39 protein-coding genes and 5 pseudogenes are annotated in these 43,894 nt (G+C 60.0%); 7 read left to right on the top strand and 37 right to left on the bottom strand.

The genetic code is table 11. The features are described from left to right. Positions 1-347: 347 nt before the first annotated feature. From XI05_RS11670 to XI05_RS11650, 5 genes and pseudogenes are all read right to left on the bottom strand, one after another. Positions 348-707, bottom strand: coding sequence for a hypothetical protein (locus tag XI05_RS11670; RefSeq protein ID WP_442869261.1), 360 nt, complete (start codon positions 705-707; stop codon positions 348-350). Between the two features lie 53 nt (positions 708-760). Next, the gene (locus tag XI05_RS11665) at positions 761-2,143 is read right to left on the bottom strand and encodes a multicopper oxidase family protein (protein ID WP_271501669.1); all 1,383 of its coding nucleotides are present in this window, start codon (positions 2,141-2,143) and stop codon (positions 761-763) included. Between the two features lie 12 nt (positions 2,144-2,155). After that, a complete protein-coding gene (locus XI05_RS11660; RefSeq protein WP_271501662.1) occupies positions 2,156-3,628 on the bottom strand; it encodes a TolC family protein in 1,473 nt (490 codons plus the stop codon). Between the two features lie 825 nt (positions 3,629-4,453). Next, a pseudogene (locus XI05_RS11655) lies at positions 4,454-4,855 on the bottom strand (efflux RND transporter permease subunit); the annotation flags it as partial. A gap of 92 nt (positions 4,856-4,947) precedes the next feature. Then, on the bottom strand, positions 4,948-5,895 hold the full coding sequence (locus XI05_RS11650) for a LysR family transcriptional regulator (RefSeq protein WP_271501659.1): 948 nt from the start codon (positions 5,893-5,895) through the stop codon (positions 4,948-4,950). 941 nt (positions 5,896-6,836) lie between these two features. On the opposite strand from XI05_RS11650, the gene XI05_RS11645 reads away from it, so the two are divergent. Both XI05_RS11645 and XI05_RS11640 read left to right on the top strand, forming a co-directional pair. Then, the gene (locus XI05_RS11645) at positions 6,837-7,715 is read left to right on the top strand and encodes a flagellar hook-basal body complex protein (protein WP_271501656.1); all 879 of its coding nucleotides are present in this window, start codon (positions 6,837-6,839) and stop codon (positions 7,713-7,715) included. Positions 7,716-8,077: 362 nt separating this feature from the next. Beyond that, a complete protein-coding gene (locus XI05_RS11640; RefSeq protein WP_271501654.1) occupies positions 8,078-8,662 on the top strand; it encodes a MarR family transcriptional regulator in 585 nt (194 codons plus the stop codon). An 81-nt stretch (positions 8,663-8,743) separates the two neighbouring features. Here XI05_RS11640 and XI05_RS11635 read toward each other — a convergent pair whose 3' ends face one another. Together XI05_RS11635 and XI05_RS11630 are read right to left on the bottom strand one after the other, a co-directional pair. Next, positions 8,744-9,358 (bottom strand): RNA polymerase sigma factor, encoded by a 615-nt coding sequence (locus tag XI05_RS11635; RefSeq protein ID WP_271501650.1) that lies wholly within the window; start codon positions 9,356-9,358, stop codon positions 8,744-8,746. An 88-nt stretch (positions 9,359-9,446) separates the two neighbouring features. Continuing rightward, a complete protein-coding gene (locus tag XI05_RS11630) occupies positions 9,447-9,749 on the bottom strand; it encodes a copper-binding protein (protein ID WP_271501648.1) in 303 nt (100 codons plus the stop codon). Between the two features lie 566 nt (positions 9,750-10,315). Between XI05_RS11630 and XI05_RS11625 the strand changes: the two genes are divergently transcribed. Beyond that, the gene (locus tag XI05_RS11625; RefSeq protein WP_271501647.1) at positions 10,316-10,492 is read left to right on the top strand and encodes a hypothetical protein; all 177 of its coding nucleotides are present in this window, start codon (positions 10,316-10,318) and stop codon (positions 10,490-10,492) included. Positions 10,493-11,032: 540 nt separating this feature from the next. Here XI05_RS11625 and XI05_RS11620 read toward each other — a convergent pair. From XI05_RS11620 to XI05_RS11590, 7 genes and pseudogenes are all read right to left on the bottom strand, one after another. Continuing rightward, entirely contained in the window at positions 11,033-11,320 is a 288-nt protein-coding gene (locus tag XI05_RS11620; RefSeq protein ID WP_271501645.1) for a hypothetical protein, read from the bottom strand. Positions 11,321-11,402: 82 nt separating this feature from the next. Further along, positions 11,403-12,047: a DUF1109 domain-containing protein gene (locus XI05_RS11615; protein WP_271501641.1), complete on the bottom strand. Its 645-nt coding sequence runs from the start codon at positions 12,045-12,047 to the stop codon at positions 11,403-11,405. After that, complete coding sequence (locus tag XI05_RS11610; protein WP_271501638.1) at positions 12,044-12,598, bottom strand: sigma-70 family RNA polymerase sigma factor; 555 nt, start codon at positions 12,596-12,598, stop codon at positions 12,044-12,046. Before XI05_RS11610 ends, XI05_RS11615 begins: the two co-directional genes overlap by 4 nt. A 208-nt stretch (positions 12,599-12,806) precedes the next feature. Further along, complete coding sequence (locus tag XI05_RS11605) at positions 12,807-13,421, bottom strand: DUF411 domain-containing protein (RefSeq protein WP_271501636.1); 615 nt, start codon at positions 13,419-13,421, stop codon at positions 12,807-12,809. Continuing rightward, entirely contained in the window at positions 13,396-14,637 is a 1,242-nt protein-coding gene (locus tag XI05_RS11600) for an OpgC domain-containing protein (protein WP_271501633.1), read from the bottom strand. The genes XI05_RS11605 and XI05_RS11600 overlap by 26 nt, the downstream gene beginning before the upstream one ends. An 859-nt stretch (positions 14,638-15,496) precedes the next feature. Next, positions 15,497-15,808: a hypothetical protein gene (locus tag XI05_RS11595; protein WP_333939853.1), complete on the bottom strand. Its 312-nt coding sequence runs from the start codon at positions 15,806-15,808 to the stop codon at positions 15,497-15,499. After that, positions 15,708-16,877 (bottom strand): annotated as a pseudogene (locus XI05_RS11590) (AMP-binding protein). Before XI05_RS11590 ends, XI05_RS11595 begins: the two are co-directional and overlap by 101 nt. Positions 16,878-17,030: 153 nt before the next feature. Between XI05_RS11590 and XI05_RS11585 the strand changes: the two are divergent. Next, complete coding sequence (locus tag XI05_RS11585) at positions 17,031-17,450, top strand: TetR/AcrR family transcriptional regulator (protein ID WP_271501627.1); 420 nt, start codon at positions 17,031-17,033, stop codon at positions 17,448-17,450. 72 nt (positions 17,451-17,522) lie between these two features. Here the strand turns inward: XI05_RS11585 and XI05_RS11580 are convergent. The 12 genes and pseudogenes from XI05_RS11580 to XI05_RS11525 all read right to left on the bottom strand — a co-directional run. After that, a pseudogene (locus tag XI05_RS11580) lies at positions 17,523-17,627 on the bottom strand (P-type conjugative transfer ATPase TrbB); the annotation flags it as partial. Positions 17,628-17,872: 245 nt separating this feature from the next. Beyond that, positions 17,873-18,298, bottom strand: a complete 426-nt coding sequence (locus XI05_RS11575) for a CopG family transcriptional regulator (protein WP_271501625.1) — start codon at positions 18,296-18,298, stop codon at positions 17,873-17,875. A 6-nt stretch (positions 18,299-18,304) separates the two neighbouring features. Then, the gene (locus tag XI05_RS11570) at positions 18,305-20,293 is read right to left on the bottom strand and encodes a conjugal transfer protein TraG (protein ID WP_271501622.1); all 1,989 of its coding nucleotides are present in this window, start codon (positions 20,291-20,293) and stop codon (positions 18,305-18,307) included. 36 nt (positions 20,294-20,329) lie between these two features. Next, positions 20,330-22,093, bottom strand: coding sequence for a relaxase/mobilization nuclease domain-containing protein (locus XI05_RS11565; RefSeq protein ID WP_271501620.1), 1,764 nt, complete (start codon positions 22,091-22,093; stop codon positions 20,330-20,332). A gap of 537 nt (positions 22,094-22,630) precedes the next feature. Then, complete coding sequence (locus XI05_RS11560) at positions 22,631-23,272, bottom strand: lytic transglycosylase domain-containing protein (RefSeq protein ID WP_333939852.1); 642 nt, start codon at positions 23,270-23,272, stop codon at positions 22,631-22,633. A 152-nt stretch (positions 23,273-23,424) separates the two neighbouring features. After that, positions 23,425-23,937 carry a S26 family signal peptidase gene (locus XI05_RS11555; RefSeq protein ID WP_271501618.1) on the bottom strand — a complete coding sequence of 171 codons (513 nt, stop codon included), beginning with the start codon at positions 23,935-23,937 and terminating at the stop codon, positions 23,425-23,427. Then, positions 23,934-24,398 (bottom strand): DUF2840 domain-containing protein, encoded by a 465-nt coding sequence (locus XI05_RS11550; RefSeq protein ID WP_271501616.1) that lies wholly within the window; start codon positions 24,396-24,398, stop codon positions 23,934-23,936. Before XI05_RS11550 ends, XI05_RS11555 begins: the two co-directional genes overlap by 4 nt. A 289-nt stretch (positions 24,399-24,687) precedes the next feature. Beyond that, the gene (locus XI05_RS11545; RefSeq protein WP_271501614.1) at positions 24,688-25,569 is read right to left on the bottom strand and encodes a replication initiator protein A; all 882 of its coding nucleotides are present in this window, start codon (positions 25,567-25,569) and stop codon (positions 24,688-24,690) included. 22 nt (positions 25,570-25,591) lie between these two features. Next, the gene (locus XI05_RS11540) at positions 25,592-25,873 is read right to left on the bottom strand and encodes a helix-turn-helix transcriptional regulator (protein ID WP_271501611.1); all 282 of its coding nucleotides are present in this window, start codon (positions 25,871-25,873) and stop codon (positions 25,592-25,594) included. Between the two features lie 133 nt (positions 25,874-26,006). Then, positions 26,007-26,447: a DUF2285 domain-containing protein gene (locus XI05_RS11535; RefSeq protein WP_271501608.1), complete on the bottom strand. Its 441-nt coding sequence runs from the start codon at positions 26,445-26,447 to the stop codon at positions 26,007-26,009. A gap of 136 nt (positions 26,448-26,583) precedes the next feature. Beyond that, positions 26,584-26,778: a transcriptional regulator domain-containing protein gene (locus tag XI05_RS11530; RefSeq protein ID WP_271501606.1), complete on the bottom strand. Its 195-nt coding sequence runs from the start codon at positions 26,776-26,778 to the stop codon at positions 26,584-26,586. A 164-nt stretch (positions 26,779-26,942) separates the two neighbouring features. Then, positions 26,943-27,215, bottom strand: a complete 273-nt coding sequence (locus XI05_RS11525) for a DUF2285 domain-containing protein (protein WP_271501604.1) — start codon at positions 27,213-27,215, stop codon at positions 26,943-26,945. A 158-nt stretch (positions 27,216-27,373) separates the two neighbouring features. On the opposite strand from XI05_RS11525, the gene XI05_RS11520 reads away from it, so the two are divergent. Then, complete coding sequence (locus XI05_RS11520) at positions 27,374-27,625, top strand: helix-turn-helix domain-containing protein (RefSeq protein ID WP_333939850.1); 252 nt, start codon at positions 27,374-27,376, stop codon at positions 27,623-27,625. Between the two features lie 220 nt (positions 27,626-27,845). Here XI05_RS11520 and XI05_RS11515 read toward each other — a convergent pair whose 3' ends face one another. From XI05_RS11515 to XI05_RS11485, 7 genes are all read right to left on the bottom strand, one after another. Then, positions 27,846-28,166 (bottom strand): DUF736 domain-containing protein, encoded by a 321-nt coding sequence (locus tag XI05_RS11515; RefSeq protein WP_271501599.1) that lies wholly within the window; start codon positions 28,164-28,166, stop codon positions 27,846-27,848. Between the two features lie 540 nt (positions 28,167-28,706). Then, a complete protein-coding gene (locus XI05_RS11510) occupies positions 28,707-29,189 on the bottom strand; it encodes a hypothetical protein (RefSeq protein WP_271501593.1) in 483 nt (160 codons plus the stop codon). A 140-nt stretch (positions 29,190-29,329) separates the two neighbouring features. Further along, complete coding sequence (locus tag XI05_RS11505; RefSeq protein WP_271501590.1) at positions 29,330-30,253, bottom strand: DUF2493 domain-containing protein; 924 nt, start codon at positions 30,251-30,253, stop codon at positions 29,330-29,332. Positions 30,254-30,584: 331 nt separating this feature from the next. Further along, positions 30,585-31,646, bottom strand: coding sequence for a DUF7146 domain-containing protein (locus XI05_RS11500; RefSeq protein ID WP_271501587.1), 1,062 nt, complete (start codon positions 31,644-31,646; stop codon positions 30,585-30,587). After that, positions 31,646-35,965 carry a strawberry notch-like NTP hydrolase domain-containing protein gene (locus XI05_RS11495; protein WP_271501584.1) on the bottom strand — a complete coding sequence of 1,440 codons (4,320 nt, stop codon included), beginning with the start codon at positions 35,963-35,965 and terminating at the stop codon, positions 31,646-31,648. The genes XI05_RS11500 and XI05_RS11495 overlap by 1 nt, the downstream gene beginning before the upstream one ends. A 182-nt stretch (positions 35,966-36,147) precedes the next feature. After that, positions 36,148-38,262, bottom strand: a complete 2,115-nt coding sequence (locus tag XI05_RS11490; protein WP_271501582.1) for a ParB/RepB/Spo0J family partition protein — start codon at positions 38,260-38,262, stop codon at positions 36,148-36,150. A gap of 97 nt (positions 38,263-38,359) precedes the next feature. Then, entirely contained in the window at positions 38,360-39,322 is a 963-nt protein-coding gene (locus tag XI05_RS11485) for an ArdC family protein (RefSeq protein ID WP_271501579.1), read from the bottom strand. A 402-nt stretch (positions 39,323-39,724) separates the two neighbouring features. On the opposite strand from XI05_RS11485, the gene XI05_RS11480 reads away from it, so the two are divergent. After that, on the top strand, positions 39,725-41,515 hold the full coding sequence (locus XI05_RS11480) for a reverse transcriptase domain-containing protein (RefSeq protein ID WP_271501576.1): 1,791 nt from the start codon (positions 39,725-39,727) through the stop codon (positions 41,513-41,515). A gap of 302 nt (positions 41,516-41,817) precedes the next feature. Continuing rightward, a complete protein-coding gene (locus XI05_RS11475; RefSeq protein ID WP_271501573.1) occupies positions 41,818-42,081 on the top strand; it encodes a hypothetical protein in 264 nt (87 codons plus the stop codon). A 43-nt stretch (positions 42,082-42,124) separates the two neighbouring features. Here XI05_RS11475 and XI05_RS11470 read toward each other — a convergent pair. The 4 genes and pseudogenes from XI05_RS11470 to XI05_RS11455 form a co-directional block, all read right to left on the bottom strand. Beyond that, positions 42,125-42,310: pseudogene (locus XI05_RS11470) on the bottom strand (DUF3606 domain-containing protein). 448 nt (positions 42,311-42,758) lie between these two features. Further along, positions 42,759-43,064, bottom strand: a complete 306-nt coding sequence (locus XI05_RS11465) for a hypothetical protein (RefSeq protein WP_271501570.1) — start codon at positions 43,062-43,064, stop codon at positions 42,759-42,761. 34 nt (positions 43,065-43,098) lie between these two features. Beyond that, a complete protein-coding gene (locus XI05_RS11460) occupies positions 43,099-43,272 on the bottom strand; it encodes an ATP dependent DNA ligase (protein ID WP_271501666.1) in 174 nt (57 codons plus the stop codon). A gap of 61 nt (positions 43,273-43,333) precedes the next feature. Next, positions 43,334-43,792, bottom strand: a pseudogene (locus XI05_RS11455) (tyrosine-type recombinase/integrase); the annotation flags it as partial. Between the last annotated feature and the right edge of the window lie 102 nt (positions 43,793-43,894).

Raw genomic sequence — 43,894 nt, 5'->3', positions numbered from 1 at the left:
TCTGATGATCGATGTTGATGCGCAGGGCAAGGCGACCGACACGCTCAAGCACCATACAGGGTAACGCCCAATCGGCGCCCAGGGCAGGCCGAGTGGGATATCCCCGATCCGGCGGCTCCGGGCCGCCTTACGCTGGCGATGCGTGCGAAGCTCGAGCGCATCGTGCGTCGAGCCCCAGAGGTGATGGTGAAGATCACCGGGCGGACAAAGAGCGTGGCGCATCTGAAGTCGCACCTTGAGTACATTACGCGAAACGGCGAGCTTGATGCGGAAACAGAGCAGGGCGCGACCCTCGCGGGTCGTTCCGGATTGAAAGATTTACAGCAACGCTGGGAGGATGACGCGGGTCAGTCTGCCGCCGCGGCAGGAAAAGTGTCGAACGAGTTCGTCTCGACGGGATCTCCTCGATTGTAAGCGCCGGCCGTCGTTGCGAGGATAAATTCGTGGTCGAGCTCTCCATTGTTTCGCAGCACGAATTTGATCTGATCGCCTTTATTCACCTCAATCTTGGTCGGTATAAAGCCCATCTTGCCATCCATCTCGCCCATGGTGATCTGGATAATGCGCGCCGGCTTCTTCGGGTGACCCGGCTCACCGGCTGAGTAACTCTCGTTATGCTGATGTCCGGTCGGACCGGCGCCGGCCCAGGCGGTTGAAGCAAACGCCGCGCTCATCAAGGCAACGGCAATGCGTTTTGAAGCAGTCATCTTCTTCTCCAAGTGAATGTGAACTTGATTGATGGGCTTGATGCAGTGTTTGGTCACATTTGCTTCATGTTCATCCCTTTCGGCGATTTTGTCCCCTTAATCGGTGCGGGAGATTGATCGTGCCCCCGTTGCTGCGGCGCGCGCGGTGTCCCTTGGGGCGGCGTCTCGACCTCGTAGGCAACGGTCCCCGGAGGATGCTTGTAGGTGCCCGGATCCTTGTAGTCGTCGCTTGCGAGCCCCTCGCGGATCTTCATGACCGTGAACATGCCCCCCATCTCGATTGGGCCGAATTGCCCGGTGCCTGTCATCATGGGCAGCGTGTTGTCTGGCGCGGGCATTTCCATCTCGCCCATTGCCATACCTGTCGAGCCCATCACCATCGCATCCGGCGCGAGGCGGCCGACGGCTTTCGCGAGATCCTTGCGCGACACGCCAATCAGGTTACGCATGTCATGCCCCATTGCGTTCATCGTGTGGTGCGACTTATGGCAGTGAAACGCCCAGTCCCCGGGATTGTCGGCCAGCATATCGAAGGCGCGAATGGCGCCCACCGGTACGTCAATGGTTGTCTCCGGCCATTGCGCCGTTTCCGGCACCCAGCCACCGTCGGTGCAGCTGACTCGGATGTCGTGGCCGTGGATGTGAATTGGGTGGTTGGTCATGGTGAGGTTGCCGATTCTTACTCTCACCTTGTCACCTAGCCTCACCGGCAGCACGTCGATGCCGGGAAACACGCGGCTATTCCATGTCCACATGTTAAAGTCAGTCATCTCGTTGACGTTTGGGAGATAGGTGCCGGGGTCGATAAAATAGGTGCTCATGATGAACACAAAGTCGCGGTCCACCGCACGGAATGACGGATCGCGCGGATGCACAATAAACATTCCCATCATGCCCATGGCCATTTGCACCATCTCGTCGGAGTGCGGGTGATACATGAAGGTGCCGCTCTTAATCAGCTTAAATTCATAGACGAAGGTCTTGCCCGGCTTAATGTGCGGTTGCGTTAGGCCGCCGACACCGTCCATGCCACTCGGCAGAATGATGCCGTGCCAGTGCACGCTGGTGTGCTCCGGCAATTTATTGGTGACGAAGATGCGAACTTTGTCTCCCTCTACCGCTTCAATGTTCGGACCCGGCGCCTGGCCGTTGTATCCCCATAGATGTGCTTTCATCCCTTCAGCAAACTCGCGCACCACTGGCTCTGCAACTAGATGAAATTCCTTCCAGTCGCCGTTCATGCGCCACGGTAATGTCCAGCCGTTGAGCGTCACAACAGGCTGATATTGAGGCCCGCTGGTGGGATGCAGCGGCGGCTGCATGGTCGCCTTGTCCATGGTCGGCGCTTCGGGGATGCTCCCGGCCTGCACTCGCCCGTTCACAGCGCTGGCTCCAATCAGTGCCGCTGTTCCGATAAAGCTTCTACGAGATAACATGTTCACCTCCATTCACTGTCCACCGCCACCAACCGCCTGCGCTGTGATCGTCCGACGCGACTCGCTCGGGCCGTCGTTCGCTCGGCCGCCGTTGACAGCATCTTGCAGATCTGCATTTGCCAGCCAGAATTCGCGTTTGGCTTCTATGGCGGCGCGCAGTGCTGCGATCCGCTGTCGCGCCTCAACCAACAGTGCGAAAACGTCCACCTGCATGCTACTGAATCGGAGCTGCAATTCCTCTGTGATGATCTGTCGAAGCGGCACTACTTCCCGCTGATAGTGACTGGCGATGTCGTAGCTTGATCGATAGCCGCGATAAGCATCCCGTGCTTCGGATCGCACGTTGACGGCCTGTTCGGCTAAGCGATTGAAGGCCTGGTTGTATATTTCGGTGGCCTGCCTCACGCGGACTTCGCCGCCGTCGAAAATCGGAATCTGGAATTGAACGTCAAAGCCGCGCTCTCGGAATGGAGGGCTTTCCGGGTCTCTGGTCCGTCTAGATATTCCTGCCACATCAAGCAACGTCACGAAGCGAGTAGCTTTGGTCAGGCTGAGCGAGGTCGCCACCACATCGAGCTCCATCCGCGCCATCTGCAGATCGATGCGATGGGTAACGGCGTCGACCTCGATCCATGGCAACGCTCTTGGCTTGCGTGGCAAGGCAGGTAGGCTACTCGGAAGTTTGAAATTGAGGTCGCTACCCCAAAGCCCTAAGAGCCGAATCAAGCGCTCGCGCGAATTTGCTGCTTCCTGGTGCAGAGACGCGAGATCGGCCGTTGCTTCGGCGTAGAAGACCTGTTCACGCGCCTGATCGAGTTTGTTGATCGAACCCGTTTCGCCGAGCTTCTTCGCTAGCAGCGCTGTCGATTCAGCTGTGGCTTTGGCATCGCTAAGCAGTCCCACTAGTTCGTTTGCTGCAACGGCACGATAGTACGCGCGCCGGACCTCAGATGCGAGCCGCAGTGTTTCTAGCGCAGCTCGAAGCTGCGCTCGGCGAAAGCGCTTGCCCGCTATCTCCGAACGCAACGGTAGTGTCGCTAAGGCGAGGATATCACCAACGATTTGGCGCTCGATTTCACTTGCCCCATTGCCGGTAATACGCGAGAGCGAGAAGGTCGGATTCGGCGGCAAGCTCTCCTGAACCATATCAGCTTCTGCCAATGCCAGCTCGTTATAGGCGGCCTGAAGACCCTTATTGTTCGCGAGAGCGACTTGAACGGCAGAGTCAACGTTCAGGGTCCCGCGAAGCAGGCGCTGAATAGAATTGTGCGCCCAATCCGCCTCCTCTCCCGTTCGTATTGCGACGACATCTTTCTTGATGGCGTGGTCGGCGACACTTGCCACCACACCCATCCCAGAATCTGGCGAGAAGCTCGCGCAGCCCGAAAGCAGAAGCGTGGACGAAAGGAGTGCGACCCAACCGCTTATCGGTCTGCATTGATGTGCGGAAGCGTTGAACGATTTGTCCTGGAGCAATCTAGTCATAGCGATCTCCTAATCGCCAGACTTGGGCGGTGGAGTCACATTCTCGTTTTTCTGACGCCACGGCGCTGGAGCCACCGGGCGGAGGCTCGTATACGGCCCGACGCTCGATCGCTGCTCGATCTTCGCAACGCTCGCCGCTGGGTCTGCAGGGTCGTCCCGGCCCAGCGAGAGTGGGATGGCGCATCCCGACATCCCAACGCTAACGGCTGACAGCACGATGCCCGCGACTAGACAGCCTCTTCTTCCATAGATTGCATATGCCACTGAACGAGCAGCAGCGAACTTCGCCCATATGTGCGCAAGCATAAGTATCTCCAACCTAGTGATGAGCTACAGGCGCGCGTGTCCTCACGGACGCGCGTCACCACCTCACTTCACAGGGTCAAAGGATGGGAGGGCGATAGTGCCGAGTAGGCGTGTTATCAGTGACGCGAGTGTACTTTTCTACGTCACAAATCGACGTCACTTTCGAAGGCTTGACAACTTCCGTGACAGTCGCTGGCAGAGCGCTCAAGCACGCTATACCGCAGCATTGCATGCCGAGTGCTTTATGCGAGTTGTCGGCCTGGCCGTAATTCTTATCATTAGCGGTTACGGCAGTAGCTGCGCCGTGCAACCCGACGAACAGTTCACCGCCATCTCCTCGATGATCATCATTGTGGAGGTGTACGTGCGAACCGTGCGCGGGTCCGACTTCCTGGCTCTCGCCCATGTGGCATGGCACGATCTTCGATCCATCGGACAAGGCGTGTCCGACAGAAGGCGCAACGATGCAAAGCAAATAGACCAGCGCAAGCAGCCGAGAAAATAACGCGATATGAAGAAGGCGTGGCCCTCGGCGTTGGGCCTCGTCTTCATCTCGACGAGCTCGTGATCGAAATAGATCAACATCACGACGGCGTCTCGGCGGGACGCCTGCGAGCGCGATGAAGCCGAGGGCGACGGCCACAGATAGATTGAAGCCGAGCCCCACATTACCCAGATTCCATCGACCAGAGCGAAAGGCAGCGACAGCATCGCGACCAAGGTCTCGGTTATCGCCCGAAAATTCAAGTACAGCAGCAGGAAGATGATCGTGAGCGTCACCGGCACACGATCTTAAGGCGGCTGCCGCGCGCCGCGGGGTATCGTACTGAGCGCTCCAGACCACGTAGTACCGGGCAGGAGACTGGATGCTCTCGGTGACGGCAGCTGAGCGTCGCCGACGTAGCTGCCGATGTCTCGGTCGGGATGGCGTTCGCTTTGAGAGCTCGGTGCAGCAACGCGGGCGCCCTTCAGGCTATCGCACCCATCAACAACCAGGAGTCGGCAAGGCGCGCTCAGTCAGCAGTCGACGAAGATGGATGACGCTCCTCCAAGATAGCGAGAAAGCGTTTCAAAATCGGGCTCTCGTTATCCAAACGCCAATGTGCATAGAAGTCGATGCGGCTCGGTCCATTTCCGTCCCGAAGGGATCGATAAACCAGTCCAGACGAACCGGCCCCAATCTCTGACTCCATTACCAAGCTTAATCCAAGTTCCATGCTTACGAGGCTGCTAATCACGGCTCTGCTTACATCATGGTAAACTATATTCGGCCGAATCTCAGCCGATGAGAGCTTGGATACGAGCATTTCTTCAAGTTCGCGTCCTGGATCCCGCTTGCTTAGGAGAACGGTTTCGTTTCTGAGATCGGTCCAATACACCGACATGCGGTTTGCCAACACATGGCGATCGGGCAAAGAGACTAAGATGCGTTCACTCCAGAGCGAGTGGGCTTTGCTGTCAGATCGAACAAGGCCAGGACTAATAACGATATCAATCGTTCCATTTTGAAGCGCACTCATCAGTTGAATGCGAGAGCGTTCAATCGGTGCAACCTCCACCAAAGGGGAACGGCGCTTGAAATCCAAGAGGGCTGCACGAAGATTCCCTGTGGAGATCGAGGTGCAGATACCAACGGAGAGGCGACCTGCCTCGCCGCGACCGAAGGTTCGCCCGGTGTCAACCAGCGCATCAACCTGCTCTAAGATCACGCGTGCGATCCTTAGTACGTCCAAGGCCGCTTGAGTAGGTTTGATGCCAGCAGCGGACCGTTCGAATAGCCTTGCTCCCACTAGATGTTCCAGCTGACCAATTGCTCGACTGAGTGCCGAGTGTCGTACGGAGAGCTTTTCCGCGGCTCGACGTAAACTTCCGCAGTCACTCGCTACAAGAGCAAATCGAAGGTGCTGCAGATCTATCGCGAAATTGCCCAGCCTATGGCGGCTCTTTACTGTATCAGTCATTCTCACGACCATGAGCAATGATCAACGACATCGGCGGAGTATGCACGCGCCGTATCTTGGCTCTCTACACATCTCCGAAGGCATGCGGGAAGTCTCTTGATCACACTTGCGCTCCACCTTTGACCACGGGCACTCGACCTCCGCTTCACCAGCAGTCGCGAAACCTCAATTGGTCGCTATTTTTGCCCAAGCCGATCGGGCCTACTCAGTGATCGGCAAGGTACTAAAGAGCAGCCTCGATCTCCCTTGAGCGCGGAAGTGCGAAAAAGCGACATCAACGGGGACCTCCGCTCGTCTGCCAAAATGCTCTTGGAGCGCTATCAGCCCTCCATATTCAGGCGGTACATTCGCATTCATCAGCGCATATCCGGATGCAACTGATTCGTATCATTAGTATACGAATGATCGCTGCCTCTCGCATCGCGTCTATCACAGCTTTGCGATGAATGCTGGTATGCTCAGTTACTCTGTAATATTACGCCAAGCCTGACGTCCTCGTTAGAGCCGATGACGCAGACGATGCTGAATTGGTCAATGAAGCGGGACGCTGCACCATTCGCCTACCATCTTGGACGACATGCTCCAGACGACACGTTGGAGCGCGACGGCAATAGAAACTAGCTATGATCCGTCAGGCTTTCCGTGGCGCGACAGCACGCAACATCGTTCGCGCCGACTGCGCAATCAATAATGGCTTCCAATACCGACATCAGCAGATTTGACGAGCACCCGACATAACTCGACTACACCATGTAATATTGCGACCGGCAGCGCCGTCTATAACTGAGAGCCAGATACCTTGCCAGCCGCGCAATCGGCTCCGCATGAAGTGATTGTCTCGATCGTTGACCTCTCTCCAGGTGGAGTGCCTCCTCCTATGCCCCTTCGGTCATTGATTCCCTGCAGGTTGCCTCTGAGTTTGTGGAAGAAAGGCATAAGCGATGGCTGAAACGAGCCTGGTCTATCTCTCGCGCCTGATTGCGCTCGAACGCCAGGTTGAAGTTACAGCTCATAACATTGCCAACGCCGAAACTACGGGCTTTCGAGCGCGTGGACTTTCATTTCAAGAGTACCTGCGCCCTATGCCTCCGGAAGATCCCGGCGAAAGGGCAAGCACGGTCTCGCTTGTGGTCCCGCACCTGCAATTCAATCTCGTCTCGAAAGGTAGCATCCGCCGGACTGGCAATCCACTCGACCTAGCAATCGACGGTGAGGGGTACTTTGTGGTGCAAACCGACCGCGGGGAGCGCTACACGCGCAGCGGCGAATTTGGGGTAGACCCTACTGGTCGGCTCGTGACAGTCGACGGTCACGTCGTGCTTGGAAAAGCCGGACCGGTACAAATTCCGTCTAACGAAGGTACGATCAACGTCAGCGCAGACGGATTCGTGAGCATCGATAGGCGGATTATCGCCCAACTCCTTCTAGTTCGATTTGCGCGCCCGCAACAACTAGAGCCGGTCGGGGGAGCCCTGTTCCGGTCCAATCAACCACCACTTGGCGTCACTGATCGTGGCTCCACCATCTTGAGTAGCGCACTTGAACAGTCCGACGTTGAGAGTACCCGCGAGATGACCCGGCTTTCCGAGATCGCTAGGAACTACGAGATGGTGGGTCAATTGATCAAGAGTTCCTTGGACCCAGACGATATCAACAAACTTGCCAAGGTGCCGACTGACCGCGTACTTATGTCTGCTCCGGGCAAGGCACATCGGTCCTTTCTTCCAATCGTATCTTATCGGCCTGGCGCTCGGCCTAATTCAGGGCAAGGGGGCAAGGCCTCGAGAGCACAAAGATGCGACGTCAGTCGTCACAACTAAAGCTCGGAACACGCCGGTGAAGACGAGGTGCAGCATGCTCCCCATCATTCAACGACTTACGGCTCCTCAGGACCCACCAATTGAAAGGTGGACCACCTGCTTCACTCCGTTACGGAATGGCGTGAGGGACTTTACGCTCCTCGGCGATCGATCACGCGTCCTATTTGGGGTGCGGCCGCCGTCTCGGTCGCTGCGTCCGCCGCACTGAGCTGGATGCCTCGGTAAACAAGCAATGAAACGCATCGTAATCCAACCGCTTTGAAAGCCGCGCCAAATGTGACACGTGCTTAAACGTGCACGTGACAGATTGATGATTGAGGCGAAATATATTCTGAGGCCATCTGCCTTCAGCATGAAGGAAAGTGACGCCGGTGTTAACAACGAAAAGAGAAGCGACACATCCGCGCACCATCGAGACTCTTGATGTCATAAAGCGCTTCATGCTGGAGATGTCCGGGATCAATAGCCGCTTGGAAGAGCTTCATAAGCTCTGGGGCAAAGCACTGGGCATCAGCCGCCCGCAATGGATGATTCTGCTCGCCCTCTTCGATCTCGAAAAGAGCCGTGGCCTGCCGGTTAACGTTGTCGCCAAGCTGCTTCACGTCGATTCGTCGTTCGTCACCACGCAGTCCAAGCTTCTCGAACAAAAGGGGTTGTTGCGCCGGACGCGTTCGCGCGTCGATGTGCGGGTCGTTAAGATGTCTCTGAGTGCAAAAGCGCGACGGTCACTCACAAGCCTCGCCGAACAGTTCCGCGCGGTTCGCAAGTTCGTCTTCGAGGGGTTCAACGAAGACGGCTTAGCCGCATTCACCGCCAACCTAGTTAGCGTGAACAAGCGTCTTGAAACGATTTCGCTGCGGATCGCGACCGAATTTGACTGGTCGAACTCGGCCGGGCACCGGCAAAGTCGCCTCGCTGACCATCGTCCGCTTCGACGAACCAGCTGAGCTGTCGCTTGGTTACAAAAGCGCCACGCGGCCGCCACCTGTCGTTTCTTTAGCAGAACGGGCTGTCGACTCCGGCTGTATTCATCGACTTCCATTGCATCGACACTCCGCGAAGCTATCTTCGCGGCACACTACGCATTTCCGTTCGAGGAGGTCCCGCAATGCTTGACGAGCACGGAATAAACGCACAGTGAGATTATTGACCGTCACCCCGAGATCAGTCGCAACCACCTCCCTCGGTTCGCCTGCCAAGTCTATTCGGCGGATAATGTCAGCGTGTTCCATTTTCAATAGCGGAAGATGAGCATAAAGACATTCACATATCTCGCTTTCGAATGTTGCATCTTGATTGATTGCTATACGATCGCCCAGTTCCTCGGGCAGCGGTATTTCTCGCGCACTATTTCGCAGCCTCTTGCGATGGAAGTCCGCTATTGTGGTCGCTAGAACCCTGCTGAGCCACCCACGGACCGACTGCGCGTCTCGGATATGGGCGGATCGCTCCAGCGCTCTCAGCACGAACACCTGCAGTACTTCTTCGGCGTCAGTCGGCGAGCTGAAGCGCTTTTGCAGATAATTTCGGACGCGATCGTAGCTTCGTACAATTGCCGCTCGAACCACGCCGTCCGGCACCCCGGATGGCTGAGCCGCACATGTACTCTGAGGACTTGGTGTCGTATTCCGCGACGAGCTCATGGCGATGTACCAAGCTAGCTTTGACAGGCTGCTGCTCTCCCGTTCGAATCGAAACGCTGCTTCGGAGAAGAGGCGTTCCGTCGACGTTTCACTTTGCCTTCTGAATCTTTGTGATTGTTATTCCGCCCGTCAGCCGCTCAGCGTCGAATTGAACCTTTTCTCCTACTTTCACTTGATGGAGCATGGAGGGATCGGAGACCCGGAACACCATGATCATCTCCTCGTCTTCCATATCCAGGTTCTTTATGGGCCCATGCTTGAGGGTGATCTTGCCAGCTCTCTCGTCGATTTTCTTGACCTCGCCGACGACAAGATTCGTCTGGGCGAAAGTAGCGAGCGGGAGGACCGCGAAAGCGGCAATTTGTAGCGCTGATCTCACAAGAGGCGTCATTTTCTCGATTCCTTGTTGATGGTGCGATCACTTCACGACATTCCTCCTCAAGCCGCACTCACGGCGGCCCGGGCTCGCCACCCGACCCGCGAGGTTGGACGCAGGTCGGCGTATAGTGGCAAGCGTGGGCCGCTAACCGCGGTTCGCGACCTCGGCTCCCGAATCGGAGGATTCCGCCCTCAACAAAAAACCGGTCGTCGCGCAGCTGACTGTGAGCGAGACGACAGAGGCCAGAAGAACGGCGCTGCGTAAGCGCACGCATTTCTCCATTGCTCGCGCGGCCAGCTGTCATCCAGGCGGCGTTACTCGCCACCATACGACCCTGCATAATAGACTCCTGATAAGCACCGCCATACGAATCCAGCCGCTCCGAATGGGAGCGCGACACATCATGGATTCACGTGCTTTCAGGCTATGGGGGGTCGATAAAGCGGCCCGAACCTCTCGCCGGCGCACATGGAGGCCGGTTCGTACTCGCCTCGCGATCGCATGGGCTCGAATTGAGCGAGCAAAGGCAGTTGAGGAGCGACGGCGCTCATGCAGAGCACTGAACCGCAGCAGTTGCCATGTTGATTTTGTTGATCGCAGCCGTCGTGCCCATCCGGCGAATCCGCGGCAGGCTCCGCATAAGCCATTGGAGCGCCCGCGCGGCCGTGTTGGGTTCCGCCCTGTTCATGCGCACGCGTAAGATTATGACCAGCGTGCTCGTGGGCATCCAGCGCCAGGTGGCTGACTTGATTTAGCGGTTCGATCAGATCCGCCGGAAGCCGGACAGCGAGAGTCGGGGTCAGCGACGCGAGCAAATATGTGATAGCGGCGAGCCATCTCAACCATCTGCGCGCTAGCTTTGTTAAGCCACCCATCTTGTAACCGTGCTCGAGCGTCGCTGTATCAACCAAAACTATTTACAAGTCCCACTTTTAGGCCTGACACATACTCGGCTTTCATCTGTCGCCTCACTAGAGGAGTACCCAGTCCATTGCGGATGACGGAGCAAGTCCGACAGTCCGGGGCTCTTCAGGCCTGTTGGGCATTCTTCATTTGCTCTCAACTTCGAGCCTACATCTGGGCGGCCCAAGGATTAATCAGCCGTCCGCTTTGAAACGTCGAGCCCCCCGCTCAAGCCTTAGCACGGCCTGGTACTCCTTTGACGTCAATATGCGCTTACGACGAGGCGCCTTCGACCGCACTTCGATCATTCCCACATACAAGGGCGGGCGCCAAGGAAACTATTTTTCGATGTACCGGGTAATATGGCTGCATATTCATCGTCGCCACCCTCATTAGCGGGATTTCGGCCCACCCTGATAGCGCCAAATGGATCCGCCGCCCGTCGCATCTGGCGCAACCTGCCCTTTGGGCGCACCGTGACTGTGGGCGAACGCCGAATAAAGATCGCGCTGCGGGAAAGGTGCTCCGGCCTGAACGCTGCGCCTCGCTTCGTTCGGCCAATAGCTCTTGTCGGTAATGGTTGAGCCCGCTTGGGCGGTGCCCGACAACACAGCCGAAAAGGCAATTGCGAGAAGACCTTTGATCCACATAGTCACTCCATTCATTTTTCCGAGGCGCATGCGTGCGCTTCTAATGAGGAGTTCGGATCCGATTTCTCGGTGGTTACAAATTCACGGGAACGTCAACTGTTTTACTTGTCGGTTACCAGCGCAACAGCCGCGGTCCTAACAGCCCCCCAACGATCGTACATATTGCGATTGTACCGCCATACCAAAGCGCGACGAAGGGTAACGAGTCGTCTGTGCAGTGTAGGGCATAGCCAACTGCGCTTGCGCCGCCGGCAATAAGACCGCTGATGGCGCCCCCGCGAACAAGACTAGTCGGAGCTGCATTATTTTTTACTGTCCAGATAACAACCGCAAAAGGAACGATAGCGATGACGGGAATGGAAATGAGGCATTCGAGCCACTCATCTCCCATCACCATCTTGTCCCAGTGCGATTTTGGTGCCCCTCCGAGGCTGACGGCAGCGAGCAACAGTGTCGCAGCAAATGGAAGCGCGGCCGATACCACTGAAGCTCGCCGCTCCCCTCCAGGACGCATTAGCCGCGCTAGGTAATATGACGCCCCCCCGACCGTGCCAATCGCGAACGCAAGCTTGAGCGACATGAAAATAATCGCCCGGGGCGCCCTCAGATCGGTGCGAACGCCCAATGCAATATGAACGATCCCGATCGCGACCACGACCGCGATCGCAAGGGCAATCGTCATTCTTCGGTTTATCAACTGTCGATCGATCGGTTCGACACTCCTACTGAGAGCCGCAATTAGCTCATCTGTGTTCATGTCTGCGTCCTCCGCGCGATTAACGTCGACAAAACCTTCAACCCGCGATGAATATTGACCTTTACACTTGCCTCCGAGATTCTGCACCGCTCGGCGGCTTCCGCTACGCTCAAGCCCTCGAGCTTCACCGCCTCAATTGAACACCTCATCTTCTTCGGCAATCGTCTTAAGAGTCGGCTGAGATCAAAACTACTTTCGGCGCTGATATGATCATCACGCGCAGTTACTTCGGCAGCCTCATCAAGCGGGGCATCAACGATAGTAGCTCGGTCCCTTCGCAGAAAATCAATCAACTTGTAGCGTGCGATCGCATGGACCCAAGGAGTGAACAATTCGACCGGATCGTAGGTATGTCGCTGTGTGTGGATCGCCAGCACCGCCTCCTGGACGAGATCCTCGGATTCCGCCAAACGGCGGCTGAGCTTGGCAAGCTTGCCTTTGTAGTATGCACGCAAATGAATGCTCAATCGCTCAAGCAGCAGACGATGGGCGACCGCGTCACCTTCTTGACTGGCTACCATGAGCGCCTTGAGCTCTGTTTCCGCCGTCATCTTTCCTCAGCTAATAGTTCGCGAGTCTTGTTGCTCCGGTTACAGTTGGCTCTAAACAATGCTCGATGGAGGCCACGCAGTAGATCAATCGATCTTAAGTCCTCGCTCGATTCGCCTCACGCCAGGCTCGTGTTCAGAATTTTGGCACGAGTTTTGCGGACCCGTAAATTCGGAGTTCGCGGGTATTCGTTTTCCCATTTCATGCTTATCAGCCTGCCTCTTCCGAGCCGACGAACTGCATAAAGGTTCGGCGACCACGCGGTCCGAACAATATGACCGAGTACTTTTCGAGCTTCCCGCTCATGCCTGGCGATCCTTGAGGCATTCCAGGCGCCGAAATGCCCACAGCGTCAGGCCGCTCGGAAAGCAATCTGCTCACCGCATCCACGGGCACATGTCCCTCGATCACATAACCTCCGACTTCAGCTGTATGACAGCCAGCCAGATCCGGGGGGACACCGAGGCGGCTGCGGATCGCGCTCAGATCGCTCGCCTCCTCAATCTGGACGGAGACCCCCGCGTCGCCGACTTGTTTCGCCCAATCGCCGCAGCAACCGCAGTTCGGGTCCTTGTAAACCAAGACGTCGGTGGCAGCATGAAGGGGCGGCGGTGCCACCGCCATCCCGATCATTCCAGCACAAATCATTCTACGCGAATATCGCAGCTTCCCAAACGAGCTTGGCATCGAGTCTTCTCCGAATGGCGCTTGAACCATCGACATCTTTTGCTCGCTTAACGATTTGGCGTGGTGACAAAATAAGCGCTGGTCCACGATTGCGTATTTCTTCTCCGTATCACTATGATCCATCTGCGCGAAGTACACGTAGTGGCTCAGCGGAGCCTGAGTGACGCCCTGCGCTAGTTCGGTCAAAAGACACACTTTTATCGACCTGCTTCGACCAGGTCCGATAGTAGGAGATGATCGTCAGGATCCACAGGCCTGCAGCGCCTACGAGGAGCTGGGCCAGAACTCCCCCCGAACCGAGCTCCAGTACAAAATGGGCGACGAAAGAGAGGAACAGAGCAACGCAGAAAACTGACAGCGATTGCTGGCCACATCTAATCAGGGGCTTGAAGATCGACCACTGCAGACCCGGCCAATCGATAGGAATGAGTGCGACGACGACGAACACTAGGCTCGCCAAGTGGATCACTCGATAGGGCGCGAGATTGGTCTTGTCATTCGGGATGAACATCTCGTCGATCGCATCTGGAATTAGCTGTCGCAACTCCGGAATCCGCTCCGCGAGCGCGATCACGAAAGCGAATAGCAAAAAGCCGAAACCGAGCGCATGCAGGAAGCGAAACTGGAGCAGCCAACGGCTGCCCTGAGCCCCACCGAGTGCGAGCCAGGCTCCAGACACAAAAAGCAACTGCCAAGTATAAGGGTTGAAGTACCATGCTCCCCCAGGATAAGACGCAAAATTCCAGCCATATTGACGAGCAGCAGCATATAGCCCGATCGATCCAATCAATACGACATTGCGCCATCGCAGCATGACCCAAAGTACGATAGGGAACGCCGCCATCAGAACGATATAGAGTGGTAGGACGTCGAGATTGAGCGGCTTGAACTTCAGCGCCATCCCCTGCGAAAGCGTCTCGACCGGAAACTTCATGAGGTGCGCGACGTTGAATTGATCCATGAGATGAGGATCGTCAAACTTATGCGATAGGTAGTGCACCGAAGTGAGGTAAAATAGAAACAGCAGCAAATGGGCGGCATAAAGTTGCCACACACGGCGAAGCAACCTGGTCGCTCCGATTGCGAAGCCGCGCTCCATCATGATTCTACCGAATACAAAGGTTGCGGTGTAGCCGGATATCAAGACGAATAGATCGGCTCCATCACTGAACCCGTAGTTTCTGGTGGTGAACCAGGCGAGTATTGACTCCGGAATATGACCCAGAAAGATCAGCCAGTTCGCGAGCCCTCGGAATAAATCCAACCGCAGATCGCGCTGCGACTTCGGCAGCACGGATCTAACCGTGATCGCTTCCCAAAGCCACCGCCTAACGAACATGGCGATCTGCAGCATCCAGCCGTTAGTGCGGTTAGTTAACCCGTCAGGCAAAGCCTGCTCCCATCATTTCAAACGATTATGTCTCGTTCCTCGGCGGTTGCGCTCTACTCAGCACGTCAAATCGACGGCGAATGCCTCGGCCCGGCTCCGCCGTTACAAGGAGCTTTTGTCTGCATGAACCGTGGCTTCGCCGATCCAGAGTTCTGTTCACTGACTGTGCTCGCATGCCTTCTGAACTCTGTCGCCGCTCAAGGGATGACGATCATCTCCTCTCGCGGCGACAGAGTATGCCCGACAGTCCGGGGCTGATTATGATCTGCCGGGCGAACAGCTGCTCACATTCGACAACGCTACTTCGTGCCACTCGACGGCTTAGTGGAAGGACTAGCGTAGTCGTCGCCCCCCCAATTGATGGGCTGGCTCGAGCCGCCTGCTTGATACCCAATTCCATTTCGGTAGTGATCGCCGTCCATTACCTTTCGACTCACTTTCTCGTCCGCCATAACGTGCTCCATCCCATCTCGCTTGATTTCATAGCCCGTTCCAGCGCCACCTCTTGAGCTAGACCATCTTGGCGACGCTATTCATCCGGAGACTGATGCAGGCGACGATCGACAAGACCACAACAGTTTCGAGAGGAAAGACTAACGCAGGAGTTTCTTTGACCGATGAGTTTCATCCAACTCAAGTCCGTGGATTCCAAGTGGTCGGTCCGATGATTGGTGCGTGGTGCTAGGACGATAGAAGGCGCCACGTGACCAATGGCAAAAGCAGAGAGCTGCGCCAAGCGATCTATTTGCGTTGAACGGAAGTAATAATTCGACGCACCTAGCGTCACTTACAGAGAGCGCTCGACCCGAAGCATGCCGCTGGCCTACAAAATGTCAGCGAAGTCGCCGTGCCGCCCTTTTCCGGCCGAGAAGCGGGCCGCTCCATTCGCGCCTTCCTTGTGATGGGCCTCGATCCCGTTCGCCCATTCGCGTTTAAGAGCTTCGCGCACCTGCAGTCCGTATGTCTCGAGAACGTTGGCACGATCTGCTTTCACCGCTGCTTGTGGGAAGCGAGCGATTTCCTGCGCCATGTTTTCAGCGGCTGCCCTTGCCCCCCTTGGCGCGATTTTTTCGCACAATCCGATACGGTATGCTTCGTCCGCGGAAACTTTGCGGCCCGTCAGGATGATTTCCATTGCCCGCCCTTTCGGTCGAAACACGTCGCTCCAGCGTGTCAGTGCGGCTTGTTTGAAAGCTGACCGGACTAGTCTCCGTCATTCCGTAGGCGATGGTAATTTCTCGTATGCCCAGTTGATCCACGACGCCTCGCATGACTTCGATAGGGCACGGCGCACCCGCCATGATGCCGGTGCGGAGCGAACCAAGCCGAAAGCGGCCGAGTTCAGGGTGCTCTAGCACGGAGATGAACATTGCCGGCACTCCGTACAGCGCCGTGCACGCCTCTTGTTCGATGGCGGAGAGCACCGCGCCCGGTTCAAATGCAGCTCCTGGTATGACCATGGTTGAGCGGTGCGTGAGACAGGCCAGGTTGCCCATGACCATGCCAAAGCAGTGATAAAACGGAACGGGAATGCAAACCCGATCCACGGCACTCAGCCCGAGCGCTTCACCGACAAAGTATCCGTTGTTTAAGATGTTGTGATGCGTGAGCGTTGCGCCCTTCGGCGCGCCCGTGGTGCCGCTAGTGAACTGGATGTTTGTAGGATCGTCAAAGCTAATCTTGCTCGCTATGTCAGCCAAAGACGTGCCGGCGTCGCTGCGATTTGACGCACAGTCTTCGAATGAAATCGCTCCCGGAAATGCGGGACCGCCGATTTGGATTACGATCTTGAGCTCTGGAAGTGCCTCGGCACGAAGTTGACCAGGCGCTGACGTTTTCAATTCGGGCGCGACTTCTGCCAAGATTTCAAGGTAGTGGCTGCTCTTGTATGCCGTCGCACATACGATGGCGCGGCAGCCGACCTTTCTTAAAGCATATCCGATCTCGGAAGAACGATAGGCCGGATTGAGGCTGACCAGGATCAGTCCGGCTTTAGCAGCGGGCGAATTGCGTCAAACCCACTCGATGTTGTTTGGCGACCAGATCCCGATTCGGTCTCCGGGTGTGAGACCGAGAGCGATGAGACTGCGGGCGAACGCCTCGACTCGATCTCTCAGCGGGGCATAACTCAGGCGCAAACCTTGCTCGCGAACAACGACAGCAAGTTGCTCAGGCCAGGTCTGGGCGGCCCGATCCAGCGCCATTGCGATCGTTTCGCCCCGTAGCGGTTGGTCAGCCAAGCCCGCCACGTAGCTTGATGATTGTCCGGCCTCAAACATCGGCGCCGCCTCCCGCAATATCGTTGGATTATGGAAATAACAGTGCTATTTATATGTCAATGCTGTAATTTGGAGGACATGAAACCCTCCCCACCTGTCAAACCGGATTATGAGATCAGCAAAGAAGCCCGCGAAGTCGCGCTCAATCAGGCGCGACGTCGGGTTGTCCTGGATGGAGCCTGGCGTGTCTTTGCCCGTGACGGCCTCGATGGGGCGACCATGCGCGCTATTGCCACTGAGGCGGGCTGTACGACCGGCGCGATCTATCCTCTCTTTCCTTCGAAGGAAGCTATCTATGCTGACTCGCTGGCGGAATCCCTGGATCGACTGAGCGAATACGTTGAAAGTTCAATCCGAACTGCGCGCGGCCCTCGAATGAAGTTGAAAGCAGGAGCGCTCGCTTTTCTCTCGTACTATCAGGACAAGCCGGATGAGGTCGCCCTTGGGCTTTATCTCTGGCACGGGCTAAGGCCGCGAGGGCTCAGTCCGGATTTTTGATACGGACTTGAACAAACGTCTAAATGGCACGCTCGATCTGTTGCGTGATGCTCTTCGGACATTGGGCCAACTGACGGAAGCGAAGTCGAGAAATCCGGCAATCGCCGAGCCGAGCGCGCTACGCAGCATTCGCGCTCCGCGCGAACTCGCCTCCGATTGAATGGAATGAATTGCCACCGTCCGCCCCACCGAGTGAGAGCGTCCACAGACGGCCCTCAGATGGGATGATTAAGAAAGGCATCAACGGACTTGGTGCAACAATGGCTTTCAGTGGTCGTAGATTAGCGTAGAATAAGAAAGACAAAGAACTGATCTCTGAGGCCTGCTCAATCGTAACGTGAGTTACTGCTCACCAGTCCGCATCCTCATCCGCGGGTATGAGGACGACCGAACTTTCATACGAGCGCATTCAGGACGCTCGGTCAGGATTCGTCGGCAGATTCCTGACGGCGGATATCTTCCGGAATCTCGCGGAGAAAGCTTTGCCCCTTTTGGAGGCGGCGCCCGAGTGCCTCAACAAATCCTTCAAACCGCTCTCGACCCTTTGCCTGAGCGGTCGCCTGCGCGTCGTTGGGTAGCGGCGGCGTGATCGTCAACCAGAACCGTATGAAGAGTGCCAAGCTTTCGGCCGTCAAACCCACGTCACGCTCCAGCCTCTGCATCTGACGCGACAGCCGATCGAGGCGCCGGGCGAACGCTGCCTCCCGCCTGTCCGCGCCGTCCGGTGACAAAAACGAAGCGACAGCCGCTTCCACGATCGCAGACCGGGAAAGCTTCTTGCGATCGGCGAGCTCCGAGATCTGTTTCAGAAGCTCTGGTGGGAAGTAGACGTTCATCCGGTCGCGCATATTGCCTCAGAGCTCTATCCCGTCATTCGGGTCCATGGCGACTTGACGGGTGACACCGCGCATCTGTTGGCGTATGAGCCGGGACTGGCGGACAGCATCCTCGTCATCGTCAAGAACGGCGGCAAATTCCTCTGCCGGTGTCGATTCGATTGTTTCCCTGACGATAGCGACGTGATCGGGGAGTTCGGGTTCACGACGGAGCCCGCTGTTCGCCGTGTCTTCCTCGGCCTCCGCGGCTTTGTCGGTTGGACCTCCCGTCGGCTCCAGCGCTCCGAGCGCTGACCATCCGTCCGTTCGCGAGGATCGACCGCCCCTCGCCGAATCCGGCGGCGGCAAAACCCGCTCAGTGAATCGCCGATCCTCGTAGTAGCGGACCTTCTTCGCCCGTATCGGCGCCGTCCCTGCCACCATGACGATCTCGTCCATCGGCGGAAGCTGCATGACCTCACCCGGCGTCAGCAGCGGCCTCGCAGTCTCCTGCCGTGAGACCATCAGGTGCCCAAGCCATGGGTTCAACCTGTGCCCGGCGTAGTTCTTCATCGCGCGCATCTCGGTCGCCGTGCCCAGCGCGTCGGACACCCGCTTGGCGGTCCGCTCGTCGTTGGTCGCGAAGCTGACGCGGACGTGACAATTGTCGAGAATGGCGTTGTTAGGCCCGTAGGCCTTTTCGATCTGATTGAGCGACTGAGCGATCAGGAAACTCTTGATGCCGTACCCAGCCATGAAGGCGAGCGCGGACTCGAAGAAATCAAGCCGCCCGAGCGCCGGGAATTCGTCGAGCATCATCAGGACTCGATGAAGGCGGTCGCGGGCGTGCAGATCTTCGGTCAGGCGCCGGCCGATCTGATTCAGCACCAGGCGGATCAGCGGCTTGGTCCGGGAGATATCCGAAGGTGGCACCACAAGGTACAGCGTTGCAGGGCGGCTATCTGCGATCAGATCGGCTATCCGCCAGTCGCAACGGCGGGTCACCTGGGCCACCACGGGATCGCGATAAAGTCCGAGGAACGACATCGCGGTGGACAGGACGCCGGAGCGTTCATTCTCGGACTTGTTGAGGAGTTCGCGCGCGGTCGAGGCGACAACGGGATGGGCGCCCTGCTCGCCAAGATGCGCGGTTGTCATCATCGCCTTCAGCGTCGCCTCGATCGGCCGCTTCGGGTCGGACAGAAAGGCCGCCACGCCGGCCAAAGTCTTGTCCGCCTCGGCATAGAGGACATGGAGGATGGCGCCGACCAGTAGCGAATGACTGGTCTTCTCCCAGTGGTTCCGCTTATCGAGCGAGCCTTCGGGGTCAACCAGGACGTCGGCAACGTTCTGGACGTCGCGAACCTCCCATTCCCCGCGCCGGACCTCGAGCAGCGGATTGTAGGCCGAGGATTTCGGGTTGGTCGGGTCGAACAACAGGACGCGGCCATGCCGTGCGCGAAAGCCAGCGGTCAGCTGCCAGTTCTCACCTTTGATGTCGTGGACGATGGCCGAGCCGGGCCAAGCCAACAGGGAGGGGACGACAAGACCGACACCCTTTCCGGATCGGGTGGGTGCAAAACACAAGACGTGCTCCGGCCCATTATGGCGGAGGTAGTCGCGGTCGAGCTTGCCGAGGACCACGCCATCCGGACCAAGAAGTCCGGCCGCCCGGACCTCTTCAACATCGGCCCAGCGCGCCGAGCCATAGGTCTCGACATTCTTGGCTTCACGCGCGCGCCATACCGACATGCCGATCGCCGCCGCGATCGAAACGACGGTGCCTGACGCTGCGATGAAGGCGCCCTCGACAAAGACCTGCGGCGCATAGGCATCGTAGACGAACCACCACCAGAAGAAGACTGGCGGGTAGTAGACCTTGAAGCCCAGCAGTTCGAACCACGGTCGCCCAAGCTCCGGTTGATATGCGAGCCGCCATGCCGTCCACTCGGTTGCTCCCCAGATGGCCAGCAAGACGATCAGGCCAACGACGATTACCTGTCCCCAGAGGATTTTGGTTCCGGACATCCCAAGCGCCCTTCCGCAACTGAATTGGCGAGATTGCTAGAGGCCGAGGTCACGCTTGCGACTAAAGCCCCATTCAATGCCGCCGCCGTCCTTCACGACGCCGGTGACGTGTTGGCCGAACCTCTTTTCGAGCTCGCGCGACCACGGCACGAGCTGGAAGCCAAGCCCACTATCGATCATGGCGAAGCGTCCCGAGGCGAGCGTCAGCCGCTGGCGATACGTGCCCGCCACATGCTCCCCGGAGGCGGCGTCCACATGAAGCAAGCCGGTGTCGGCCGATACCTTTGATGCCAACTCCTCCAGTTCACGCCGGCGCAACCTGTTCAGGAGGTCGCGCTGCAGGATGATGCGTTGGCCCTGCCGCCGTGCCAGACCCTCCTGGATCAGATGCTCGGTACGGGCTTCCATGGCGTTGCGGGTCTCGCGACCGAACCCGCCCGTGGCGAGCGGCATGGGGTCGCGTTCGACCAGCCGGTGATCGAGCCAGGTAGCGCCCTTCGCGGTGACCTGCTCAGCGACATCTATATCGGAGCGCGTCGCAAGCACCATGATTGGGCGCGGATCGCCGGCTGAACCGAAGCGTCGGACTTCGACGATGCCGCCGGCCGGCGGAGCATGTTCGAAAGCCTCGAGCCCTCGAAAGCGGACATGGTGCGCCCGTCCGTCTGTTCCGTCGATCAGGGCGTAGGCCTCGCCAGTCAGCTCGTCATGCAGTCCACGGTCGACCAGTCGTCCGATAATCTGGGACGTCGGCTGTCCGCCCTCGACGACGAAATCGGCAACGCCGCGCGCTTCCCCGCGCTCGGTGAAGGCCCGGTGCATAGTCTTGATGATGTCACCGCGCATCCCGAGATCGCGCAATCTTCGCTCGGCCTCAAGCCCGACCATCCATTCGCCTGGTGCGGCGGAGGCAGCAAGACCCATCCTCTCCAGGTGTTGGAGGCGACCAACCATCAGGCGGCGGATCTCAGGATCCGCGCTGCCCGGATTCTCCGGCCGAAGATCGATGTAGCCAGTCTCATCAGCCGCCAGCCGGATTTCCCGGTCGAGTCGCGTCCATCGTTCAGCTGTGACCTCCTTCTCCAGCGAATTACGGATCTCGTGCTCGAGCTTTGGTCCCAGTTCAATGGCAACCAGTTCCTCGGCGCGCGAGCGCAGGCCCTGACTGATGTAGTCGCGGGAGATCACGAGATCCGCCCCTTCCTCATCTACTCCCCGAACAAGAAGATGAACATGAGGGTTGTCGGTGTTCCAATGATCGACAGCCACCCAGTCGAGCCGGGTGCCGAGATCGGTCTCCATCTGCCTGGCGAGGTCGCGAGTGAAGGCCTTCAAGTCGGTCATTTCGCCGGCATCCTCCGGTGAGACGATGAACCTGAAATGATGCCGGTCGTCCTTGCACCGTTCCGCGAAAGCCGCACTATCAGCGCTGCCGCTGCCAGCATCGAACATCTCGGCACGCTCGCCGCTCCGGGTCACGCCGTCGCGCTTCAGATATGAGAGGTGGGCGGTCAGCGGTGCCGAACGGAAGGCTCTCCCTTTGTGCCGGACCACGCGCGCTTTCACCACCACACGCCGTGTCGGGCTGAACAATCTGGCGCGGCTAAAGGCAAGGCGCCCGCGGCCAAACGTCGAGCGCCCATAGGCCGCCGAACGCCTGCCCGCCGCAGCCTGACTCGAGGTGTGCCCGGCCTTCTTCGCCGCCCGCAGCACCTGGTTGATGAAGCTCTTTTGTTTCGGCGCGCGGGTGCTGCGAATGCGCCCAGGCCGAATACGCAGATCGCTGTCGCCCACGCTCACGGCCGGGCCTCCAAACGCTCAAAAGCACGCACAGTGCCGAAAACGTCTTTGATTGCATTACGCAAAATGCAAGGCGCGGCACGCGCCCCGACCGACCGGCACGCCAGAACCCAAGCCATGCCAATGGCTTGCGGTTCGACCGGCGAGCCCCTTTTATCTCGCCGTCCTGCCGTCGTCGTCTCCAGGGCCCAACTTCCGAGCCAACAGCGTCTCGGTACCCGCGGTGATTTGCGACAAAATGCAGTTCGGGTCATTGCGACAGATCCTTCATTCGCGCCTGCCCGAACACGTCGGCTGGTGGCCGATTCATTGCGAAAGAGCCGCCGCGACTTGGCAGCCAACTTGCGAAGGCCCACTGTTTCCGAGCGTTTGCGATAGCGATCGTTACCCGAAGGGCCGAGACACCCGAAGGGTGGCTCGGTGAGGAGCGAAGCGACGAGTAGAGCGCGGGCCGAAGGCATCGCCCATACGCCATCAGCTTGCGAACCCGCACAGTTGGTCATTGCGATGCTCCCAAATCTAATCGAGGGACGAACACTAAATAGGCCGGGGGACCATGGGCGAAACACCGGGCGCCGAGATTGCGGTCGTGACACCGCTCGACGGCATGAGCGCCAGCAACCGATCACGCGGCTTCACGAGATCGGATCGCGTAGCGAATAGCGTCGCAGCTGCTGATGACTGTCCGCTGGACGTCCACCTCGGCGGCAGTTCGATGGCAAGCAGGTTTGCAAGCTTTGCGACGTATGCTCGCGTCTCGTCTGGCAGAGCGCGGCCCGCGAGATGCTCTTCATAGCGCGATGGTCCCGCGTTGTACGCGGCAAACACGCCTGGCGAGCCATACCGGTCGAGCAGTTCGCGCAAGTACGCCGTGCCGGCCAGAATGTTGTCGTGCGGGTCGTAGGGGTCGTTCCCGAGATTGTAGCGCTCGCGAAGCTCCGCCCAAGTCGCCGGCATGATTTGCATCAGGCCCATTGCGCCTTTTGGCGATCTGGCGTGCACGTCACCAGCACTCTCGATGCTTTGGATTGATCGGATCCAGTTCGGCGCAATCGCAAAGCGTTGTGAGGCTTCATTGATGAAGCCGTCAAATGACTGAGCGGCCTCACTGATCGCGGGCCGGGCGGCTGATTCGCCCTGGGCCAAGGCAGCACTGTCGAACGCGGTCAGAAGAAGCATCAGGGGCACGACAGCACAAACGCGCGTGCCCAACCGACCCAAGCACGCGGTCGGGCTCGCGCCAGCCTTGCAGGCATCGGTCGAGACGGAGGAATGGTCCCGCAATCGATCGAACAAGGGAATGGCGGGGACAACACGGCGAATACGCACGATCACTCCTCCCACGTCCACACCGGCATCGCACGGCCGATCACGCTAGATGCCGGAAGAACTCCAAAATACCGGCCATCAAGAGAGTCGTCCGACTGCCAGTTCATCAGAAACAGCTCGCCGTCGCCGACGATGCGGCAGCCATGCCATTTCGGCAGCGGCCTGCCTCGTCTGTCGTGATCCTTCGCCTCGCCCACCGTGACGTTGTCGACCGAAATCGTGAGGCCGGCTCTGCAAACACTTTGCCCCGGAAGGGCGAGCACGCGCTTCAGCATCGGGACGCCAATGGGCAAATAGCCGTTAAGGTCGAGGAAGGTCGCGAGCGGCTCCGGCGGCTGCACGGCGACCAATTCAGTGACTTGGAATTGGTCCGCCGGCCGGAGGCGGTAGAGACCGATCGGCACGCTCGCGGATGCGTTCCAGATGTAAAGCGGAAGCGGCTCCAGGGCGATCGTCGCGATGAGCGCAGCAGCCATCCCAATCGTCAGAACCAGCGTCATTAGGCGGCCCATCATCGCATCACCCTTTGGCGATGAAGCCAGGCCTGATGGCGCGCTTTCGTATACGGGCGCGGGTTTTCGTTGACGGACAGGCGGTTATGAACGTGATGCCAATGATCAGGCGCGACGTCAGCCGGATCGATGCCGAGCGCCTCAACGGCATCGATCATCTGCAGCACGCGCTCGACCTTCGGCCAACCTGACAGACGCAGCAAAATCTCTCCGCCGGGCTTTACATAAGGGACGGTCGAGCAGCGCTGTCCCGGTGCGGCCGCGCGCAAGATGTCGACGCGAGAAATGATTGTCCCAAAGTCGTTGCAGGTCCAACGGACGAAAGCAAAGATGCTGCCGGGCGCAAATGACAGGACACGCCGATGGCGATCAAGCTTCCGTTCCTTGACGATACGACCGAACCGAATGCGGTTTTCGATACGCTTCTCGAGCCACAGCACTTCTACTTCGGTAAGATCGCTCACGCCGCCGCTCCCTCATGCTGGAACGGAGTGTGGTGAGCGTTGGAGCCGGTGAAAGACTGGCACGGCTTCTGCCGGCGAGCAGGATTGACGGCGCCCCGCTGCCAGTCACCTTCAATGCGGCTGGTCGTCTGGTCCGTTAGAAGAAATCCGAAGGATTTCTGGTTAGTAAAGTTAGAGCGGCCGGAAAGCGAGGAGAAACAAGCTCTTAATCTCGATTCCGGTCCCCGATAGCACGAGGATCGGGTCCCCGATAGCACGAGGGTTGCGGTCCCCGATAGCACGAGCTGATTCACAGGTTGTCCTCCGAATTTGGAATGAAACCGCGCCGGCGCAGGCGTGCCGTTAGGGGATTGACAGGCGCTGGCGCGAAGTTCAGCCGGTCGGTGCCATCAGGATCCCGTGTGAGCACGAGCTGATAGCCGGGCAATGTCTGGCGCTGAACGATCTGACGTATGTCGTAAGCAAAGTGCTTGAGCGGCGAGAGGATGCCGGACTTGGCATGGAGGTGCACAAGATCAAAACTCCAGCCGCCATCCTGGCGTCCACCGTGCTTGCGCACGAGCCGGTAAAGCCACCGCTCGAGTCCGCCCGTCAGCTCGAAATAAGCGTGATCAATAGTCAGCACGAGCGCGTCATCGATGACGCCAGCGTAGAACCAATCCGGCAGGATCAGCTCGAGCCCAAATGGGCGGCCATTTGCATCCGCCGTCTCCTTCCACTCATTGATCCAGGAGAAGCGATGCCGTCGCCGTTCTGCCGGTTGACGGATCGACGTCAGCACGGTCGTTGACTGAAGTCGGTCGAGACCCGCCTTCAGGCGATTATAGTCGCGTGCGCTGGTGCCGCGGCCGACAAACGTCAGTATCTCATAAGGCGTTGCTGCCATCAGGCGCGACGTCTTCAAGCCGGCGTCACGGGCTTCGACGATCTGGGAAGCGGCCCAGATCAGAACGTCTGCATCCCAGATGGTCGCCATGCCGTGTTCCGGAACGGCTTCGACCCGAATTGAGATCGCACCCGCGCGGAAATCGATCGGCACGATCCGTTTGGTCTTGGCGAGCGAGAAGAACGGATAAGCCATCAGATCCTGCGCGTCGCGGGGCGCAAGATCGCCGGGCAGGGCCCGAAAGAGCTCAAGCTGGTCGCGCTCGGAATGGTGTTTGCGCCGCATGGTCCCTGCTCTCACGCTGACATCAGCGACGTTCCTGACCTGCATAGGGACGCAGGGCCGGATGCTTCTTAGCGGGCAGCACGGTCCCCTTGCCGGGATCCGATGTCGACGTCTTCGCGGCGCGGTCGGCCCACGCTTTCAGGTCATCGACGGCGTAGACGACGCGTCCGCCGATCTTCCGATATGTTGGCCCGGTGCCGTACGTGCGGTGCTTCTCCAGCGTGCGGCCGGAGAGGCCAAGGTAACGCGCGGCCTCCGGGGTACGCAGGAAGCGCGGGGGTAGACCGGCCATCGGATCGGGCATTTGAGGACTCCAGGATGACAGCGCACCACGCATGGCGGCGCCAGCGTGTGTGCGGTCATCATGGAGAAGCAGGTTCTCGGAGGGGGATGCCGAACTTTCAGGAGGCGATTTTCGGCACCCCTCCGGGGCGGCGCTACTCGTCCTTGCGCCCGGGCCGCAGAAGCTTGCGGTAACCGCCGCGCATCAACGTGAGGCCGCCTTGCACCAAGCGGATCGTTCGATTGCGCAGATCATGGGTTTTCCAGGCGCGATCGGGGATGCGCTTCCTGCCGAAGAGCGCTTCGGCAATAACGCGATAGCTTGCGCCCGCGCCGTGCGCGTCGAGCGCACGGATCGCAGCGCTCAGGCGTTCGCGCCGGTGTTTAGATAATTCGTGAAAGGCAGGACCTGGCGCGCGTCCATTGATCGCGCGCCACAGCCGCCGGGCTGCATAGGCGCGCGCTTCCAAATCGCCGTCGAATGGCAGTTCGGCCGCATATGATGCGCCGAGCACCGGCGGCTCTTTGGACCAGACACGGTGATCTACCGCACCGATGCGGAACACGGCATGCCAGCCGTCGACAGCGCGGCGCACCTGGCCACCCGTAAGGTCAAGCAGTGGCTGAGGCGGCAGCCCGCTGTCGTCGGCTACAGCGACCTTGACCGGAACGACCGCCGTGAGAACCTCAGGCGCCCAAAAGATTGTCTGCTCGTCGAAGGACCTCTGCGGGTCATGGGCGAAAGCAGATACCCCATTTCCTCCTGAATTCTGCGGTCACTTCGCCATCAGGACTGTTGGCGATCATCGCCTCAAAGTCGCGTCGATAGTCCGCGTTGCGGCGAAGACATTCCCAAGCGATGTCGGTGATTCCAGCGTCTTGTAGGCTCTTATAGGATTTCGGCGACCGCCAGTCGAATTCAGGCATTGCTTCCGCCCCATTGCACGCTGCTAACAAGGATTGCGGCGCAATAGGTATGAACGAGCCGGTTGTAGGAAGCCCCTAGTTTGGCACCACGTGGTGCTTCCGGATGACCACAAGTCGGCTGAAGGAAAGGATTCTCAATAGACGTTCCGGGCGATAAATCTTTTCTACTTTGAGTTAGTGCCGCGCAAGAGACGTCCTTGCTCGCTGGCCCACTTAGCGCGCGCGAGGTGACTCTGGTATGCATTCCGCGCGCGATCTGGCTCACGCACCGGGTCAATCTTGAGCACGAGTTGAGCGACTTCTCTCCAGTCAGCGCCCTCACCCTCTGCCTGCAGAAGTCGCATGTACGTCACAACGTGCTGCTCGTCATACGGCGTCAGCTTCGGATCCGACGGGGCAAAGTCCACAACGTCGGGATCGAGCGGTGTCTTCTTCATGGCTTCCAATCCACTTACAATGATTCTAGACGCTTGGCCGCCAGAGTGGTGTATGCGTCCAAATTTAGCCGTATTCCGCCGATGGGGCCAGCACGCGATAGTTGAATACATATTATAGGAGATAAACCTCATAGTATGTAAAGCCGCAACTTGCGCCGATGGACATGCGCAAGTTGGTCGGTCGGAATTTCGCAAGACTGCGGAAGCAGAAGCGCTTCACGCAGGAGAAATTCGCCGAAGCGTCCGGCTTTACCCAACAATATATCAGTGACCTGGAGCGCGGCCGCCGTAATCCAACTGTCGTAACCCTGTTTGAACTGGCGAGCACCTTGGGCGTCAGTCACGTCGATCTCGTCCTGCCAGACGAAGAGGCACGATGCGAGCGATCAAAACCCGCAAAGCGGAAGTGATTGAGCTGGAGGAATGGAATTTGAACAGTTGTAGAGTGTGACTCGCGAACCGCACCTTAGAGCGCGGCGTCGGGCGCCGGTGGAGGCGTGTCACGGCCCCATGTCGCGGCAATTGAACTGAGCACAAGTCTGCAAGGCCCGGAGATCGATGCAACGGCCGAGGCGGATGCTTTAGGAAGCCCCGCCCGATCTGCTCGGGCGGGGCTTGGTGGAGCGAGCCTTACTCGCCGCTCTTGCGCGGCCGCGACCACAGCAGGGTGTAGCCTTCACCGCCCTCGTCATCGAACAGGTTCGCGTAGATCGGACCGTTGAAGGAAGGATCGTCGAGCTTGAGCGAGAGGTAGTCGCGCCCCTCTTCGGAGCGCTTCGACCAGGCGGCCCCGATCTCGGCCCGGCCCACGTAGATGCGGTGGCTCGGAGCGTTGTCGTTGGACCGGTTCGTCTCGGCGACGATGCGGACGCCTTTGGCTTGCAGACTCAGGGTGACGATCTCGCCCTGGAAATCATTGCCGACCTTCTTGAAGGAACCGATGTTTGCCATGTGACTTCTCCTGTTGTGTTTCGAGCCCGCGACCACCGCGGCCTCGATGGCGATCTAGGGCCGAGGACGATCGGCGACGCACCCGCTCGGGCCGGAGCACAGCGGAGGACGTCGTTGTGGCGACTTTCTTGACTCGCGAGGAATGGGCGAAGCCCAGGGGAAGAAAGTCGCAACGACGGTGTTGCGGCTCAGACGATCGAGGCGAAGCCGGTCTTCGGCCAGATCAAGCCATCAACGAGGCCACGTGCGTCGCGTGCTGAACCGCAATCTCGGGAGAAGACGTGGCGTATCTCGGTTGTGCTGAACAAGAGGTGGTAACGATTCAGCGCAGAAAGAGAAACAATCTGCTGCAAAGGGCGGCATCGTCTCCGATGGAGCGATCGAGGTATCGCCGCTCCGCCGCAGGTTTAGTGGGCCGGCCAAAACGGGTGCTGGTCCAGGCACTCCGAGGAGGACTGCTCTCCCCGCGCGCAACCCGATCAAGCCTCGTTCAATGCTCGGATCTACTTGAGCCTGCTCGACGACGAAGGCGGTGATTGGTCACCCCTCCCGCGTGGCGGCCGGAAGAACTGGTCGTGACGGATTGTCCATCGCCCGTGCCAGTTCGAACGAACGGGGCTCCGCAAAAACGGTCAAGCGTGTCCATGCTGTGCCGCCAACAAAGACCGCGCCCAGGCAAGCGAAGATCTCACGCCAAGCCAGCGAGGGCATCCCGTTCTGGGACAGGGCGAACGCCACATGATAGCCGGCGACGGCAGCGGGGACAGCAAATGCGGTCGCGATGGCGATGCGCAAGGTCAAGGACCGAGTCATGGCGACGGCGGCCTGACCGACGGCAAGCGTCAACGCGCCACCGACCGTTCCGATAAGCAGCGCACCAACCACGCTGGCACCATTCTGAAACGCCGTTATCCCGATGCTCAGTGCGACGAAAAACGGGAGGGCATACACAGCAAGCGCGAAGATTGCCCAGCAGAACAAGCCGATGCCGAATGTGTCGAGAAAAAGCCCAAGGGCGAGCATGGTGGTGGCTCCATGTGCATAGATCTTCTAGTCGCGCCTTCCACCACCACCAGGGCGCAACTTCGAGGATAGAGTCGAAACGAGCCGGAGTTGCGGCGCATGCACCCCGCTCCAATTGTTTGGAGGCGAGAAGACGGCGCTCACGCGCCGCCGAACCTCCAGACGGGGATGCCGAGACGCTTCGCCTTGTCGGCGAGGTTGTCCTGGATGCCCGTGCCCGGGAAGTGGATGACGCCGATCGGCAGGAGTTCGAGCATGGCGTCGTTGCGCTTGAATGGGGCTGCCTTGGCGTGCTTCGTCCAGTCAGGCTTGAAGGTGATCTGAGGCACCTTGCGATTGGTCGCCCATTTGGAGGCAATAAGCTCCGCACCTTTGGGCGAGCCGCCATGGAGCAGGACCATGTCAGGATGCTTGGCGTAGACCTTGTCGAGGCGATCCCAGATCAGGCGGTGGTCGTTGAAATCGAGCCCGCCAGTAAACGCGATCTTCGGCCCCGGCGGCAACAAGACCTCGGTCTCGGCGCGACGCTTGGCTGCGATGAAGTCGCGGGAGTCGATCATTGCTGCAGTCAGCGTGCGGTGGTTTACCAGTGATCCCGATCGAGGGCGCCAGGACGATCCGGTGTGAGTCTCAAAGCGTTCGATGGCCTGGTCGCGGAAGAGCTCCAGGCAGTTGCGGCGCTCGATCAAAGTGATGCCTTCGGCCGTCAAGCGCTCGAGTTCGACCGATCGGACTTCGGAGCCATTCTGCTCGCGCTGGCTCTTTTGCTGCGCCTGTTCGTTATCGTCGAGTTGGCGTCCGATGCGGTCGAAGGCTCGGTGAAACAGATTGACGGTCGACCAGAGCAGGTCGTCGAGGTCCGGTTCAAGCCGGGTGTCGCTCAACGTCGCGACCATGGCGTCGAAGATGTCGGCAACGGCGCCAGCGATGATCTTGCCCTCGGGAAGCGGCCGTGGATCGGGCTGGTCGTCGAAGGGACGGTAGCCGAAGAGCTGCAATTCCGTGACGATGTGGTCAGTTGGAGAAGAAGCGTGCGGCGGTTCGATGTCGTCGTGTTCGGTCATTGGAAGGATCCTTTGCCGGATCGGCCGCGCCCATCGCGGCCTTCGTGGCGATCACTCAGACGGCGGGCGGAACGGGCCAGAACCCGCAAGGGCCGAAGCGGCAGCGGAGGATGGCGCAGGCCGGCTATTTTGCTTCGCGATGCAAAGCGCGCCGGCCAGATAAATTAATGTGTGCTCTCATGGCCGGCGCGCGGCGGAAAATAGCCGGGCGTAGCCATTGCCGGCCCGGTCCGCTTGCCGTCCGATCGCCCTCTAGAAGGCCGAGGTCGCGTCCTCTTCCGGCAATGGCCTCGTTATGACCGACCTGCTGACGCCGAGCGACACGTCGCGGCTATTCCGCGGCTACTGCCGGAGAATGCAGGAAACGGACGACGTCCTCCGGTACGAGTTGAAGTAGCAACGCTGCTCGGAGGGAATCGAAACCGAAGATGTGCAGATCTTCGTTGAAGTCGCCCAGCCGGGGCGACAATGCGATCGCTTCAATGCCGGCGGCTTCGGCGCGCTGGGTGAGAATAGCCTGTACGGCATCTCCGGCAGCATCGTCATCGCGGGCAATATAGAGCCGACGCAGGCCAGATGGCAGCATGATTGCTGCGAGATGATTGGCCGAAAGCGCGGCAGCCATGGGCAAGGTCGGCAGCACGTAGCGCAGCGAAAGCATGGTCTCGATCCCCTCGCCCGCAGCGAGCACGTCGTCCACCACGCCGAAGCGAACGGCGTTACCAAGCAGGTCGCCCATGGCCCGTCGTGGCGTGTCGATCGGGGCCTTGCCGAGCCGCACGCGATCAAAGCCGTACGGATCTAGCCAGGTGCGATGCACGCCGGTGATCCGTCCCTCGAGGTCGGTGACGGAGGCTATCATCGCCGGCCAGGTTTCGGTCGACGAATGCTCGTCCGGTCGATAGTAGCAACGCGGATGGAAGCGCAAGCTGCCACCATGATGGATGCGGGTTATCCCGCGCCGCTGCAAGTACGTCTCGGCTAGCGTCCCTTCAATCGGGCTGGATATCGCAAAAAGTCGACGGGCGGCTTCTTGCGATCCGGCCGGCACGACTGGACGAACGGGTCTCGGGAGTGATTGCTCCTCAGAACGAGGCAGCTTCAGAAAGCGCCTCGCCTCCTCAGCGACCTCGCGAAAGTCTCGCAAGGCAAGGCTTTCGCGGATGATGTCGAGAAGATCGCCATGCTCCCCGGTCGCGGCATCGGTCCATTTGCCGGCGGGGCCCTTCGACGATTCCTGGAGCCGCAAAAATAACGAGCGGCCCGGGGTGTTGTGAACGTCGCCGACCACCCAGTACCGCCCCGCCCGCCTGCCATTGGAGAGATAGTGTCGGCACACCGCCTCGGCCTCGCGCGCGAGGCGGCGTGCCAATTCGGAAGGCTCGCGGGACATCACGCCGCCTCCCTATCACTGATGCGCGCAACCGGATGGCTGTCGAGCACCTTCGAGAGGATCTCGACACCGCTCGCGTCCGTGGGCACGAACATGCGCAGCTTCCAGGAGATGATCTCCCCAAAGAGGCCGTGGGCCCGCAGTCGATCGCGCATCGTGTCGTTGAAGCCCGACAGCTCGATGCGATATGCACCCATCACCCGGACTCGACGAAGCTGGAGCCCCTCCGCGAGGTCGAGAACGGTGCGCCCTTCCGCGAGCGCGGCAAAGGCTGCATCCGGCGTCAGCGCCGGAGCGTCGGCCGCTAGCACGTTCGCGACCCAGGTCGCGGATACCTTGCGGCCGATGATGCGTTCGCCCGTATCTGTCTGGAGCCGATAGACGCGGGTCGATTCGTTCGGCAGCCGCTTCCAGATGGGGAGCAACAATCCCGACACCACGTGGATCGTGCTTTCCGTGAACTCGGAGACCTCGGCAAGCTCCGCCAACCACGCAGCGGTGAAGCGTTCACGATCCGCTTCGACCCAATGGCTTTCCGCCATCATGTTCAAGGCGACCGTGTGCCGATCCATCGGCCGGATCAGACGGACGCGGCGCTCGATCTCACCGTCGTCGAGCATGACGCTCGCCGCAGGGACCTGCACGGCGGCTCGTCCCGAGCGCTCATTGACCAGCAGGACGGCCTGACGATCGGAAAGACGAGCAAGAGCGTCATCCAGACTCACCGGATGATTGCGCTGGCGCTGGGTGACCGTGAGCAGCCGGGTCTCGGCGCCGGTGCCCGGATGGTCATAGATCGTCCGCCGGTCGGTGACGACAAAGCTTTCGGCACGGAGCGTTTCCAGCCCGACGTCGTAGGTACCCGACGCGACCGCGCCCTCGATCCGAGCGGTCAAGAGCTGCTCAAAGGCGGTAAACAGCACATTCTGGAGGTCGATGGTGAGCGCCAACAACCTGTTCAGGAACGTCGTGATCGGCGGCAGCTCGTCCCTGAGCCCATTCGCATCCATGAGCTTCAGACCGGTCGCATCCTCGAACCTCCCAAGCGAGCAGCCGTCGACCTTCCCTCGCGCGAGCAAGATGTAGAGTTGGCGCAATGCATCGCGCCCATACTGGCTTTCGAGATTGTCCTCGGGCCGAAACAGCCCCTGCCCGCCCGTCTGGCGCTGGCCGCGCGTAATGGCTCCCAATGTGTCGAGCCGGCGGGCAATGGTGCTGAGAAAGCGCTTTTCGGCCTTCACATCGGTCGCGATGGGACGAAACAGCGGCGGCTGCGCTTGATTGGTCCGGTTTGTGCGGCCGAGCCCCTGAATCGCGGCATCGGCCCTCCAGCCGGGTTCGAGCAAGTAATGGACCCGCAAGCGGCGATTTCGCGCCGACAACTCGGCATGGTAGCTCCTCCCCGTGCCGCCCGCGTCGGAGAACACAAGGATGCGCTTGGCGTCGTCCATGAAGGCCGAGGTCTCAGCGAGATTGGCCGAACCGGCGCGGTTTTCGACCACCAACCGGTCCCCCTTGCGGATGATGCGTCGCGAGCGGCCGGTCACTTCGGCGACCATGTCGGTGCCGAAGCGCTGCACGATTTGATCCAGCGCGCCGGGTACCGGAGGCAGCGAGGCGAGTTTCTCGATGAGGCGGCCGCGTCGTGCGACGGCCTCCCGGCTCTCAACCGGCTGGCCATCGCGATAGACAGGCCGAGAGCAGAGGTTGCCCTCCGAGTCTGTAAAGGGCTCGTAAAGCTGGACCGGGAAGGAATGGGCGAGATAGTCGAGCACATACTCGCGCGGGGTGATGTCGACCTGGACGTCGCCCCAATCTTCGGTCGGGATCTCGGCGAGCCGGCGCTCCATCAGCGCTTCGCCCGTTGAGACAATCTGGATGACAGCGGCATGGCCGGCGTCGAGATCGCGGTCGATCGATCGGATGAGCGACGGCGTCTTCATCGAGGTCAACAGATGGCCGAAGAAGCGCTGTTTGGCGCTCTCGAAGGCGGATCGGGCCGCGGATTTCGCCTGGCCGTTCAGCGTTCCGGTTTCGCCGGTGATGTTGGCGGCCCGCATCGCCGCGTCGAGGTTGTTATGGATGATGCTGAACGCATCGGCATAGGCGTCGTAGATGCGAACCTGCTCCGGCGTAAGCTGGTGTTCAACGAGCTCGTACTCGACGCCCTCATAGGACAATGAGCGGGCGGCGTAGAGACCGAGCGCCTTGAGGTCACGCGCCAGCACCTCCATCGCCGCGACGCCCCCCTCCTCGATTGCCTCGACGAACTCGGCGCGTGTGGCGAATGGGAAATCGGCACCGCCCCAAAGGCCGAGGCGTTGGGCATAAGCGAGGTTGTGGACCGTGGTAGCGCCTGTCGCCGACACATAAACCACGCGAGCATTGGGCAGGGCGTGCTGGAGCGTCAGGCCCGCGCGCCCCTGCTGAGAGGCCGCCTGGTCGCCACACTCGCCTTTGCCCCCGATCGCATTCTGCATGGCATGGCTCTCGTCGAAGACGATCACTCCGTCGAAGTCGGAGCCCAACCATTCAACGATCTGCCCGACACGCGAAAGCTTCTCGCCACCCTCGTCGGTGCGTAGCGTGGCGTAGGTGGCAAAAAGGATGCCTTCCGAAAGCCGGATCGCGGTGCCCTGGCGAAACCGGGACAGCGGCGTAACGAGCAGTCGCTCCATGCCGAGCGCGGACCAGTCGCGCTGGGCATCTTCGATCAGCTTGTCGGATTTGCTGATCCAGACCGCACGGCGGCGGCCTTTGAGCCAATTGTCGCGAAAAATCCCGGCGACCTGCCGTCCCTTACCCGCCCCGGTGCCATCGCCCAAGAACCAGCCGCGGCGAAAACGGATGGCGTTTTCTGCGTCGTCGCGCGCGGCGGCCACACCATCAAAGGTCGCATCGACCGTCCAGGAGCCCGCGAGGAATTCGGAATGCGCCTCGCCGGCATAAATAACGCTCTCGATCTGCGCATCCGACAGAACTCCGTCTGCGACCAGACTTGAACGCAGATGCGGACGGTAGGAGGGCTTCGGTGGCGCAACGGAGGCCATCGCCGCGGACTGCACGAGCTTGGTCGGATGTGCGCACGATCCGGGAATACGGATCGACTGCAATCCGTACTCCTCATAGAGCGCATCGGTGAGGCGGACGCCTTCCGGCGGCGACCAGTCGACAGTCTCGTACGCAAGTTCCACACCTTCCAACGCGTTCCCCGAAGTCGACGAGGGGCTTGGTGCAATGGCGCCGGCCGATCGAAGCATCGCAGGGCGCCTAACGATGTCGGCCACGACCGGCACTGCGACGGGCAGCCTCGCTGGCACATGCAGGGTCACCCAATTGAGCAAGGTGGCGACATCGCCGGCCATGCCTTGCGAGGCGGGAAAAGCGTTCGGATCCGCGGCGGGGAGCTTGTCGATAACGAGCAGCCTCGTGTCCGTCTGGGTGCCGTGCTTGGCGTAGACGGCGCCGTCGATCGCGGCAGAAAACACGACCCGTCCGCGCTCCTGGAGGCGAACAAACGCCTCTAGCCACGCCGGGTTATCCGGTGCAAGGCCTGCGCCAGCGATGGCGACGAGGCGCCCACCGTCGCAAAGACGGGCGAGCGCCGAAGCGATGTGCCGGAAAGCGGCGTCCGTCATCCGTCGATCCACGTTCGCTACCGCGGAGAACGGCGGATTCATCAAAACGACGCTCGGTACGACCCTCGCGTCGAGATGATCATTGATCTGCGGGACGTCGAACCGCGTGACCTCGACGTTGGCAAACAAATGATCGAGCAGCGCCGCACGGCCTTCGGCCAACTCGCTCAACATCAGAGAGCCGCCAGCGAGCTCGGCGAAGATGGCGAGCAAGCCCGTCCCCGCGGATGGCTCCAGAACGCAGTCGGCAGGCGTAATGCCAGCTGCGCTGCATGCGGCCAGCCCAAGCGCGATCGGCGTTGAGAATTGCTGAAACGCCTGACTGTCCTCGGAACGCCGCGTATGGGTCGGCAGACAGCTCGCGATTTTCGCGAGCATCGGCAGCATCGCGGCCGTCGAGCCAGCCTTGGCGCGCATGGCCGGGCCGAACTTGCGAAGGAATAGAACGGTTGCCGCCTCGCAGACGTCATAGGCGGTCTTCCAGTTCCAGGCGCCGGTCGCGTCCGAGGCGCCGAAGGCAGCCTCCATGGCGCCACGCAGGACGGCGGCATCGATGCGGCGGCCGCGTTCGAGATCAGTCAAGATCTGTCGGGCGGCCTTGAGGGCGGCAGAGGTGAGAGTGGCAGCGGCGCGCATCGAGAGCGGCGCGGCGGCAGCGCCGCCTGCAAGGGACTCGGTCATGTCAGGATTTCTCGGGAGAGCAGGAACAGGTCGAATCGCCCGGCGCTCTCCTTAAGACCACGGCGATTCAAACCCTTCCCGACCCGACTCTCCCTCTCAGCGCTCGCCCATAAAAAATGGGGACCGGCGTTACACCCGGTCCCCAAGCAACTGCGGGATGGCCGGAGCCATCCCGTTCTGTGTCACTCAGCCGCATCGAGCTGCGGGTCGTCGTCGCCGGCGTTCTCCCGATCCTCCTCGTCGGCGAGGAATTCCGGCAGCGGACCTGCTTCGCCCTCCTGTCTCACCGGCGCTGCATCGGGATCAACGAGCCGCAGCGGCTCCGGCAACCAGCCCGAGCCATCGAGAAGCCGCTCAGCCTCCTTCGCCATGTCAGCCTTCTTCAGATGGTCGATCAGTTGCGCCGACGACTCGCCCTTGACTTCACGCACCGCCTCCAGAATGCGAGGCTTGGTGACCCGGCCGAGATAGTTGTCGACGGTCGGTCGCCAGCCGGCCTGCACCATGTCGAGCCCGACGGCGCGCGCCAGCACGTTCGCCTGGTCGAGACGCGTGCGGACCCCGTGGGCGGAGACACGGCCCTGATTGTAGCGGTTGGCCGGCTCGTACAGAGCGTTGACCGCAAATGACGCACAGTGAGCGAACAGAGACGCCTGAGCGGCGCCGTCGAGGGCCGTGAGCGCATCCCAAAGATCGTCCTCGCCCTTCGGCAACCGTGCTTTCCAGGACTCATGCCGTGCCTCGACGGCCTTCGCGGACGCGCTCTCTCGGAGGCCGGGCGCTTGAGCGGGAAAGATCGGCGTGCGAAGTCCGATCTCAAGAGAGCTTCCGGACGAGGCGAACCGATAGAAGGCCGTCAGCACGAATTTGTGCAGCACCGCCTGGAACGCGATCGCGGGGTTTCCTGCCAGCGCATCCCGCAATGCCAGCGTGCGATGCGCCGTCAGCTCGGTGATCAGCCGATCCGGCAGAGGTTTGGCCGCATCCTCATCATCTTCTTCACCATCGGGAGCACTACCCGCGACCGCGATCACCGTGCGCTGGACGGAAGCGCCCTCTTCTTGACCTTCGGTCGACAACGCACCGGCGTCCTGCCCGACGTCGCAATCAGTTGCCGGCACCTCGTCCTCTGGCCGGACGTAACCCCGGTCCACGGAGAGGCGCCCCTCGGAATCGATGCTGATGAAGACACCAGCTCGGGCGATCTCAGTCGGATCGTAGAGCATCGGCCGGTTTTCGAATGCCGACAGTGCCGCCTCGATTTCGCCGAGACGCTGGTCGATTTCGTGGGGCAGCTCGTCTGCATCCTGATAATCGGTTTCCAGCTTGGCTTGCTCGGCGTTCAAGGCATCGATGGTGGCCTGCTCCTCAGGCGAGAGATCGACAGGTTTGCCCTCGATTTTGCGCAGACCGTGAACGTGACCGTAGGAGAACTCTACGGCGACTGAGATCCACTTCCAGCCTTCGGCCGCGATCGTCTCAGCTTCGGCTTTGAGCTTTTCGGTCACGAGGCGGTCGAGCAACACGACGTCCTGAAGCCAGCCGCCGTCGTCGTGCTCGAACAAATCCCGCAGAACGCCGCCACCCGCGTGCTGATAAGCATCGAGGCCCACGAATTGGGCTCGGCGATCGGACCCGCGCACGGTGTTCTCGGTGAGCAGCCGGCGGATCTGGTAAGGCTCGTCATAACCGGAACGGCTGACGTTCTCCCAGACTTGCTCCTGGCGGGCGTGATCGGCTGTGACCGAGAACGCCATGAGCTGCTCGAGCGTCATGCCGTCTTCGGCATAGACCTCATGCAGCTTCGGCGACACCGACGCCAGCCGCAGCCGCTGCTTCACGATCGCAGGGTTCACGAAGTGCCGGGCGGCGATGTCTTCCTCGCTCATGCCGAGGTCGCGGAGCGTCTGGAAGGCCCGAAACTGATCGAGCGGGTGCAGACCGACCCGCTCATCGTTCTCCGCCACCGAGTCATCCTCGGCGATGCCCCCTTCGCGGACGACGCACGGCACCGCCTGCGTCTTGGACATCCGCTTCTGTTTCACCAGGAGCTCGAGAGCCCGATAGCGCCTGCCGCCTGCCGGCACCTCGAACATGCCGGTCTCGTTGCCATCTGCATCAACGACGGCCCGGACGCTCAGACTTTGCAGAAGCGTACGCTGCGCGATGCTCTCGGCTAGCTGCTCGATCGAGACACCGGCCTTGACGCGGCGAACGTTCGACTGGCTGAGCACGAGCTTGTTAAACGGAATGTCCCGGGAAGGCGACAGCGTGATCTTTTGTACGGCTTTCGTCATTTCGGCTCTCCACGACGGGCGGCCGTGAGACTCTCTCTCGGCTTCCAACCCGTCGCGAACAGCCTCCCTTCCTCTCACTCTCGCGCGAGGCCAAGTATCACGCCGCCTCGCGATCGGCGACAGCCGAATCCAGCGACGCGGGCTCAATGCACCCGGGAACGAAGCCGAGCAGATAATCCGCAGCCTTGCTTGCCTGCGACGCTGCACGCACGATGGCGCGATTATCTTCCCGCAGGACTTCGAGCCAGGAGCCGATGTAGTCGGAGTGACGAACGGTCGGCACGATCCCGAACGATGCGCAACCAAACGCGGCGGCAAGCTCAGCCACCAACTCCTCGAATGCATATTTTCTGGTGCCGTAGGATCCGCTCTGATCGCGGTTGAGGCGCGAACGATGCCCGGTCGCATGACCGAGCTCATGGAGCGCGGTACGATGCCAGTTGATCGGCTCGAAATAGGCCTGTGGCGGTGGGACCTGCACGTAGTCTTCGGCCGGCGCGTAGAATGCACGATTACCGCCGATGCGAAAATCGATGCCGGTAGCCTTGATGAGTTCTTCGACCCTTGGTTCGATCAAGCCTTGCGGCGGCGGCGGTGCTGCGGTTGCGACCTCATGGGGGAGATCGTCGCACTGATCGCAGTTAAACACGGTAAAGCGTTTGAGGAATGGAATCGTCTGCGCTTCTTCGCCGGTCTCAGCATCGCGCCGCTTCTCGTCGCTCGGCACGAAACGGTCGGCGTAGACCACCATCGTGCCGCGTTCGCCCTTGCGCACATGACCGCCAAGCGACAGCGCCTGCCGGAACGTGAGCCAGCTTTGCCCTGTAAAGCCGTGTTCGATCGTGCTGCCCCAGAGGAGAAGTATGTTGACGCCACTGTAGGGACGATTCGTTGAAGCATTTTTCGGCATCGACAGCGAGGCTTTTGCCGCAGCGGTGCCCCAAGGCTGAACCCAAGGCACACGGCCGGCCTCAAGCTCAGAGATAATCTTGTCGGTGATTTCATCATAAAGGCTAGCCCGGCCCTCGCCGCTGGGCGCCCGAGAGTGATGTTTGGACATCGCGGGTCTCCGCGACGGGCGCCGCGAGCCTCTCTCGCAGCTTGTAACGCGTCACGGAAAAACCCAGCCCGCACTCTTACTCTCAGCCTTTTTGCGCAATCTTCCTTAAGGCCGCAGGACCGACCAGGCGTGCGTCAACGGCGCATCGCCTAAACGCAAAATGGCACCCGCAGGAGCGTGAGCATAGCGACGCCGAAGGCGGCACGCGGGACCGAGTGCAGCGACGAGACCGGTTAAAAGGGCACCCGGGAACGGGGCAGTGATAGCGACGCCGGCATACTTCATGACGGCGGGCCCTTTCCCGAGTGCCCCCGGCGAGGAGCACCAAAGCTCTGGCGCGAGGGATCGAAGCCGCATGGCGTGCGCCGTTGAGGCGTGGAGAAGAAGGGAGCGTTCGAAAGGATGGAACCTGCTGGTTATGGCTCTCCGTGTCTCTTCGAGTGGGCCTACGAGAAGATCTCCCGCAACAAGGGAGCCCTGACGCCCGGTGTAGATGGCAAGACCTTCGACGGCATGTCGCTGGCGAAGCTCGCCGACATCGCCAGGCGCGTAGCAGACGGCACTTATCGCTTCCGGCCAGTCCGGCGGGTCTATATCCCAAAGGACAACGGCAAAACACGACCGCTGGGTATCCCAACGGTGGAAGACCGGCTCGTTCAGGAGGCGGTCAGGATTCTGCTCGAAGCGATCTGTGAACCTGTGTTCCTCGATGAGTCGCATGGGTTCCGCCCGAGACGATCCTGTCATACCGCACTCAAGTCCGTCAAGAACACCTGGACGGGCTGCAAGTGGCTGGTCGAAGTGGATGTGCGTGGGTTCTTCGACAATATCGACCATGACATTCTGCTTGGGCTTCTAAAGAAGCGGATCGATGACGATAGGTTCATCGCTCTGATCGAAGGAATGCTCAAAGCAGGCTACATGGAAGATTGGGTCTACGGACGCACTTACAGTGGCACGCCACAGGGCGGCGTTGTCTCGCCCCTGCTCGCCAACATCTATCTGCACGAGCTGGACCAGCGCATGCAGACGATGAAGGTGGGTTTCGACAAAGGCCGCGACCGACGTCCATTCCCGCGCTATGCGGCGCTGGAACGGCGCGTCCTCCGTCTCCGCCGAACAATTGAACGGCTCCGCACCGAAGGCGCGGATCGAGCCGAGATCGACGCTGCACTTGCGGAGATCAAAGCCATCAACAAGGAGAGACGGAAAGTGCCTTCCGTCGATCCGATGGACCCCAACTTCAAAAGGCTCCGCTACTGCGGCTACGCCGACGACTTCCTCATCGGCGTAATCGGGAGCAAGCGGGAAGCGTGTGAGATCATGGCTAGCGTCGACCAATTCCTGACGCAGACCTTGAAGCTTACCGTGTCGCCCGAGAAGAGTGGAGTCTACGCCGCTTCAAAGGGGGTGGCCTTCCTCAGCTACCGCATCTCGACATACACATCCTACGGGGCTGGACGCAAATCCAACCGCACGGGACCGGATGGACGGACATGGCGCGTGGTACGCCGGCCGACCACCGGCAATGTCAGTCTGCGAGTGCCGCGCAAGGAGGTTACCGCGTTCTGCAAGCGACACGGCTATGGCGATCTCGCCAGAAAGACTGGCCGTCCTCGCGAGCAGTTCTTGGTCACCAGCGATGTCGCAACCGTTCTCGCCTATAACTCAGAATTCCGTGGTTTTGCGAACTACCATTCGTTTGCCGATGACTTCAAGAGCGCCTTGGGACTGTTGGAGCTTGTTGTGTTCCGCAGCCTCGTGAAGACGCTGGCGATGCGACATCGGACGACGAGAGCGAGAACCATGGCACGTCTGTGGAATGGTACGGATTACGAGGTCAGCTCCGTGGTCCGTGGTCAGCTTCGCAGCATCAAGCTGTGGAGACTGAAGCATCTGACCCAAACCTACTGGACGAGTCCCGTTGTCGACAACGTCACAGCAGGTGCGTGGTGGGTCAAAAGCCCCAATGATCTGATCGATCGACTTAGCGCTCGCAAGTGCGAAGCGTGCGGCGACACGACCGGACCATTTGAGATGCATCACCTCCGCCGCCTAGGAGATCTGCGAAGCGGATCGCTGACGGTTTGGAAACGGTCCGGTTGGCGGCGCAAGACCATTGTCCTGTGTCCGTCATGCCGGGCAACCGTTTCCAGTCGAGCGCATGAGCGTATGGAAAGCCGTGTGCATTGAAAGGTGCCCGCACGGTTTGGGGGGAAGGCGTAGGGATATCCTCTGCGAGGTATCCCGCGCCTACCCTACCGAGACGCTGCGCGGCTCGGTTCACGAGAGCGCGGTGCGGCCCTGGCCGCACGCGCCGACACAGTGAAACACCTGAGCGAACGTGATGCTGGCAATCCTGCGAGAACCGTCTGGCATTTCCATAGGGGTGTCAGAATTCAGGGAAGCCTTGTCCTCTGCTGATTGGGAATCCCAGCCTTGCAGCCGGAACAAACGACGGGCCACAGGATTCGCCGTATTCGGAGTCCATTTCAATGCTGATGACCATTGGGCAAAGGCTAACAATAAGGACGCTGCGGGGATGGGCGATTCACGTGCTCCAGGAAGCGGGCGCTATCCACGAGTGCGAGGAGCACGGCTGGATGCAAGATCGCGCCGATCCGCATGCACGGGAGCGAGCCTTTGATAACGCTCGTGGAGACCCGCCGGCAGGCGTCTCCTCCAATGCAGCGGAGGCTGCGGTTCGCGACGTGCTGAACTCGATCGGTGATACGTGCCCGGAGTGCCCTCCGGATTAGGAGGGCTGGTGCTGAGCCTCAACGCCAACCCCAGCTCTTGATGTCAGTGGCCCAACCTTTTCTCCACGCGCTTGCGGGAACTGCCCACCTTCTTGACAGCCTTCTTCACCGCCGATGCCGAGCGCCCGGTCTTTTTTGCTTCGTACTGGACTTCGTAATCCTGTCCCTTGGCCACCCGGGCCCGGTCCTGTTTGCGTCAACGCGCGGTCTTCTTCTTCGCTGCGGCCATCTGCTCCTCCTCTTGCGAACTGATGGCGATGCAACGCTTCAAGGAATCGCGGGTTCCGCGTCAGCTACAGTCCGCGGCTCAGTGGCCACAAGGATGGCTAGTAACGATGGGAGCCCAACCGTCGAGCAACAACAGGCCGTCCCAGCCAATGACTCCTTCATCCCATTTCGACGCGTGCTCGCGGTGCATCGATGCCCACTGAGGACGCCACTCGATGATCTGGTCATTAACGCCATCGTGAACGCGACACGGCATATCGGGATCGAACGTTACCATCGAGTTCATGCCGGATGTCCAGGATCCACGTTCTTCGGCGTCTTCTTCTCCCGCTGAGGTGTCATCTTCGCGGGACTTTCTGTCCCGGGTACTCCGCGAGGACCAAGCTGTTCGCGCTGAATATCATCTTCGGAGCGTTCGGGCTCCACGCCCTTCAACGGCTTCTCGGTCATCATTCCATCCGAGCCTTCTCCTTCAGGTCCCGGATTCGGATCTCGGCTTCCTCCCTCGAAGTGACGATCTCCGATTCATCCGGCACCCGTGCGATCGCGCTGAGCCTCTTGAGCTCGGCCAGTTGTTCTGCTGTGGGCTTTTCCATTTTCAATTCCTCGACCGCCTGCACGGCGGCTTCCTCGTCGAGCACGTTCAGCAGCTGATTTATGGTTTGTTCGCAATCTCTGCGGCCAGGCTCGACATACCGGGCCAGGATCGCCTGAGCGTATTCCAAGGCTTTGGCAACTCGCCGTTCCGGATCCATGACCGGTACTCCACATACTCGGAAGAAAACGCGGCTATGAACGGCGCGTTCCTTTGCTCAGCCCCTTGAACGAGCTGGCCCGGAGCAGCCCCTCGGAGGTAATGTCACGGTATTCAATGTCGGCATAGAACTTGGGTTCGACCCACGTGGCTTTCGGCTTTCTGATGGGCTTGGTCAGCTTTTGTTTCGGACTCACAACGGTATCCAGCGCCTTTCGGATCTGCGCCGAGGTGCTTCGATTCCAGCCGGTGCCGACCTTCGGCGTTCGAAGCCTTCTTCAGGAAACGCGCTAAAGCTGCTTTCCGCGAATCGCGATCCAACGCGTAGGCTGTTTGCTTGAACTCGATGCCATCAAGGAGCCCTTCGATGTAACCCGAGATCGTGTCCGCGGCCATGATAAGCGCTGTATCAAGCGTATGGATATATTTGCTCGTCACCGAGCCCTTGGCATGGCCGACCAGCGCCGCGATGGTCACCTCGGTAAAGCCGAGATCGTTAGCGATGCTCGCAAAGCTATGGCGCAGGACGTGGGGAGTAATATCGGACAGCGGGGAGTCCTCGAAGAGATGCTTCCACTGGTTTGGAAAGCTACCGAACGCGTTGTCTTCGCCCTGACCTGGGAAGACATATGTGCCGACATCAGCGGTGCGCCGTCGCTCCAGATATTCGACGACAGGCAGCCCGATGGGACGAATGGATTCACCCTCCTTGCTGTCCTCCAATTGACCTGCCACTGCATTTTCATCCAGCGGCAGTTAGAGTCTCGGGTTTTGTTGTAGCGAGACCGAACTTTGGACCACCCAGAACTAGAGTTTTGCGCTCTTATCACG

Source organism: Bradyrhizobium sp. CCBAU 11357, from assembly GCF_028128865.1.
Classification (GTDB): Bacteria; Pseudomonadota; Alphaproteobacteria; order Rhizobiales; family Xanthobacteraceae; genus Bradyrhizobium.
Note: the sequence above shows the minus strand (reverse complement) of the source record. Positions and strands in the feature narration are given on the sequence as shown.

What these genes read in the sequence shown, in the direction of transcription:
- XI05_RS11630 (WP_271501648.1), bottom strand. Translation starts at nt 9,749, where the DNA reads ATGACGCCTCTTGTGAGATCAGCGCTACAAATTGCCGCTTTCGCGGTC.
- XI05_RS11540 (WP_271501611.1), bottom strand. Translation starts at nt 25,873, where the DNA reads ATGCCCGATCCGATGGCCGGTCTACCCCCGCGCTTCCTGCGTACCCCG.
- XI05_RS11665 (WP_271501669.1), bottom strand. Translation starts at nt 2,143, where the DNA reads ATGTTATCTCGTAGAAGCTTTATCGGAACAGCGGCACTGATTGGAGCC.
- XI05_RS11510 (WP_271501593.1), bottom strand. Translation starts at nt 29,189, where the DNA reads ATGCTCGCCCTTGGGCTTTTTCTCGACACATTCGGCATCGGCTTGTTC.
- XI05_RS11480 (WP_271501576.1), top strand. Translation starts at nt 39,725, where the DNA reads ATGGAACCTGCTGGTTATGGCTCTCCGTGTCTCTTCGAGTGGGCCTAC.
- XI05_RS11555 (WP_271501618.1), bottom strand. Translation starts at nt 23,937, where the DNA reads ATGATGGGCCGCCTAATGACGCTGGTTCTGACGATTGGGATGGCTGCT.
- XI05_RS11495 (WP_271501584.1), bottom strand. Translation starts at nt 35,965, where the DNA reads ATGACCGAGTCCCTTGCAGGCGGCGCTGCCGCCGCGCCGCTCTCGATG.
- XI05_RS11595 (WP_333939853.1), bottom strand. Translation starts at nt 15,808, where the DNA reads ATGGAAATCATCCTGACGGGCCGCAAAGTTTCCGCGGACGAAGCATAC.
- XI05_RS11615 (WP_271501641.1), bottom strand. Translation starts at nt 12,047, where the DNA reads ATGAACACAGATGAGCTAATTGCGGCTCTCAGTAGGAGTGTCGAACCG.
- XI05_RS11570 (WP_271501622.1), bottom strand. Translation starts at nt 20,293, where the DNA reads ATGTCCGGAACCAAAATCCTCTGGGGACAGGTAATCGTCGTTGGCCTG.
- XI05_RS11490 (WP_271501582.1), bottom strand. Translation starts at nt 38,262, where the DNA reads ATGACGAAAGCCGTACAAAAGATCACGCTGTCGCCTTCCCGGGACATT.
- XI05_RS11645 (WP_271501656.1), top strand. Translation starts at nt 6,837, where the DNA reads ATGGCTGAAACGAGCCTGGTCTATCTCTCGCGCCTGATTGCGCTCGAA.
- XI05_RS11530 (WP_271501606.1), bottom strand. Translation starts at nt 26,778, where the DNA reads ATGCCTGAATTCGACTGGCGGTCGCCGAAATCCTATAAGAGCCTACAA.
- XI05_RS11515 (WP_271501599.1), bottom strand. Translation starts at nt 28,166, where the DNA reads ATGGCAAACATCGGTTCCTTCAAGAAGGTCGGCAATGATTTCCAGGGC.
- XI05_RS11545 (WP_271501614.1), bottom strand. Translation starts at nt 25,569, where the DNA reads ATGCGGCGCAAACACCATTCCGAGCGCGACCAGCTTGAGCTCTTTCGG.
- XI05_RS11610 (WP_271501638.1), bottom strand. Translation starts at nt 12,598, where the DNA reads ATGACGGCGGAAACAGAGCTCAAGGCGCTCATGGTAGCCAGTCAAGAA.
- XI05_RS11625 (WP_271501647.1), top strand. Translation starts at nt 10,316, where the DNA reads ATGTTGATTTTGTTGATCGCAGCCGTCGTGCCCATCCGGCGAATCCGC.
- XI05_RS11650 (WP_271501659.1), bottom strand. Translation starts at nt 5,895, where the DNA reads ATGACTGATACAGTAAAGAGCCGCCATAGGCTGGGCAATTTCGCGATA.
- XI05_RS11525 (WP_271501604.1), bottom strand. Translation starts at nt 27,215, where the DNA reads ATGAAGAAGACACCGCTCGATCCCGACGTTGTGGACTTTGCCCCGTCG.
- XI05_RS11485 (WP_271501579.1), bottom strand. Translation starts at nt 39,322, where the DNA reads ATGTCCAAACATCACTCTCGGGCGCCCAGCGGCGAGGGCCGGGCTAGC.
- XI05_RS11585 (WP_271501627.1), top strand. Translation starts at nt 17,031, where the DNA reads ATGAAACCCTCCCCACCTGTCAAACCGGATTATGAGATCAGCAAAGAA.
- XI05_RS11620 (WP_271501645.1), bottom strand. Translation starts at nt 11,320, where the DNA reads ATGCGCCTCGGAAAAATGAATGGAGTGACTATGTGGATCAAAGGTCTT.
- XI05_RS11505 (WP_271501590.1), bottom strand. Translation starts at nt 30,253, where the DNA reads ATGACCGAACACGACGACATCGAACCGCCGCACGCTTCTTCTCCAACT.
- XI05_RS11520 (WP_333939850.1), top strand. Translation starts at nt 27,374, where the DNA reads ATGGACATGCGCAAGTTGGTCGGTCGGAATTTCGCAAGACTGCGGAAG.
- XI05_RS11475 (WP_271501573.1), top strand. Translation starts at nt 41,818, where the DNA reads ATGCTGATGACCATTGGGCAAAGGCTAACAATAAGGACGCTGCGGGGA.
- XI05_RS11560 (WP_333939852.1), bottom strand. Translation starts at nt 23,272, where the DNA reads ATGCTTCTTCTGACCGCGTTCGACAGTGCTGCCTTGGCCCAGGGCGAA.
- XI05_RS11465 (WP_271501570.1), bottom strand. Translation starts at nt 43,064, where the DNA reads ATGGATCCGGAACGGCGAGTTGCCAAAGCCTTGGAATACGCTCAGGCG.
- XI05_RS11670 (WP_442869261.1), bottom strand. Translation starts at nt 707, where the DNA reads ATGACTGCTTCAAAACGCATTGCCGTTGCCTTGATGAGCGCGGCGTTT.
- XI05_RS11660 (WP_271501662.1), bottom strand. Translation starts at nt 3,628, where the DNA reads ATGACTAGATTGCTCCAGGACAAATCGTTCAACGCTTCCGCACATCAA.
- XI05_RS11575 (WP_271501625.1), bottom strand. Translation starts at nt 18,298, where the DNA reads ATGCGCGACCGGATGAACGTCTACTTCCCACCAGAGCTTCTGAAACAG.
- XI05_RS11500 (WP_271501587.1), bottom strand. Translation starts at nt 31,646, where the DNA reads ATGTCCCGCGAGCCTTCCGAATTGGCACGCCGCCTCGCGCGCGAGGCC.
- XI05_RS11600 (WP_271501633.1), bottom strand. Translation starts at nt 14,637, where the DNA reads ATGCTGCAGATCGCCATGTTCGTTAGGCGGTGGCTTTGGGAAGCGATC.
- XI05_RS11635 (WP_271501650.1), bottom strand. Translation starts at nt 9,358, where the DNA reads ATGAGCTCGTCGCGGAATACGACACCAAGTCCTCAGAGTACATGTGCG.